The organism is Bifidobacterium mizhiense, assembly GCF_020884755.1.
In the GTDB taxonomy this organism is placed as follows: domain Bacteria; phylum Actinomycetota; class Actinomycetes; order Actinomycetales; family Bifidobacteriaceae; genus Bombiscardovia; species Bombiscardovia mizhiensis.
The window spans coordinates 1-57671 of sequence record NZ_BPWE01000006.1 but is presented as its reverse complement, the minus strand read 5'-3'; the positions used below and the strand labels follow the sequence as shown (position 1 = coordinate 57671).

Genomic DNA, 57671 nt, shown 5'->3' with positions numbered 1-57671 from the left:
AGTAGTAGCCGGTGATGGGCGAGTAGACGGCCCCCTTGTTGTAGTGCCGCTGGTACTGGAAGGAGTCGTTGGTGGGGTCGGACTGGGCGATGACGGCACCGTCCGAGGTCAGGATGGCCCCCCTGGGCGCCGCATACTCATGGTAGAGGGCGCGCAGATTTCGCGGATCCGAGTTCAGACTCCCTGCCCGGATCACCATGATGATGGAGCTGGAAAGCCCCAGAATGACGAAGAGGACGATGACGGCGTTGAAGAGTTGACGCAGGGCCTTGTTCACTGTCCACCTCCTCGTACCTGGCGGGCGGGAATGCGTCCGGTGGCTGGCAGGTCGGTCTCCTCGTCCTGGTCCGAATCGTTATGGTCCGAGTCGTCCTGTCCGCTGCGCTTGCTGGTCTCCTGCTGGCGCAGGACGGCCAGGGCCTCGTACTTGAAGGTGTCCGAGCTGACCTCCGGCGCAGGCTTGTTGGCCGCGTTGGAGATGATGATCAGCAGGACGGCCAGGATGCAGTTGGCCACCAGGCTGGAGCCGCCCGCCGCCATGTAGGGCATGGTCAGGCCGGTCAGGGGGATGACCAGGGTGATGCCGCCCACCACGGTGAAGACTTGGAAGGCCATGGTGAAGACCAGACCGGAGGCCAGGAGCTTGCCGAAGCCGTCCTTGATCTTCATGGCCGTGATCATGCCCGAGGCAACGATGACCAGGTAGAGGGCCAGAACCACCAGCAGGCCGCTCAGCCCCAGCTCTTCGCCCACCGACGTATAGATGAAGTCGGAGTTGGCCAGAGGGGTGATCCAAGGGCGTCCCTGACCCAGGCCGGTGCCGGTCAGCCCACCGGCGGCCAGGCCGAAGATGCCACGCACCAGCTGTCCGGACCCTCCGAAGGCCTTGCTGAACTCGGCATCGCTGAAGGGGTGCAGCCAGGCGTCCACACGGGCGCCCACATGAGCGAAGATCATGGAGGCGGCCACGGCCCCGATGATGAAGAAGACCGAGCCGATGGCGATCCAGCTGGTGCGGCCGGTGGCCACATAGAGCATGGAGACGAACATGGCGAAGTACATCAGCGAGGTGCCCAGATCATGCTGGATGACCAGGACGGCCAGCGAGATAAGCCAGACGATGATGATGGGGCCCAGATCCTTGATTCGGGGCATCCGCATGCCTAGGACCTTCTTGCCGCCCACGGCCAGCTGGTCTCGGTGGTCGAACAGGTAGGCGGCGAAGAAGAAGGCCAGGAAGAGCTTGGCGAATTCGCCGGGCTGCAGGGTGTGCGACCCCACGCCGATCCAGATGCGGGCGCCGCCGATCTCGCGGCCGATGCCGGGCAGCATGGGCGACAGGAGCAGGACCAGGCCCACCACCATGCTCACATAGGAGAAGCGACGCAGCAGTCTGTAGTCCCGCAGCAGCACGACCAGCAGTCCGCACAGGACCAGGGCCAGACACAGCCAGATCAGCTGGGTGAAGCCCACGCGTGTGGGTTGGCCGATCCGGGCGTTGCGCAGATCTATGCGGGTGATCAGGGTGATGCCCAGGGAGCTCAGGATGACGATGCTGGGCAGGATGGCCTGGCTGCCATAAGGCTGGAAAATCTCCAAGAGGACCCATAGGGCGATGAAGAGGGCAGCGGTGACTGCCAACAGGGCGGCGTAGTCTCCAGGGAAGTGGCCCGCGGAACGGGCGAACATCTGGAAGAAGCCGATGAACCCTACCAGCAGGGAGAAAAGCAGAAGGCCTATGCGGCGCAAACGGATGGCGATCATGACGAGTGCCGCCCGTCCTGGCTGGTTTTCGACGGGGAGGGTGAAGCGGAGGGTGAGGCGGAGGGGGAAGCAGCAGTCTTGGCGTGTTCGCGCTTGAGGTCGCCGGCCTCCTTGCGGATCAGGTTGGCGTGCTCCTGGGCGTCATCCATGCTGGAGACGGTGATGCCCTCTTCCAACTGGTCGCGCCAGGACTGGGGCAGCCCCTTGACGGCGATGTCCGTGGTTTGTACCGGGTGGGACAGCGAGAGGGCGAAGGCCTTGGTGGGCACACCCTGGTAAATGACCACATGGCCTTGATCCGTGCCCAAGTAGTACTGTTCCTGGCTCCAACGATAGGCGGCACCTGTGCCTCCGGCCAGAGCGAGGATTACCAAGGTGATGATGCCGGCCAGGATCAGTCGAATTCTCCGGTGCCTGGAGCGCTGGCGCTTGCGCTGCTCCAGGTGCTCCTTGTGGATGGCGTCAGCCACGTCGGGGTCGTAGGGATCAGCTGAGGCCGAACCGTCCTTCTTGCGGACGACGGGGATCTCGCTGGTGTCGGGCACATGCCGTTCGCCGCTCTCCTCGCGGGCAGCCGAGGGCTGGGCAGTGCGGCCATCTTCGTCCTCGTCCTCCTGCTTGCCGGCATCCCGGTCCTGGGTCAGATCGGCGGCCCGCTTGGCGGGGGACTCCCGGGATTCGTCACGCAGGCGCGGTGCCGCCGCTACGGGCTCATCCAGGATATCGGCCAGGGCCTCCAGGTTGGAGCTGGCTGCGCCACCGACCAGAGGGGTCTGATGGGGCAGGTCGAAGGCGTCGGCATCCAGGGCCAGTGTGGCATCGGCGATGACCACAGTCACGTTGTCGGTGCTGCCGGCCTTCAGGGCGAAGGTGACCAGCTGCTGGGCACACTCCGCCTGGTCCGAGACCGAGGACAGCACCTCGGCGATGGTCGAGTCCTCCAGAACGCCGCAGAGGCCGTCCGAGCAGATCATCCAGCGGTCTGCGGGCAGGGCCTTGGTAATGGAGATGTCCGGGCGGGGGTCGATGTCGAAATCCCCCAGGACACGCATGACCACGTTGCGCTGAGGGTGGTTGCGGGCTTCGGCCGGGGAGATGCGGCCGGTGTCGATCAGGTGCTGCACGTAGGAGTGGTCCTGGGTCATCCGGATCAGCTTGCCATCCCGAAGCAGGTAGCCCCGGGAGTCCCCGATATGGGCCAGCACCCAGGAGTCGTCGGCCAGCGCCAGGGCCGTGACCGTGGTGCCCATGCCTGACAGCCGGTGTTCGCGCTTGGCCTTGCCCACGATGGCGTCATGGGCTGCGATGACCGAGGTCTCCATCATCCGGGCCAGGGACTGCACGTCCTGCTCACGGTCGTCGCGTTCGATGTGAGCCAGGGATCGGATGGCTATGGTTGAGGCCGTGTCTCCGCCTGCGTGGCCGCCCATGCCGTCGCACATGGCCACCAGGCGCTCGCCGGCGAAGGCTGAATCCTGGTTGTTGCTGCGCACGTACCCCACGTCTGAAACCGCCGTGGAGTAGAGGAACAGCTTTTGGCTCGCGTCGTTCCTGGTCATGGGCGGCTACCTCAACTCGAAGGTGGTGGCTCCGATGCGTACGGGAACCTCCGCCGGTAGGATTGTCGGCGCCGTGATTTTCTGCCCCGATACGACGGTGCCGTTGGTGGACCCCAGATCCTCAATGGCCCACCGGCCCGATGCAGGGTCCTGGTAGACCCGCGCATGATGGCCTGAGACGAACTCGTCGTCCAGCACCAGGGTGTTCGAGGAGGAGCGGCCCAGGGTGATGGGCCGTCCGGACAGCGGCGTGGAGGAGCCTGCCAGGGGCCCGTCAATGACTACCAACAAGGAGGGGTCGTCGCTTGCAGGCTCTGTTTTGCTGACCGGGGCAATAGGTACGGATCTGGCTGCCGCCGGCAGCTTGCCCTGGGCTGCGCGTTCGCTGCGTCGGCGGGTATGAGAGGTCTTGGGGCTGAAGGTTTCGATATCTTTGCGGAGTGAACGGATGGCCAGCCAGACGAATACCCATAGCAGAGCCAGGAATCCGTATTTGAGGATGGCGAATGTCAGTTCAGTCAGCATAATGATTCGACCTTACTTCAAGGTCTGGGCGACTTACGAATCCTGTTCCTGTGACGATGCCCAGTAGAGGATGCGGGTACGGCCGATGGTGATGGTATTGCCGTCCAGCAGGGTGGCTGCGGGAACCTGATGTCCTTCTACATAGGTGCCGTTGGTGGACCCCAGATCGCGGGCTACCACGCCCTTGTCAGTGATCTCGATCTGCAGGTGTCGGCGGGAGATGCCTGCGTCATCGATGACGATGTCGCAAGAGGATCCACGGCCGATGGTGGTGATGGGGGCGGTCAGCAGGTACTGGCGGCCGTTGATCTCCAGCACCGGGCAGTCCTTGGACTCGTCTGGGGTGGTGACGGGTGCTGCGTTGCCTTGGACCGACTCGGCAGACAGGTGGAAGTCGCCCTTGTTCAGGTTGAGGTCCTCCTCAAAGATGACCACGACCGGGCCGACGAAGGCATAGTGCTGGCTTTCGGCGTACTTGGTCAGGTTGTCTGCCAGCTCGTTGGCCAGAGCCTCCGAACCCCACTGCTCGATGCGGTCGAAGTCGGGAGTGGATAGTCTGAACCGATACTCGTTGGGCGCCACGGTGCGGTCGCGACCGACGGGCATGGCCTGTGAGTCTATCTCACGCTCGAGGGCGCTCGACAGGTCGACGGGCTGTAGGTCCTTGGAGCCGAACTTCGAGAAGACACCGTTAACGGCGCCTTCCACGCTCTTCTCGAAACGATCGAGAACGCTCATAGTCATCCCTTTCCATATAACCCTTTCATAGTACGTGACCCTGCCGGAAGGGGGTAATGGGCGGTCGGATGCTTGCAATTTCTCCAATGAACAGGTTCGAACGACCGCGACTGCCGGGTATGGATAAGGCCCCGTGGTCGCAATGGACCAGGGGCCTTTGAACTTCAATCATCATGGGTCAGGCCGAAGCCTGAGGGCTCACAGAGCCAGCTTGCGACGCAGACCCAGGGTGATGCCGGCAGCCAGGCAGAGGCCAGCGGCAATGGCCAGAGGAGCCACGGCATCGGCGCCAGTCTGAGCCAGAGTGTTGTTGTCCTTGGCGTCCTTCTTAGCCGGATCCTTGGCGGGAGCCTTGTTGTCCTTGGCAGGCTGCTTGGTGTTGTTGTCAACCGGAGCGGTCTGACCAGGCTTGTTAGGCTCGTTGGGAGTGGTCACCTTGGTGTACCTGGCCCTGAAAATAGTGTCTGCGGTGTAGGTGCCACCGCGGACGTAAGGGGATCCGCCATTATCGCTAAACCAACCGGCGAAGCTGTAACCGTCGAAGTTATGAACCTCGGGTTGTGTGTTTTCGTCTATATCCAGCTTGCCTTCACTATTAGTTTCGAACGGGTCCATATATGCATCTTGGATATTTTCAGGATTCACACTGATGAAAGTGACCGTGTAAGTGGGGGTGGCGGTGGGGTCTAACACCGCGAAGTGAGGATAGAGATGGGTGTCTTTGGTGAAAACATGAGTGGCGAAGTCGATCTTAGGTTGATTTGGTTCCACTGAACTCGCAGCCCAGCCATCAGATGTCACGTTTTGACCGGTCATCTCAGTGGTCACTGTAGGCGTTGGGACATCAGCGGGGTTCAGCTTGCCGTCTGTGCCGGTAGTGCGAGTAATCTCAGTCTCACCAGCACCGAGGTCGTGAAACGTGATTGTGTAAGTAGCGGCCTTGGTCTGGACATTCTTGCTCTCCACAGCCTGGGCCACGGTAGGCAGCAATGCTAGGCCGCCTGCCAGGGTGGCGCCGGCAGCGAGTACTGCGCATGCGCGTTTGATACGAACCATGATATTCATTGGTTACCTCTATTTTCTCTATTGTCGGTTGCTCCCCAGATACATTCATAGGGTGTCCTGCCTTGACACCCTCACCCCTGGGAAACAGGCATCATCAACCAGTCTTTGGCGATAATACGCCACAATTCTATCGCAGGGAATGGTCATCGGCCGGCCGAAGTCAGGAAATAGGCCTTATTCGGCGATAAAAATTTCTCATGTAGAACGATTAACGTCTGCTGCGGGCAGGGTGGCGCATCGCAGTTGAGCTATTCGAATTCCCCTTTGGCGCCTGGGCGCTTATCATCGTGGCAGACGCATGGTCATGGAGATCATGTCAGAGATAGTCGAGGAGCGAGCATGGCCGAAGAGGTGGATCGGGCGATGGAGGCATATCCGCGGGCCAAGGCCCGGACCCTGCGGTTTACGTTGGGTGCGCCACGGTCGGCCCTGGCGGTGGGGGACGGTTCGCGGGCCGTATTCCTGCGCTCCGACGGGCCTGAGGACCTGGTGACCGAGCTCTGGCTGTCTGTATTTGACCAGGAAGGCCGTCACCATGAGGTGCTCCTGGCTGACCCCAGGGCCCTGCTGGATGATGCGGACCAGGAACAGGTGCCAGCCGCCGAGCAAGCTCGCAGGGAGCGCTCGCGAGAGGGCGGCGAGGGCATTGTCGATTACAGCGTGGATGCTGCCGGGGATCGGGTGGTCTTTGCCTTAGGTGGTCGGCTCTGGCTCTCGCTGATAGCCCCCGATGGTCTCACCGCCTCCACGCGGGCCCTGAGCTTGGAAGATAGCGATTCTGCAGTGCTCAATCCCGCCATCAGCCCGGACGGCACCATGGTGGCCTATACCACTGGCGACCGGTTGATGGTGGTCACTATCGGGCAGGGTGCCGAGCAGGACCGTGAACGGGCTGTCCTGGCCCTGCGCCCCGGCACCGATGATCGGATGCAGCTGGGGCTGGCCGAGTTCGTGGCCGGCGAGGAGATGGATCGCTACCAGGGGTTCTGGTGGTCGCCGGATTCCCGGTCCCTGTTGGTCGAGCACATGGATTCCTCCGATGAGCCGATTTGGTACATCAGCGATCCGGCCAATCCTCAGGTCGGGCCGCGCGCCCGGCGGTATCCTCAGGCTTTGACCGCCAACGCCCGCGTCGGGCTGAGCCTGGTCCTCCTGGGCCAGGATGACGCCGACCCCTGGGTGGGCGAGGTGGACTGGGATCATCAGGCCTTCGAGTATCTGGCCGTGGTTCGCTGGCAGGACGGGCATCGGCCCCTACTGCTGGTTCAGAACCGTCGGCAGACCAAGGACAGGATCCTGGATGTGCAGGTGCCGGATGCTCGTCAGGACTTGGAGCCGGGACAGAATATGACCCTGCTTGATCCCGAGGCCGCGCCCAAGGTGGCCACCAGGGTGCTGCAGACGCATGACAATGACCAATGGATCGACCTGGTGCCCGGGTTGCCGGCCTACCGGCCCCAGGGCGGGCTGGTGGATGCCTTCATCGATACAGAAGCCGACACCACGCGGCTGCGCCTGGACGGGAGGGTCTTTTCTCCAGCGGGTTGCCAGATTCGGCAGGTGCTGTCTGTGGAGGACCGCGATGTGTTGGCGGTGGTCTCCACTGATCCCCGCAGTTTCGACCTGATGCGCCTGAGCTATGACGGCTCCATTCATGTGCTTAACCGTCTGCCTGGGGTGTGGTCCGCTTCGCGAGCTGGCCATGGCATCGTGGTCAGCGGACGGACCATGGCTTCGGCGCAGGGGCAGGTGCGCCACTGCTACCTGGGAGCAGACGGGGATTTGGACCGCCTGGGTGCTGAAGGGCTGGGCCTGGTGGGTGAAGCCCGCCCCGACAGCAGCGCTAAGCAGACTGGCGAACCTGTTCGACATGAGCACCAGGATCGTCCTGATCGGCGGGCCGTGGATGCCGGCCATATCAATAGCCAGGGGGCTATGAGCGCCGTCCTGGCCGACACCAGCAGCGATCCCGGGTTCACCCCCAACGTGGACTTCGTGCGCATGGGTCAGCACGAGCTGTTCGCAGCCATTGTCAGACCGTCCGAATCCAGCCCCTACGCCAGCGCCGACAGCCTGCCCGTCCTGCTCAAGCCCTATGGCGGGCCGGGCGCCCAACAGGTGGTCTTCAACCAGTCCTACTACTGGGAGTCCCAGTGGTGGGCGGATCAGGGCTTCCTGGTTCTGACCGCCGATGGCCGGGGTACGCCGGGTCGTGGGCCTGCTTGGGATCGAGCCATTTTCGAGGACATGGCCCAGGTGACTTTGGATGACCAGCTTGAGGCCCTGGAGGCCCTGCCGGACTTCGCTCCTGAGGCCGACCTGGGGCATGTGGCCATGATCGGCTGGTCCTATGGCGGCTTCCTGTCGGCCCTATCGGTTCTGCGGGCTCCCGACCGGATCCATGCCGCCTGCGCGGGTGCCCCGCCCACCGACTGGACCCTTTATGACACCCATTACACCGAGCGCTATCTGGGTCTGGATCCGGCCGTCTACCGCCGCAACGGGATTATTGATGATGCTCCCTCGCTGCGCCGCCCGCTGATGCTGATCCACGGGTTTGCGGACGATAACGTTTCCGTGGCCAACACCCTGAGGCTCTCCGGTGCTCTGATGGCGGCCGGCCGTCCCCATACGGTCCTGCCGCTGACCGGTATCACCCACATGACCAACGACGAGACCGTGGCCGAGAACCTGCTTATTCTGCAGCGAGACTTCCTGCGGGAGGCTCTCAAGAACAAGACGGACTGACAAAAGGCTGCTTGGGCTAACGCTCTGCTGGCGGTTGCTTCCGCTAGATTGGGGTTGTGCATACCCAACGAAAGCCTGACCAGACTCCAGGGCCCGAACGTGGATTCCAGCTTCCCCGCAGCTGGGGTCTGGCGGTTTCGGTGCTCTGCTTGGGCCTGCTGGTCGGACTTTCCTCGGGCCTACTAGCAAGGTTCTTTGAGCTGACCCAGGTCGGCCTGTTGGGTTTCGCTGAGACTCCAGGGACTCCCACAGCTGAGGCGGTGCCGCCGATCAGGAGGCTGGCTTCGGTGACCATCGCTGGTCTGGCGGCCGGTCTGGTCTGGGCCTGGCTGCGGACGAGGACCAGGCTGGTTCCCTCGGTAGGCCAGGCCGTTAAGGGTGCGCCCATGCCCCCGGGGCGGACCGTGGTCCATGTGCTCACCCAGATCTTCTTTGTAGCTGCCGGGGGCTCCATCGGCAGGGAGGTGGCCCCGCGCGAGGCCGGGGCCCTTCTGGGCGGTCTCTGGGCCAGGATGGGTCGGCGACTTGGACTGCGTGATCAGGACGGTCCGCTGCTGGTCGCCTCGGCTGCTGGTGCGGGTTTCGCCGGCATTTACATTGCGCCTCTGACCGGTGCCTTCTTCGGCATCGAGGTGCTGCTGCGGCGGGTGGATGTCGAAGTGGTCACGGTCAATCTGGCCATGTCAGCCCTGGCTACCCTGGTTGGCGGCTCCATCAAAGGGTTTGCTCCTTACTATAAGGTCGGCTCCGAGCCCTTCCGGCCCTGGCTCATGGCGGTAGTCCTACTGATCGGGCCGGTCATGGGACTGCTGGGGGCAGGATTTCGGCGGATGACCTCCTGGGCAGAGGCCCATAGAACCACTGGTCCTGCGGCCATCTGGCAGCTGACGGTGGTAGCTCTGTTGACCGGTCTGGTCGCCCTGGCCGTCCCGCAGGTCATGGGCAACGGCCGGGCCCTGGCTCAGATGGGCATAGATCAGCGCCTGTCTGCAGGGTTCTCAGGACTCCAGCTGGCTCAGTCGCTTGCCTTGCTGGTTCTCTTCGCACTGGCCAAGGCTCTGCTGACCACAGCCACCATCCGTGCCGGGGCCTTCGGCGGTACTCTGACGCCGTCCATAGCCCTGGGATCCGCCATGGGCGCTGTCCTGGGGCTGTTGCTAGCTTGCCTTGTGCCCGGCCTGCCGGTCTGGCAGTGTGCCGTGATCGGTGCCGCCTCCCTGCTGGCCGCCTCCCAGCAGGCTCCGCTCATGGCCATGGCCATGCTGATGGAGGTCTGTCACCTGCCGGTCATGGCCTTCATGCCCATGGGCCTGGCCGTGGCCCTGTCGATGGCGGTCTCGCGTCTGTTCGTGGCCAAAGCATAAACCGTTGTCGGGAGCCCGTGTCGCCCTGGGAATCCGTCCTTACTCATATACGATGAAACCACCACTGGTCGCATGCCTGCCCTTCCGCCTCCAGCCTTGAGTGGGCATTCACGATCAGCTGACCGGCCTGGGCCAGTAAGGAAGGGTGGCTATACTCGGGCCGGACGTAGGTCCCGGGAGGATGCAGCCGATCCAAGTGGAGCAGGCCAGCGCCGCGATCCCCCGGACAGACAATAAGGAGGTGCCTGGCGGTGAAGACCGTGTTGGCCATCTTCAGGCGAGATCTCTGGCGGATACTGCGCAACCCCGTGGCCTTGGTGGTGACCATAGGCGTGGCCGTGCTGCCCTCCCTCTATGCCTGGTTCAACATCATGGCCCTCTGGGACCCCTACAGCAATGCCAAGAACCTGCCGGTGGCCGTCGTCAGCATGGATCGAGGAGCGCAATCCGCGCAAACCGGCAGGATCAACGCCGGCAGATCAGTCATCCAGGAGCTGCGCGCCAACAAAAGCCTGGGTTGGAAGTTCATGGACGACGACCAGAGAGCCATTGAAGAGGTCCACTCGGGCCAGTGCTACGCGGCCATCATCATCCCTGAACGGTTCAGTGCCGACCTGGTTGGCATCGTCGAGGGGACCGGGAACAGGCCTGCCCTGAACTATTACGTCAACGAGAAGAAGAACGCCATCGCTCCCAAGGTGACTGACACTGGCGCCTCCACCATCGACCAGGAGATCAACACCGTTTTCGTCTCGGCCGTCAGCGATGCCCTGGCCGGGAAGGTCCTGCAGACTGCTGGCGATGCCAAGGGCGCGGCTGAGCAGAGCCGCAGCCAGGTGGTGGGTGACTTGGGGGATATCATCGACCAGCTGGATCGGACGGACGGCCAGCTTGACCGGATCGGTTCCACCATGGGTCAGGCCCGGCAGACCGTGGCCAGCTCCAGAAGCGACATCAAGGATCTGCAGAGTCAGATATCGGCCACTCAGGCCACCCTGAGCAAGGCCCAGGACCACATGACCAGGACCCGCGACGACAGTCTTCGTTTTTCATCTGCACTGAATCAGGCCCTGGCGGACGGGTCAGTTCGACTGTCCAGCGCGGTCACTGATGTGAATACGGTGGCAGGCGGGATAACAGCCGACCTGAACGCCACCCAGGACAAGGTGGACCGGGTCAATTCCGGCCTGGGTCAGCTGGTCGATGCCAACGGGAAGGCCGTGGATCGGCTCCAGTCGGGTCTGGATCAGTCCGGGCTGCATCCCGGGGATCCGGCCTACGAGAGCATCCAGCGGCAGATCGACGATCTGAAAAAGACCAACCAGCAGCAGAAGGCATCCCTGGATGCTTTCAAGAAGAACTCTTCGACGGCTCTGAACTCGGGCAAACAGGCCGCATCGGACCTGAGCTCGGCCATGACCGACACCGGCGACACAGGCATCAAGGCCTTGACTGCGGCCAGCCAAAGTCTGACGGGGACCACCATGCCCAACCTCCTTACCGGGCTGGATAACCTCAATGCCTCCAACGGCTCGCTTCAGGGCGCCCTGAGCAGCCTGGCCACCACGGCTGCCCAAACCGATGCCCTGCTGGATCAGCTGGATTCCACCATTGGTCAGGCCCAGTCGACCCTGTCCACCACCAGGGCCTCCCTAGCCTCGGTCAGGTCCGATCTGGAGGGGGTCCGCACCGATGTGGCGGCCCTGGGATCCTCGGCCGCCTGGAACCGGATGTCCCAGACCCTGGGGTTGAGTCCCGAATCCTTCGGAAAGGCCATGGCCTCGCCGGTGGAGCTGGCCTCGCACACGGTCTACCCGGTCAGTAACTACGGGTCATCAGTGGCGCCCTTCTATACCAACCTGGCCCTCTGGGTGGGCGGGTTCATCCTGATAGCCATCTACAAGCTGGAGGTCGACAAGGAGGGTATCCGCAAGTGCACTGCCACCCAGGCCTACCTAGGCCGCTGGCTTCTGCTGGTCTTCGTCGGCTTCTTCCAGGCGCTGATCGCTACAGTGGGCGACCTGATGCTGGGCATCCAATGCCATCAGCCGGCCCTGTTCGTCCTGGCCGGGGTCTTTGCCTCCTTCGTCTACATCAACATCATCTATGCCCTGGCCGCCTCCTTCAGGCACATCGGTAAGGCCCTGGCCGTGGTCCTGGTCATTCTGCAGATACCTGGCTCCTCGGGCATGTATCCCATTGAGATGATGCCCGACTTCTTCCGCAATCTGAACCCCTGGCTGCCCTTCACCTACGGGATCAACGCCATGCGTGAGACCATCGGCGGCATGTACGGCAACCACTATTGGCAGGACATGCTCCACATCTTCTGGTACCTGCCGGCGGCCCTGTTGATCGGACTGGTGGTGCGGCGGTACCTGCTCAACCTGAATGCCCTCTTCGACCGGCGGCTGGGTGCCACCGACCTGATGCTGACCGAACAGAACCATTCGGCCGACCGTCGTCTGAGCCTAGGCAGCCTGGCCCGCTCCATCCTGGGCGAGGGCGACTACCGTGCCGTCATCAGGCGGCGGGCGCATCGCTTCCTGGCCCTCTATCCAACGCTGATCCGGGCTGGCCTGGCCCTGGTTCTGCTGCCGGTCCTCTTCCTTATCCTGCTGTTCAGCACCGAGGCCAAGATCGTCATGCTGATCGCCTGCATCGCCTCTATCATCCTGATCGACGCCTACCTGATCATCGTCGAGTACATCTGCGACAGCTATGTGCAGCAGCTGGGTCTGACCGAGCGCCCCGGCATGGACTTCCACACCCTGATTCGCCCGCGTCGACAGGGTCCTTCGGCCATGACCAAGCTGACCACGGCCGTGCGCGAATCAGTCCTGAACCACGATGAGGAAGACGCTCACGAGGACGGTGACCGCTGATGAGGAACATTTGGAGGATCCTGCGCAAGGACCTGGCCGATGCCACCAGCAACGTCATCGCCATCATCGTCCTGATGGGTCTGATCATCGTCCCGGCCCTCTATGCCTGGTTCAACATTGCTGCCAGCTGGGACCCCTATAAGAACACCAAGGCCATCAAGGTGGCAGTGGCCAACACCGACAAGGGATACAAGTCCGACCTGATCCCGGTCAAAATCAACGTGGGGGAGACGGTCACCAGCACCCTGCGGGCCAACGACCAGCTGGACTGGAGGTTCGTCAACCGCGACCAGGCCCTGGAGGGGGTGCGCTCGGGCGAGTACTATGCCGCCATTGTCATCCCCAAGGATTTCAGCGCGGACATGATGACCCTCTTTTCGCAGGATGTGAAGCACGCCAACCTTGAGTACTACCTGAACGAGAAGAAGAACGCCATCGCCCCCCATGTCACCGAGCAGGGGGCCGACACCGTGGCCACAACCATCGACAAGACCTTCGTCAAGACCGTGGGCCAGGTGGGGATCGACCTGGCCAGCCAGGTCTTCACCTACTCTCAGAGCCCCGAGGTCCAGGATTATCTGACCAGGACGACCGGCCACATCGATCAGATGTCACAGCGGCTGACCACCGCCTCCAGCCAGGTGAATGCCTATGCGGGCCTTCTGGACTCCTCCGGCCAGATGATCGATTCCACAGGCCGGATTCTGGGCCGGTCCGATTCCGCCATGGCCGATGCCAGGAAGGCCCTGAATCAGGGAACCAAGGGGTCCAAGGATCTGGGCAAGTCCCTCTCTGGGTCTGCCCAGGCGGTCGATTCCGCCCTTGACCAGGCCTCGGGGGCCTATGACACCATCGGTTCCAAAATCGACGATGCCTTCGACAAGGTGGGGCAGCAGAGCGATGCCGTCAGCGGCCAGTTGAACGATTTGAGTGAACGGATCAGGGACTCGGCGGCTGACTACGACGGAATGATCGCCAGCCTGGAGGATCTGCGCAGCACTGTGGAATCCGACGCCAACCTGACAGCGGACCAGCGTCAGGCCCTGCTGACCGCCATTGATCGGGCTCAGGCCGGAATGCGCGCGGCCCAGGCGGCCCAGCGCGATCTGGCCGATCGGATCAGCCAGGCCTCCCAGACGGCCAAGGAGGGCAAGGACAAGCTGGCCGGTCAGCGACAGGATCTGAAGAACAGGATCGCCCAGGCCCGCGCCTCGGTGGACCAGGTTCGCACCCAGTACCGCAATGACCTGAAGCCCCGCCTGGACGACCTGGCTTCCTCCATGGACACCGTGGTCACCTCGACCGACCGGCTTCTGACGGGTCTGGATGGAACCGTCAAGGGCGCTTCCGGGCTGACTGGCCCTATGACCAACGACATCAGCCAGGCCAAGGACCAGCTGGGGGAGATCTCCCAGCGCCTGAACCAGGCTGCCAAGCGGCTGACCGACCTGGGGGGACACCTGACCCAGGCTTCGCAGGGCGAAGATACCCAGGATGTCAAAACCCTGCTGAGCGGTGATTCCGAAACCCTGGCCGCGCTTCTGTCCTCGCCGGTCGGCATCCATCGGCATGCGGTCTTCCCGGTCATGAACTACGGGTCGGCCATGACCCCCTTCTACACCATCCTCTCCATCTGGGTGGGTGCCACCATTCTGGCGGCCATGATGAAGGTGGCTCTGTCCGACAAGAAGAAGGCCTTCGTCCTGCACCTGGACTCCCTGGAGGATGCCTGGAAGAGGGCCGATGACCTGGATGAGGATTCCGAGGACAGCCGCTCCTGGGGAGCCTTCCGCCCCGAGTCGCCAGGCAACGCCCGCCGCTTCGGGCTTCAGCTCTACCAGGAGTACTTCGGCAGATTCGCGGTCTTCGCCTTGATGGCCATCCTCCAGGGTTGCCTGATCGCCCTGGGCGACCTCTTCTACCTGAAGGTTCAGTGCGTCCATCCGTTGATGTTCGTGCTGGTGGCGGTCTTCGCCTCCTTTGTCTTCATGAATCTGATCTACACCCTGGTGGTCTCCTTCGGGGACATCGGCAAGGCCATCGCCGTCATCCTCCTGGTCATGCAGGTGGCTGGCTCGGGCGGCACCTTCCCCATGGAAACCCTGCCCGGCTTCTTCCAGGGGGTCTATCCCTTCCTGCCCTTTGTTCACGCCATCGGGGCCATGCAGTCTGCCGTTGCCGGAGCCTACGGCATGGAGTTCTGGCGGGAGATGGCCACCCTGGCCCTCTTCCTGGTGCCCTCGCTGCTGCTGGGGCTGGTCCTGCGTAAGCCCGTCATCCGCTTCAATGATTGGATCGTCAGAAACCTGGAGAGCACCCGGCTCATGTAGGGCCGAGTCCAACAGAAGGTGGTATAGGGTGAGAGCATGAGCGTCCAACTGGTTGAGGAGCGCCGCTACGACCAGATCATGAAGGATCGCGTCCTTCCTGACCTGGCCTCTTGTCGCAGTGAGGGATGGATGATCTCCCACGACGGCGGTGAGGACGGGGGAACTGTGTTGGACAAGGCCCATCTCAGCGGTGTTGACCCCTCCCGGCTTCTGCATTACGTCTGTTATGACCGGGCGCTGTTTCGTCAGGGCGCGGTGGAGTCAGGATCGGCTCGTGTGCGTGGGGCCGTGATCATCTCCTTCGGTTTTTCGGAATTTGCCGACAAGTATCAGGAGATGGCTTGGTATTTCCTGATGCAGGGGTACTCCGTCTGCATTCCCGAGCACTGGGGACATGGTTTCTCCGGCCGGGGAGTGAGTGATCCCAGTCTGGTATGGGTGGATCATTGGCAGCGGTATGTGGCGGATCTGGCTGCCTTCTGCTCCCAGGTGGGCCAGCAGTATGCCCAGGACAAGCCCATGGTGCTCTATGCCCACTCCATGGGCGGCGGCGTGGCTGCGCGGATGCTGGAAACCTTCCCCTCCCTTATCGACAAGGCGGTCCTGTCATCACCCATGATTGCGCCGCGGACCGGGTTCATGCCCTCAGTGGCCTGGACGGCGACAAACGCCGCCTGCATGATGGGCCGCTCACGCAGCATGGTTCCGGGGTTCGGCCCATTCCGCCCGGAATTGGACATGGGCAAGTACCCCAACGGCAGCCAGGCTCGGGTGGCCTGGACCCATAAGTTGCGGGCCAAGGAGCTGCACTACCAGACCAGTGCCGCCACCTTCGGCTGGGTCAGGGAAAGTCTGGAGATGAGCCGGGCCATACTGCGTCCCGACCGGTGCAGTCGGGTGGAGACCCCTCTGTTGCTTTTCCAGGCGCAACCCGACCGGTTCGTGCTGCCGATGCCCCAGAACCGTTTTGTCGACCAGGTCCAGCAGGGCGGCTGCCAGGCCACGCTGGTGCATATCCCGGGCAGCATGCACGAGCTCTACCAGATGCCCGACAAGGTTCTGAGGCCTTACTTGGAGCGCATCTTCGACTTCCTCGACCAGCCCTGGCAGCTCGCTGACGACCGCTGATCAGACGCCGAGCAGATCGGCCAGCAGAAAGTCGCCACCCTGCTTTTTTGCAGAGGCTAGTTCCCTGTACAGTTCCAAAGCTCTGACCAGCGCATCCGCATCATCCCAGTATTGATTCAGAAAAGGATATTTCTTGATATTGCGGAATTTGCGGTCGTCCTGTCCGAGCTTCTCCTTGCAGAAGAGGCTGGGCTTCAGCTTGCTGTTTTTTGCGCCGCGATGGTGTGACTTCCAACTGTTGTACTCGTCCAGCTTGCCCTCGCGGTAGACGATCAACATCTCGATCTCGGGATGCGTGGTGACGTTGATGGTTTGGGCATGTTCGGCGTAAGGTTGGCGCAGCAAGGTGCGGTGGCCCAGCTGGTCCTGTATGCAGAGGATGGTCACGTTTCGTCCATAGTCCTGGGTCAGAAAGTCACGAGCCAGGCTCTCGCCGCTTCTATCGCGGGTTGACCAGGCATCATCGTTGTAAGGATCGGTGATGATGCGATCCTGATTGATGAAGGTCAGGTGCTTGGTGACCAGTTTGTCGACGATGACCTGCTCGGCTACGCCTTCGCACGAGAAGAGAACTGCATCGTCCCCGATGGCCCTTGCAAGCTCCTCCCGCCTACTATGCATGATGTTCTTGCCCTGCCACCTGATCGGCTACGTATTGGCGCATGGCCTTGAGCTCGGCTGCCTTAGGGGCGGTGCCTCCGATGTAATTGGATAGGAAGACTTCGCTGTGCTTGAGCTCTCCGCGCCTGACTGCCTCCGAGTAGTTGATCGCCTGGATGCCCTTGCGCTCGTCTTCGCCACGTCTGAGGAAGTAAATATTGTCCTTGCGCTGGATCAGGTCGAGCAGTTCCGCGTAGTGGGTCGTGAACACCAGGGTGGCGCCGTGGGGGTTGCTGGTCGTTGACATGAAGAGGTTGATGATCATGCGCACGAGCTCCTTGTTGATGCTGTTCTCGATTTCGTCGATCAGTAGATAGCCACCTGTGCGCAGGACCCGAATGGCCGCTTTGACGATTCGGGATCCGCGGACTGTGCCCAGGGAGAGCAGTCCGGCCGTGTCCATGTTGGACATAACCACCTCTCGAGAGGTGCCGGCGAATCTCAGATGGGCGCGGTGTTCCTGGTCGATATGGAAGTAGTCGATGCTGTCATCGAAGACGTGCAGCACAGGATCGGCGATGGTGTCGACAGGAACGATGGGAAAGTAGGTTTCTGGCCCGATACGGGTGATGACCTGAGCGCGAGTCGTCCTGGTGTAGGGCAGAACAATGCTGGAGTGAGGGGAGAGGTAGTCGAAGGCCTCCTTGGTCAGGTAGGTGTCGGTGGATGCATCACCTGAGGATTGGGCTGCCGGACGCCGGACCTTGATCAGCTTCGAGCGTTGTTGGAAAGCATCTGTATTGCGAAGTACGGACTTGGGCAGGGGCTTGCTTGGATAGCGCCAAAGTTGCTCCTGAGAAAACCGGTAGGTGCTATCGGTCAGGAGTTCCATGCTTTCGTCGGAAGTGTCGTCGTGAACCGCATCCAGCTGTGACTTGAGCAGGTAGAAGTGCTGCTTGGACTCGAAGATCAGAGAAATCTGCAGGCTGGACCCGAAGGCGCTGAGGGATCTGACGGAAGACAGCATAGGGCTGGCATCCTTGCTTAGGACGCTGACGGCCAGGGCCAAGGCGTTGAGTGCCGTGGTTTTGCCGGATGCGTTGATTCCCGTAAGGCACAGCACGTTCTGCGCGTAAATGTGACTGCCCGGACTGTTCTCCAGATAAGTCAGTCCGTTGCCAGGGGTTCTCGAGCGGACCTGGTCACGGGCGTAAAGATCCAGGGCTAGGGTCTGGTTTTCAAAGGGTTGAAGTCCCTCGACGACCATTCTGAGCAGACGCATGATAACCACCAATATTCCTGTAGACATAAAAAGTGTCTACAGGAATATGATACGCCTGCAATCCTACTTGTTGAGCACCTTCTCCGGATCGGCATCGAAGGTATCGACGCAATTCTGCGAGCAGAAGTAGTAGGTCTTACCCTGGTAGTCGCGCTTGGCTGCGGCCGTGCTGGGGTCGATGGACATCCCGCAGACCGGGTCGGTGACCTTGTCTGCCGTTGTCTGATCCTGCTGCATGTCGTCGTGATGATGGAAGAGTCCCATCTCATTTCCTTTCTCTTGGTTGTGTTCTTGGTGGGTGGAAATACTGAGGTCCCTGGTCAGGGCATCCATGTCGATTGGCTTGGCTTCCTTGACCGGCCTGGCCTTCAGGGGCGTGTGCCGCAGCCTGTTGGCGTTGAGCACCACCGACAGGGAGGAAAAGGCCATAGCTGCACCGGCGATCATGGGGTTGAGCAGGAGGCCGATGAAGGGGTAGAGCACGCCGGCGGCGATGGGGATGCCCAGGCCGTTGTACCCGAAGGCGAACCAGAGGTTCTGATGGATGTTGCGCATGGTCGCTGCAGAGAGATCGATGGCCTTGACAGCCGCGTTCAGGTCGCCCGAGACCAGGGTCACGTCAGCGGATTCGATGGCTACGTCCGTGCCGGTGCCGATGGCCATGCCCAGGTCGGCCTGGGCCAGGGCCGGGGCGTCGTTGATGCCGTCGCCGATCATGGCCACCTTGTGACCCTGGGCCTGAAGGGCCTTGACAATGCTCGCCTTGTCCTCGGGATGAATCTGCGCCACCACCCGGGTGACTCCCACCTGGCTTCCGACCTGCTCGGCAGTGCCCTGGTTGTCGCCGGTCAGCATGATGGTCTGGATGTTACGCTCGTTCATGTCGTGGATGGCCTGCTTGGATCCGGACTTGACCTGGTCGGTCACGGCCAGGACCCCGGCAAGCCTGCCGTCGATAGCTACGAAGATGGTCGTGCGACCCTGATCCTCCCAGCTGCGGGCGGTGTCGAAGAGGTGCTGCGCACCAGCCTGGTCCACCGTTTCGTTCTCCAGTCCGATTCCCTTGCCCTCGAGTAGTCTGCGGTTGCCGACAAGGACATGCGAAGTGCCCTTGCTTCCTTCAAAAGATCCAGAGGGGAAGGTTGCATCGATGCCGGCGCCGGTGACCGAGTCGAAGTCTTTGGCTGGGACCAGCTCAAGGTTGCGGTTCTTAGCAGCCTGGACGATGGCCTGGGCCAGGGGGTGCTCGGAATTGCTCTCGGCGCTCGCGGCCGCCCTGATCAGCAGGTCCTCATCCAGCCCCTGCACGCTCTGGGCATCAGCAAGTTCAGGTCGGCCCTGGGTGATGGTGCCGGTCTTGTCAAGGACGATGGTATCGACGTCGTGTGCTCCTTGCAGAGCCTCCGCCGACCGGTAGAGTACGCCGGCACGGGCGCCGCGTCCAGTGCCGATCGTCACGGATAGGGGAGTGGCCAGGCCCAAAGCGCAGGGGCAAGCGATGACCAGGACGGAGACCGCCGCCACGATTCCGTATACTCCGCGAGGCATGGGGCCGAACACCCACCAGGCTACGAAGGTCCAGAGCGCCACCAGGATGACCCCGGGTATGAAGATTGACGATATTCGGTCAGCCAACTTCTGGATGGGTGCCTTGGAGGTCTGGGCCGTCTTGACCAGCCGGATGATCTGGGCCAGAACCGTGTCCTGCCCTACCTGGGTGGCCTTGTAGCGCAGGGAGCCTGTGCCGTTGACGGTGGCTCCGACCAGGGAATCGCCCTCCTGCTTGAGGACGGGCATGGGTTCGCCGGTCACCATGGATTCGTCCACTGAGGATGATCCGGAGATTACCTGGCCGTCCACTGGCAGCTTCTCGCCCGGATGGACCTGAATCACGTCTCCGACGGCCACATCGTCGACGGCGATTTCCTGGGTGGTCTCCCTGCCGTCCTCGCCGGTCCTCACCACAGTGGCGGTTTTGGGCCTGAGTCCAACAAGGGCGCGGATGGCATCGCCGGTGCCGCGCCTGGCTCGTGCCTCCAGGATCTGGCCGAGGATCATCAGGGTGATGATGGTGCCCACGGCCTCGTAGTAGGGTTCACGGCTTCCCTCAGGCAGGAGCTGCGGGGCCACGGTGACCACCAGTGAGTAGAGGAAGGCCGTCGCAGTGCCCAGGGCGACCAGGGAGTTCATCTCCGGAGCCCGGTGTGCCAAAGCCAGCCAACCGGTGCGGTGGATGGGCCAGCCCGAATAGAACATCACCGGTAATATCAGGACCAGCTGGACCCAGGGGTTCATCAGAATGTGGGGCATGGGCAGGAACATGCCGAACATGGCCGGGATGAAGACCGGGAGCGTGAAGACCAGGGCCACGATGAACCGCCTGGTCAGGTCGCGGATTTCTGCCGTGCGCTCCTGATCCGCCTCGTCTTGGTCGTTGCTGCCTTTGGTCTGGGCGGATTTGGCGGCCTCGGTGGGTTCGACCTGTGAATGCTCGTCTTGCGACTGGCTGCTTTGTGCTTGTTTGGATTGAGTCTCGGTACTGCCGCTCGCCGGCCCATCGGTGGCCCGGAGCATCCCGTGGAGCATGTTCATCCCGCAGGCGAAGGGATAATCGCCGGCCTTGGGCGGGGTCAACTGGACGGTCGAGGTCTGGAAGGCGGGCAGGGTCTTATCGATGTTGAAGTCGTTGAAAACCACGTGTGAGGAGCATTCCCCGCTCTCTTGCCGGTCGAAGACCAACTTGACCGGCCGCCCGGCCTGAACCTGGATCAGCTGAGGGCTGTATCCGCCCTTGACTGTGATGTGGACGGTCTGGATGCCGCCCTCATCCTTGGCCTGGGTGGCCTTTCTGGGCGCAAAGAAGTACCAGATAATGCCTGCCGTGATGGCCAGGGCTGCGATAAGGACCAGAATGCTGCTCATGTGGCCCACTATACCCCCCAGGGGTATACTGGTAGTGAATTTCGAGATGGGTTTCATGAATTTGGGTCGATCCTGGCTCCGCCATGAAGGCCATTGACTAGGAATGGAGTGAATCGTGCCCGGATATGCCAACGATAAAAAGCGGACCATTACCAGACTCCGGCGTGTCGAGGGCCAGGTCAGGGCCATTGAGCAGATGGTCGAGTCGGACACCTACTGCATCGATATTCTCACTCAGATCGCCGCTTCGACCAGCGCCCTGAAGTCGGTGGCCCTGACCCTGCTGGACGACCACATGAACCACTGCGTCCGTGAGGCTGCCGAAAAGGGAGGTGAAGAGGCCGACGAGAAGATGGAGGAGGCCTCCGAGGCCATCGCCCGCCTGGTTCGTTCTTAGCAATCCTCGTCAAACAGTCCTAATCTGCCCGGGAATAGCAGTCCATAAGCAACGGGTATAGGCATTCTTCCGGGAATCGTTGAACTTCCGCCGCTCTCCTGTTAGATTGAACCCCAACCCTAGGCCGTTTGGTCCTGGGGAGGAGAGATTGATGAGGGAGAGGCAATGTCGGAAACGAGTTGGGATTGGGCGGCTCTGATAGTGGTCGTCATTCTCTTTGCGGGGCTGGCCCTGCTGAGCAGGAGGACCAAGGTCAACTTCAGTTGGCGGGTCATCATAGCGACGGTGCTGGGAATCCTGGTGGGTGTGGGCTTCTCAGGTCACACGACCTATGTGGGGGCATTCGGCAACGTTTGGTCCGAGGTCATTTCGGCCCTGGTGGTGCCGCTCCTGCTCTTCAGCATCATCGCCAGCATCAGCCGTATCGGCGGGTCCGGTCGGCTGAAAAACATCAGTCTGAAAACCATCGTTCTGCTCCTGGTCAACACGTTCACAGCAGCCGTGATCGCCCTGGTTCTGGGGCTGCTCTTCCAGGTCGGCAAGGGGTTCGACCAGGCCCTGCCCAAGGGGGTCAAGCCTCACGAGGTGCCAGGGGTGCTCGACACCCTGGTCGGTCTCTTCCCCTCGAATCTGGCTGAAAACTGGGCCCAGAACCAGGTCATTCCTGTCGTGATCTTCGCCATCCTCCTGGCTGTCTCTCTGAACAAGGCCGCCTCAACCCCGCGCGGCGAGCAGAGTGTGGCCCCCTTCAAGGCTTTCGTGGAAGCCGGCAATGTGGTCCTGTCCAAGGCCACCCAAATCGTCGTTGGCTTCACCCCCTATGCGGTCCTGTCCCTGATCGCAGCCGCCATCGGTCGCAGCAACCTGAAGAGCCTTCTGCCCCTGTTGGCTGTCCTCTTGGTGTCCTACCTGGGCTTGGCTATTCAGCTCTTCCTAGTCCAACCCCTGATCCTGGCCCTGGTCGGCCGGGTCAATCCTCTGCCCTTCTTCCGCTCCCTTTGGCCGGCGGGCGTGGTGGCCTTCACCTCCGAGAGCAGCATCGGCACCATTCCTGTCACGGTCCGCCAGTTGCGCTCTGCCGGCGTTCCTGAAGAGACGGCTTCCTTCGTGGCCAGTCTGGGAGCAAATCTGGGCATGCCCGGATGCGCCGGGCTCTGGCCCGTCCTTCTGGCGGTTTTCGCCATCAATGCTCAGGGGATTCCTTACTCCCCCCTGCGTTTTGCTCTCCTGATCGTCTTTGCTCTGGTGGTTTCCGTTGGGACGGTGGGCGTGCCCGGCACAGCCACGATCACCGCCACCTCCCTCTTTACAGCGGCTGGCCTGCCTGTGCCCTTCATCGCGATCATGCAGCCTATTTCCCAGCTGGTGGATATGGGCCGCACGCTGGTGAACGTGGCAGGTGCCGCCAATACGGCAGTCATCGTGGCGAGGACCGAGAACGAGCTGGACCTCGACCTCTACAAGGGCCGCAAGGTCTTCGACGACCAGGACATCGAGTGACTGATCTGTATGATCAAAAGCTGCATGGTCGGGCGGCAGGCGGCAAGAGGATGAACCATCCTGACCCGACTTGCGGCGGCCAGAAGGCCGGATAGCCAGAACGGCCTCAGCTGTAATTCGACCAATAAAAAATGTCTTCGACTGACATCAATCAGCCGAAGACATTTCCATTTCTTCGTGCGAACGGAGGGAGTTGAACCCTCACGAGCATCAGCTCACTGCCACCTGAAGACAGCGCGTCTACCATTCCGCCACGTTCGCAGACAACTGGAAAGGTTAGCACGGTTGTCTGCGCGGCGCAATAATGGCGTGTTGGTTCAGCCCTTGGATCCGTGGGCGTAGAACCTGGCCAGAGTCTCCTTCTTGTACTCATCGAAGTAGCCGCCGTCAATGGACTGGCGGATCTCGTCCAGCAATCTCACGAAGAAGCGTTCGTTGTGGATGGTGGCCAGCGTGTAGCCGTTGAGCTCATGGGCGCGAAGCAGATGGTCGATGTAGGCCCGGGAGTAGTGGGTGCAGGTGTAGCAGTCGCAGTCCTCTTCGATGGGTCTGAAGTCAGTTTTGAACTGGGCGCGTTTGATGTTCCAGCGGCCGTCACGGGTGAAGACGGCCCCATTGCGGCCGCAGCGGGCCGGGGATACGCAGTCGAAGGTGTCCCCGCCGTTTTCCACGCCTGCAAAGATGTCGTCCACAGCGGCGATGCCCAAGACGTGTCTGGGCCGGGATTCGGGCATTTCGTCGCAGATCCAGGCGCAGGTCTGCCCCAGCAGCCGTTTCTCTATGGCGCCCCCGATGCCTACGCCGTCAAAGTCCAGGGAGGCGATCTGGCGGGCCGCGCGTCGGCGCAGATCCTCATAGTTGGCCCCCTGCACCACGCCAAACAGGGCCTGGTAGGGCTTGCCGGTCCGCGCCTGGGTCAGCCTGTGGTGCTCGTCCACGCAGCGCTTCGCCCAACGGAAGGTGCGCTCCACCGACTGCTCCTGGTAGGTACGGGTGTTCATCAGGGTGGTCAGCTCGTCGAAGGAGAACATGATGTCGGCGCCGATGCGGTGCTGGATGCCCATGGAGATCTCGGCCGAGAAGCGGTGCCGGTCGCCGTTGAGCGGGGACTTGAAGGTGACTCCGTCCTCATCCACGAAAGCCAGGCGCTCCTTGCCCTCGGCGATCACCTGGTCCGACTTCATGCCGGTCACGTCCATGGCCAGGGTCTTCTTGAATCCCGCCCCCAGTGAGAGGACCTGGAAGCCGCCCGAGTCAGTGTAGGTGGGGCCGTCCCAGTTCATGAACCGGGCCAGGCCACCTGCTTGGTCCAGAATGTCGGGGCCGGGGCGCTCGAACAGGTGGAAGGCGTTGGCCAGAAGAACCTGGGCGCCCAGCTGCCGCATCTGCTCAGGCAGAACGGCCTTCATGGCCGCCTGGGTGGCCACGGGGATGAATGCGGGGGTGTGGATGTCTCCGTGCGGAGTATGGATGATGCCGGTGCGGCCGTAGCGGCGGCCGTTGCGTCCCAGGCCTTCAGGGCTGTCAGACAGGCGGTTCAGGGTCTCGAATGAGAATGCGGTGCGGTCGCCGGGTCGGCCCGGCGTGGCTCCCAGCGGGTTGGTGATCAGGCTCATGGCTCCACTGTATCCAAGACATCCAACCGTCCCGCTGCTGCCCTGTGTGCAGTCGATATGACTTTCATCCAATGTCCAGACAACATTCAGCATTTCGGCCCTAGACTTGGAAGCAATGCATGCGAGGACCCGCTTCGCCTGTCAGCCGGAAACAGCAAAAAGCGCGGGCGACGGGGTAGATTGACAAGCGTGACCGAATAGCAGGCAGCGGCATCGATCCGAAGGAGCAGAAATGGCTGAAGAGCACAAGGCCGACCCTTGGAGGGGCGGCGATGACGGTCAGTCCTGGCAGCCAAGCCACATCGAGCGCGGGGCCGCCGAGCAAGAGCAGGAGACGGGAGCCTCCACAGAACAGACCGACTCTGCTCAAGTCCCAGCGACAGAAGAAGGGGACCAGCAGACTCAGGCCTGGGATCAGAGGCCCACGACCCCTATTGCCATGCCTGGTGGCGATGCACAGTCCGCGACTACGGAAAACGGGTCGAATGGCGATAGCGGCGCCGGGGCTTCAGCCTCCGCCTCCAACGGCCCGACCACAGGGCAGGATGCGCCGACACAGCAGCAGTCTTACTATCGGCCTGCGCCCGAGTATGGTGCCTATGCACCCGCAGGTTCGCGCCCGTCTACCAACGACCAGGGTCAGCAGCAGCCCAATAATCAGGGGTATGTCTCCGGTCCTCAGCAGGGCTTCTTCGGACAGTACGGACAGCCCCGTCAGAATGCCGGCCAGAACCCCCAGGGTGGCGGGCCCTCCGGCCAGGGTCCCTATTCACCCTTCGGATCCGGCGGCCCCAATGGCCGGCCCGGTCCAGCCAACCACGCCGGCAGCAGCTTGAGCGGCACGGGCAAGTATGTCTTCACCGCCGTGGTGGCTGCACTAGTGGCCGCTGCCCTCATGCTGGGGCTGGGTTGGGCGGCACTGTCCAACGGATGGATCACTCTGCCCTCGTCCTCCTCACTGAACGGGGTATCCTCCAACTCCTCGGGCCAGGGCACAGCCAAGGTCCAGGGCGGGCAGGCTCCCGACTGGCAGGCCATCAGCAAGCAGGTCTCCGAGTCCGTGGTTTCTATCCAGGTGCAGACCAAGAGCGGTGTGGGGGCCGGATCGGGTGCGGTCTTCGACACCCAGGGCCATGTGGTCACCAATAATCACGTGGTCGATGGTGCCCAGGAGATCCACGTCACCCTCTCCAACGGGCAGATGTACACGGCCAAGGTGGTCGGCACCGATACCACGGCCGATCTGGCCATCCTCAGCCTGGATCAGGCGCCTTCCGACTTGAAGCCCGTGAAGTTCGCCGACTCTGAAAAGCTGGCCGTGGGCGAGAATGTCATGGCCATCGGCAACCCCCTGGGCTACGAGAACACGGCCACCACCGGCATCGTCTCGGCTCTGAACCGCCCGGTCTCGGTCATGGACGAGAGCAACAACAACCCCATTGTGACCAACGCTGTCCAGCTGGATGCGGCCATCAACCCCGGCAACTCGGGCGGCCCAACCTTCAACGCGGCTGGCGAGGTCATCGGAATCAACTCCTCTATCGCCTCCATGGCCTCCTCCAAGTCCGAGGCAGGATCCATCGGTATCGGGTTCGCCATCCCGTCCAACCTGGTCAAGCGGATCGCCGATGAGATCATCAAGGACGGCAAGGCCAAGCACGTTTCCCTGGGCGTTACCATTCAGAGCAGCACGGCCCAGGCCGATGGAGTCACCCGAGGCGGGGCCAAGGTCACCAAGGTAGTCTCCGGCTCCCCGGCCGACAAGGCGGGCATCAAGACTGGCGACACCATCGTGGCCTTCAATGGTCATGCAGTCAACAACAACTACTCCCTGCTGGGCTTCGTCCGGGCTGCCGCCTTCGGTGACTCGGTCAAGATCACCGTGGTCAGGGACGGCAAGACCTCCGAAGTGAACGCCACTCTGGACCGCGAGGAGCAGACCGTTCAGGGCAAGCCCAGGACCAACAAGAGGAACTCGGACGGCAGCGGTCAGGACGGCGACTCTGACCAAGGCGGTTCGGGCGACGACGATTCCATGGATCCCTTCCGCTTCTTCTTCGGGCAGTGATCCGGGGCTGACCCCTAGGGGCCGCATCCGTCAGATGACGGTCGCGGCCCCTTGTCATATCCGCCGTCCGTCGCTGGCGCTGGCGCGGTATAGGCTTGATATGTCAGGTGCAGAAGAGAGCCGTGATCCGGCTGCGGCTGTCGGGCAGACAAGTCCGGAGCGGGGAAGTGGTCATGTCAAGAATCCTAGGTTTCGCCAAGAAGGTCCCCATGCTCTGGGTGGTTCTGGCCTGCGGGCTGGCCATGGGCCTGCTCTGGCACCCCTATCGCCAGGCCGCCCAATGGCTGGTTGCGGCCCTGGTGGCCGTTTCGCTGGTGGACACCCTCAAGGGGATGATCGATGACGTGCGACATGGCCACGTGGGCGTGGATATCCTGGCTGTGGTCGCCATTCTCTCCACCCTGGCTGTCAAGCAGTATTGGGCCAGCTGGGCTGTGGTCCTCATGCTCTACTCCGGCGATGCCATCGAGCAGTATGCAGGGAACAGGGCGCAGAACAACCTGACGGTGCTGGTTCAGGCCGCCCCTCAGGTGGCCAATGTAGTCCAGGTAGACCTACCAGAGGGAGAGCATGGCCTCCCCAAGGAGAGCGACTGGAGCACGGTGGCGGTCGATCAGGTCCGCCTGGGCGACCTCCTGGTGGTCAAGCCCGGCGAGACTGTGCCCGTTGACGGCGAGCTGATAAGCCGCACCGCCACCCTGGATATGTCCACCATCAACGGTGAGCCCATGCCCCGCAGGCTCTACCAGGATGCCCAGGTCATGTCCGGAGCGGTCAACGGCTCGGGCACCTTCCTGATGCGGGCCCGGCAGCTGGCCCGTGATTCCCAGTATCAGCGAATCCTCAACCTGGTGCGTTCCGCCCAGAGCTCGCGGGCTGCAGTCGTCAGAACAGCCGACCTGATGGCAGTCCCCTTCACCGTGGTGGCCTTCATCATCGCCTGCGTGGCATGGATCATCTCCGGCGTGCCGACCCGGTTCGCCCAGGTTCTGGTCCTGGCCACTCCCTGTCCTCTGCTGATCGCCGCCCCTGTGGCCTACATGGCCGGGACCGGGAGGCTGGCCAAGGCGGGTCTGCTGATCAAAACCCAGGACGTGATCGAGAATCTGGGCCGGGTCTCACACATCTTCTTCGATAAAACCGGCACGCTGACCGTCAAACGTCCCCAAGTGGCCAAGATCGACCTGCCTGACGGCAGGGAGCAGAAGGTGGATACAGACCGGATTCTGGCCATGGCGGGCGCTGTGGAGGCCTACTCGGTCCACATCCTGGCCAACGGAATAGCTGAAGCCGGCGCCGCTGCCCAGGAGCGACTGCGGGCGCAGAGCAGTGACGAGATCCATCTGCATGCGCAGGAGGTTCAGGAGGACTCCGGCAACGGGGTCCAGGGTATGGTCGACGGCCATCAGGTCAAGGTGGGCAGGGCCCAGTTCGTGGCCGACGGGAATTCAAGTGATTCCTTTGGCCCCCTGGCGCCTGACGAGATGGCCTCCTACATTTCTATCGATGGGGTCCTGACCGCCAGAATCGTCATGAAGGACGTGCCCAGGTCGGATGCCGCCCAGACCATCGCCCAGCTGCGGGAGCTGGGGATCACCCGTCTCTCCATGGTTACCGGTGACAAGGAGGCCTCAGCCCGGATCATCGCCGACCAGGTGGGCATCACCGACGTGCATGCCGGTCTCTTCCCTGAGGACAAGGCCGATCTGATCGCCAAGGCCTCCAAGGAGGAGCCCAACCGACAGCCCCTCTGGGACATCTGGCTGTCCAAATTCCTGGGGGAGTCAGTGACCAAATCCATCACCGTGATGGTGGGGGACGGGGTCAACGATGCTCCGGTCCTGGCTGCCGCCGACGTGGGTATGGCCATCACTGACGGCACCACCACGGCTGCCTCTGAGTCCGCTCAGGCCGTAATCATGAATGACGACATCGCCTGTCTACCCAGGTCGATCACCATCGCCCGCAGAACCAAGCGGGTCATGCTCCAGGCGGTCATGCTGGGGCTGACCCTGGCCACGGTGGGCATGCTCTGCGCCGCCTTCGACCTGATTCCGGTGGTTGTCGGCGCCTTTACGCAGGAGGCCATCGATGTGGTTTCCATCCTCTGGGCCCTGACTGCGCTGATAGACCGGGACTGAGACCATTTCGCGACGCTTGGTGAAAGTCCCGGGGATGGAGCCCGACTAGCTCTGTTCCCGACCGACGCTTTGCGTTAGGCTGACAAGCATGAGCGATAATAATGTCAACGATTCCACCATGCCCGCACCGGCCCGCGGCGAGGAAGCCGGCTCCCCCCTGCGCGTGGCCGTCATAGGCGCGGGGCCTGCAGGGGTCTATGCCTCTGACATCCTGCTGCGGCAGCTTCGGGAGAAGGGTGCCGACCTGGGTCTGGGCGACCGGGCCCGCATTGATCTGTTCGAGAAACTGCCTGTTCCCTTCGGCCTGGTCCGTTACGGCGTGGCCCCGGACCATCCCAGCATCAAGTACATCGCCGGCGCCTTGGAGAAGACCCTGGATAACCCCGAGATCCATCTCTATGCGGATGTGGAGTTCGGCAAGGACATCAATCTCGATGACTTGCTTCAGCGCTACGATGTGGTCCTTTTCGCCACTGGCGCTGTTGATGACCGCCCCTTGGAGATCGCCGGGCACGAGCTTGATGGCGTTCACGGGGCCGCCCACTTCGTCGAATGGTATGACGGCTATCCCGACGCCGACCAGAACTGGCCCCTGGATGCCAAGCAGGTGGCCGTCATCGGAGGCGGGAACGTGGCCATGGATGTCTCCAGGATCCTGATGCGCCGGGCCGACGACCTGCTGGGCACGGACATCCCAGACAATGTTTACCAGGGGGTCCAGGGTAACAAGGCCCGCGAGCTGCACATGTTCATCCGTCGCGGTCCGGCCCAGGCCAAGTTCTCGGTCCAGGAGCTGCGCGAGCTGGAGAAGCTGCCCGGAGTGCAAATCGTCATCGACGAGGAGGACTTCGACCTGGATCAGGAGACCATCGATCGGGCCAGTGCCGACAAGCTGACCCGGCAGATGTTGGAGGAGCTCTTCACCATCAGGGAGATGGCCGAGGACATGGCTGAAGACGGCGGTGTCGACTTCGAGGGCAACCCTGCCGACCGCCGTTTCTATATGCACTTCTACCGGATGCCTGCCGCGATCATCGGCCAGGACGGCAAGGTGACCGGCATTCGCGTGGAGAAGACCAAGGTCACGCCCGTGGGCGCCATGGAGGAGACCAGCCAGTACGAGGAGTATCCCGTCCAGGCCGTCTACCACGCCATCGGCTACAAGCCAGCCGAGGTTCCCGGCATTCCTTACGACTTCTCTGGCTACACCCTCTCCAACGTCCACGGTCGCGTGACTACTGCTCCCGAGGGGCAGGACGGCCGACCCATCGACCGGCTCTACGCCACGGGCTGGGCCAAGAGGGGGCCCGTGGGCCTGATCGGGTCCACCAAGTCCGATGCCCTGGAGACCATCGGTAACATGCTGGATGACCTGGCTGCCAGCCCGTCTCGCGGCCGCTTCGCCCAGGACCGTGACGACGATTCGATTGATCGCTTCCTGGCTGACAAGGGCATCGAGCCCATCGACTTTGCCGGCTGGAAGCGGGTGGATGCCTATGAGCGGGCCGAGGGGGCTAAGGTCGGCCGCGAGCATATCAAGGTCATTGACCCCGAGCAGCTCCGTCAGCTTGCCCACGGCGAGTAGGCGATCGCTCTTAGGCCTGTGTTGACAGTGACAGGACCTGGATGAGGTTTATGAATCCTCGTCCAGGTCCTATTTTCTTAGTATTCAATACTGGGTGCTTACTGCAGACGGATGGGCCTCGCGTAGCTATCATTGTCATTAGAGCCCATCACGGAATCGAAGGAGCGTGACATGGCTAACCTGACTCTCTATCCGGCCACCCTCCAGTGGGCCGTTGAGGAGGGTGATGCCGATCCAGTGGCCCTGTCTCAGCGCCGAGGGCTTGGCCAGTTGCCGGATTGGCTGGAATCCAAGGAACCCGTGTCCGTATCCTTCAACAAGGTAGAGCAGCTCAGCAGGGCCCTGCATGTGCCCTTCGGTGCCTTGGTCCGGTCGGTTGTGCCCCAGCGTCGTTCTGAGCCTCTGGTTCGTTACCGGACCGTAGGCAACACGTCTGTGCAGCCCAGCAAAAACCTGCAGGACACCATCGATCAGATGCGGTTCAGGCAGGAGTGGGCCAGGGATGAATTGCTTGAGTCTGGCTTGGATGCCAACCCGCTGGTAGGTTCGGTGCGAGATGCCGAGCATGACGATGCCCTGGCTGATGCGCTTCGCTCCACCCTTGGGTTGGATGGGCGCTCTGCCTGGGAGGGCGGCAATTCCAGCGACCGTTTCCGCCAGCTCAAGGAACGGGCATCTGATGCGGGCATCATGATCATGCTCAACTCCCAGGTGGGCTCCGTGAGTTCTCGAAAACTGGATCTCCAGGAGTTCCGGGGATTCGTGCTGATCGACGACAGGGCCCCGCTGGTGTTCATCAACAGAAACGATTCCTTTGACGGCATGATCTTCACCTTGATTCACGAGGTGGGGCACGTCCTGCTGGGCACTCAGGAGCTCTTCGACGGCATCGGTGGCCAAGGAGACCGCAAGGCCACGGAGCGTGAGATAAACCGGGCGGTGGTAAAGGCCGTGATTGGTGATGAGCGCTTCCGGCGGCTCTGGCAGGAGAAGCTGGACGAGGGCAAAGAGCCGGCCGATGCCGCGGAGTCCATAGCTGACGACTTCCATCTGAGTGCCTTGGCCACGGGGATACAAGCCCATCAGTTCGGCTTGACCGGCGAGGATACGCTTGAGGAGCTGCGGGCACGAATGGATCGGCATCTTCAGGACAAGACCGCTCATCGTCAGGAGCGGGAGTCCCATGGTAATGGCAACAGGACCAATGCCTCCAGGGTTGATACCGGTTTCGTCCGCTTGATCAATGCCGCCATGGATGGGGGCAGACTGGCTCCGACTGAGGGCTTCGACCTGGTGGGGGTGCGTTCCCCGCAGTCTTATCAGGGATTGATTCGTGAAAAGAAGCTGATATGACCGCTACCCTCTACCTGCCTGATTCCAACATTTTCATCGCCTCCTACCGGCTCAACCATCCTTTCGACTACAAGGAGTTTCACCCCTTCTGGCGTTGGATGGAAAAGCTGGCTGAGGACAAGGCGATTGCCATGGTGGATGTTGTCTACGACGAGCTGGTCAACGAGCAAGCCGCTGATCCCGATATGCTGGATCTTTGGGTGCGTGCAGTGTTCAAAAGCCGCCAAATAAGTCATAAGGATGACAGGTATGCGCAGGTCTATGCGCAAATCCAGGATTATCTGGTCACCTGCGGGCATTACGCAGAAGAGTCACGCCAATGTTGGGAGCCAGAGGGCAAGGCGGATCCCTGGCTGATCGCCGTGGCCAAAGTCGAGGGAGCAGTCATCGTGACGGATGAGGCCCGGGTCCCGCTGCAACAGGGTCAGCACATGAAGAAAGAGCCCAAGATTCCTAACATCGCTGACCATTTTGGGGTGGAGACCATGAGCCTGCGTCGATTCTTCGATGAAAACGGGAGGTTGAAGAAAGCCCGGTATGTTCCTAAGTCTCGTGACAAGAAGAGCGGAGATCCAATCGTATTGTTCTGAGATGAAGAGGGGACATCGACAGTTTCATCTTTTCAGCGGTCGTTCAGCAAAAATTCAGCGGCATTGTCTACCATGGAACCCATGAATGGCAAGCTGAAGGTTCACGGACATTTCAACGGCCTTAAAACGACGCTTTTGTTCGCCCTTATGTGGGCCGTTATTATGCTCATCTGGTGGCTGACTGGCGGTCGCCAGGGGACGTTGGGCATCTATATCCTCATAGGCCTGGCCACCACTTTCGGGTCCTACTGGTTCTCCGACAAGGTGGCGATCGCCTCCATGCATGCCCGGCCGGTCAGCGAGCAGGAGGCTCCCGACCTTTATCGGATTGTCCGAGAGCTGTCGGGGAGGGCCGGCAAGCCCATGCCCCGCATCTACATCGCCCCCACCGACTCGCCCAACGCTTTCGCCACAGGCCGTAACGAGCGCCATGCTGCCGTCTGCTGCACCCAGGGGATCCTGCGCATCCTCAACGAGCGTGAGATCCGCGGAGTGCTGGGCCACGAGCTCATGCATGTCTACAACCATGACATTCTGACCTCTGCCGTAGCTTCGGCCATGGCCACAGTCATCACCTATCTGGGATACTCCCTCATGTATTTCGGCGGCGACAGCCGGGACAGGGATAACGATTCCGGCGTCTTTGGCCTCTTGGGCGTGCTAATCAGCTCGATTCTGGCCCCCTTGGGCGCCTCCCTGATTCAGATGGCCATTTCGCGCACCCGCGAGTATGACGCCGACGAGGACGGCAGTCGGCTGACTGGGGACCCGGCGGCTCTGGCATCGGCGCTGAACAAAATATCCTATGGGTCTCAGGCCGCGCCTATGCCGCAGACCGCCGGCACCCAGAGCGCCGCCGCCATGATGATCGAGAATCCCTTCTCTGTTCGAGGATTCAGCAGGCTCTTCTCCACCCATCCGCCCACCAATGAGCGCATAGCCCGCCTGATGCAGATGAGCCAGGAGATGGGGCAGACCCAGGTGAATTCCGGGCATGGAGCCCAGGTAGGGTATTGAGAGAGCAGCGGTCCGAGGCGTCCGCCTGCCCATAGCGGTGGTTCCTCCCCGCTGCTCCTTGGCTATCCGTGCTTTAGATCTGAATTCTGTGCCCGCTGCAGACCACGGTTTTGACGGACCAGTCGGTCGGGTTCAGGAGGAGAAGGTCGGCAGCATAGCCAGGTGCCAGAAGACCCAGCGGAGCATCGGTGATCGGGTTGGGGCGGTCAAGTCCCAGGGCCCGGGCAGGTGTCAGAGTGGCGGCTTCCACGGCTTGTGGGGCTGGGAGGCCGATGGCTTGGACGGCTCGGCCGACTGCCACATCCAGGGTCAGGGTTGAACCAGCGATGGCTCCGTTGGAGGTCAGGCGGGCGTGGCCGCCCTTCACGGTTACATCCAGGGAACCCAGCTTGTAGGCGCCGTCCTCGCAGCCGGTGGCTTCCATGGCATCGGTGACCAGGGCTACCCGATGGGGGAAGAGCCTGAAGGCCAGATCGACGCAGGGGTCCTGCACATGGAAACCGTCGTTGATCAGCTCGGCTGTGACTCGGCGGTCCTCCACGGCGGCCGGAATGGGCCCCGGCTGACGGTGGTGGATGCCGTTCATGGCGTTGAAAACATGTGTGAGTATGCGGGCACCGGCATCGAAGGCACGGCGGGTCTGGTCGTAGTCGGCATCACAATGGCCGACCGCAGGCACCACGCCGGATCCGGCCAGGCGGGATATGGCCTCGTAGCCGTGGTCGCGCTCGGGGGCCAGCGTCACTTGGCGTATGCAACCGTCGGCAGCTTCTAGGAGACTGTCGAGAACAGCGGGTTCAGGGTCGCGCAGGCACTTGGGATCGTGCGCCCCCTTACGGGAGAGGGCGATGAAGGGTCCCTCCAAGTGGGCGCCCAGTACGTCGGGTCTGGAGTCCATGACCCGCCTGACCGAGCGCAGATTGGTACACATCGTGTCGACCGGATTGGTGATCAGACTGAGCACCTGCCTGGTGGTTCCATGGATCATATGGCAGGCCCTGGCTGTGCGAATGGCCTCGTCACCGTCATCGAAGGAGTGAACCCAGCCGCCGTGCGAGTGGATGTCGATGAACCCAGGGGTGAGGATGAAGCCGGTCGCATCGATGAACTCCACACCGTCCGCATTCACGTCATGGTTATCGGATTCAGCTTGGAAGGAGGGCGGCAGGCTGGGCAGGCCAGCAGCTCGCAGTGCGGATTCCAGGCTCTCCCTGCCTTGTCCGACCTGTTCAATCCTGCCTTCCAGGGCCAGAATCCAGCTATCTTCCCTGATTCCTCGGGCGTCTATCAGTCTTGCGCCGGTCAGGACAAGGGGATGGGCCGGTCCATTCAGGGATGACTCGACCGCGAGCCCCGCCGACTCGTATGCTTCCTTGGACATGTTTGGTTTGCCTTCTAGATGGACTGCCAGTCAGGCTTGTTGGCATATGCCCACTTGTAGTAGTCGCGGTTGCGCAGGCGGGAGGCGGCGGCCTCGTCCACGATCACGGTGGCGTGGGGGTGCATCTGGAGAGCGGAGGCTGGGCAGAAGGATGATATGCCACCTTCCACGCTCTCCGCCACGGCTTCCGCCTTGCCGGCGCCGAAGGCCAGGAGGACCAGCTGGCGAGCCTTGAGGATGGTCCCGATCCCCTGGGTGATGCAGTGGGTGGGCACCTGGTCTATGTCGTTGTCGAAGAAGCGGGCGTTGTCGATGCGGGTCTGTTCGGTCAGGGTCTTGATGCGGGTGCCCGAGGCCAGGGAGGATCCGGGTTCGTTGAAGCCGATGTGCCCGTCGGTGCCGATGCCCAGGATCTGCAGGTCGACGCCGCCGGCATCCTCGATGGCCTGGTCGTATACCCGGCCAGCGTCCTTGATGGTGTCTAGGTTCCCATTGGGCACCCTCACCTTGGCGGGGTCCAGTCCCAGGGGTTCGACCACGGTCCGGTCGATGGTGGACCGATAGGACTGGGGGTGGGCCGGATCCAGCCCTGCATACTCGTCCAGGGCGAAGCCGCGTACCTGTGAGACGTCGATTCCCTCCTTGTGGACCAGATCGGCCAGCGCCTGGTATGCCGCCAGGGGACTGGAACCTGTGGCCAGACCCAGCACGCAGTCAGGCTTGCGCCGGATCAGGTCGGCCGTGCAGCGGGCGTAGATTTCGCCGGCTTCCTCCTGGGACTTGACGATGATGATTTCGGTCATGATGCGATTTCCTTTCCAATAAGGTCAGATGGGCGACTATCGACGGCCATGCGCCCTGCCAGGGCGGCGCCGATGGCTGCGATAGGCAGGTCGGCCGGGGCTAGACGCAGCCGGTCAGGCAGACTCAGCGAGGCAATGAAGTGGCTGCAGATCGCGCTCCTATTCAGATGCTCGGTGACCAGATCCAGCAGGGGCTGACCGGTTCTGCTCATGCCGCCGCCCAGGATGATGACTGCGGGATCGATGGTCAGGGCCACAATCTGTACGGCAAGGGCAATGCCATGGCCGATGATGTCCTCTACTTCCTGGGCACGCTGATTCCCCTGGTTTGCCTGGGCAATCAGGTCAGGCAGGGGGTGAGCGATTCCCGGCCAGAGGGCTTCTACCGCCGAGCCTGAAGCCACGGTCTCCAGACAGCCGCACTGACCGCACTTGCAGGGGAACTGGTGGGCATCCACCGAGATGTGGCCAATTTCGCCGATTGCCCCGCTGGCTCCGTGTTCGATCCTGCCTCCGCGGATGATGCCTGCTGCCAGACCGGTGCCTAGGTTGATGAAGGCCACCACGTGGTCATCCTGGTCGGGCAGGGCCCTGGGTTCGTCACGCCCAGGCTCTGACCCGGGGTGTCGGGCCTGGTCCCCGGCAGCCTGAGAGTGGGGTGTGGTTCCAGGGGCCATCAGAGTGTCGCCAGTCTGCGAGGCAGCTCCCAGAGCAGCGATGTTGACATCGTTCTCGACGCGGACGGGCAGACCGGTAGTCTTGGCGACGGCGGGGCCCAGAGCCATGTGGCGGATGCCCAGGTTGACCGCGTCATCCACCATCCCCCGATTGGCATCCACGCGCCCCGGGATGCCCAAGCCTACGGTGACCGAGCCCTGGTTTGGGCCCACCTGATCCAGCAGGTGGCGGATAAGTGTCACTGTGTCGTCATGGACCGCCTTGTTGCCCTCGCGCGTGGGGATTCGATGGCAGGCCAGCAGGTGTTCGTCACCATCCATGGCCACGCCCTCGATCTTGGTGCCGCCGATGTCGATTCCCAGGCTGATCGGGCCGGCCTGGACGCTATCTGTGTCCGCCCTGGGATGCGGGGTCGATGTTGCCATGAGGTTTCAGCGGGCCTGGCCCTGGTCCGTCCGTCCCTGTCCGCAGGCCTGCTTGATGGCTGTAGCGATGGAGACCGCCGGGTCGTTGTAGGGAATCAGGGTGGACTGGAAGGCGTGATAGAGGTCGGATTTGCCGGGCCAGACCGTGCCGATGACATGGTTGTCGGCATCCAGCTGATGCCACCAGGACCCGCCCTGGTGGTCGATCAGATAGTGGTCTACGTAGCTGCAGAAGGTGGCGTACCAGTTGGCATAGGTGGCCTTGCCGGTGGCTGCGTAGAGGGTGGACGAGGTGTTCAGGGCCTCGGCCAGGGTCCAGTGCATGCGGTCGTGGACCACCGGGCGGCCCTGCCAGTCCGTGGTGTAGACCAGACCTTCGGCTCCGTCGGCGGCCCAGCCATCCTCAACAGCCCTGGCGAACAGGTGCTCGGCAGCTTCGATATAGCGGCGGCGGTCGGCCTCCTGATCGAACTTGCTCAGGGCGTACTGGGTGATCAGCCTGGCCCATTCGATTCCGTGGCCCGGCGTGGCCCCGTAAGGCTTGAACTGGTCGGCCTTGTTGTCCTGGTTGTAGTCCAGGTCGGCCTGCCAGTCGCTGTTGAAATGCTCGGGAATGCGCCACTGGTTGTTCTCGGCCCAGCTGATGACCTGGTCGATGATGCGGCCGGCGCGCTCGCGGTAGTCCTCCTTGCCGGTGGCATCGGCCACGGCCAGGAAGGCTTCGGTGCTGTGCATGTTGGCGTTGAGCCCCCGGTAGGGGTCCAGCCGGGTGAAGCCGCTGTCCCAGGTGTCGACGGCCAGGCCCTTCTCGTCATCCCAGAAGTAGCGGTTGAAAATCTCCAGTGCCTGATCCAGCAGGGCCTGCCCGTCGGGGTCGCCAGCCAGCATGGCCGAGGAGGCAGCCAGGACTACGAAGGCGTGGGTGTAGCAGGACTTGCCGCTCTCGGGCTGGCCCTGCCAGGAGACCGAGGGGTACCAGCCGCCATGTTCGTCGTCGTGCAGGTTGCCCTGAAGGGCCTGAACACCACGGTGAACCAGTTCCGCCGCTCCCGGGTAGCCCAGGAGGCTGCCGATGGCGTAGACGTGGGTCATCCGGCAGGTGATCCAGGTCTGGATGCCCTGGTCGGGGTCGATGCTTCCGTCGTCATTGAGCCAGCCGGCGCCGCCCTGCTCAGTGGGGAACCCGCGCCCAAAGTCCAGGAAACCGTAGGTCTGCGAGGCCATGAAGATGCGGTTGGCCTCGTTGCCCAGCAGGTATCGGGGATTGATAGCGGACGGTGAGTCTCCCGAATGGTTCGATGTCGTGGTCATGGCGATCGCTCCTTTGCTCAGCGAGGGGATGCAGCTGTTTCTGGTATCTGTTCACAGCCTAACACGTAATTGTTAGGAAACTGAACTTTTTACTGGCAGCCCCCGTGGTCTTGTCTGCGATGCTATTGCGCGGTCTTGAAAACGAACCGTTTTGATACTGCTATGACGAGATCTGGGTCTGCCAGGGCAAGGAAGTTTACAATATAAGAAGCAAGCATGGATGGGCATGGTCACGGGGTTCAAGGCCCAATCCCCATGGCGGGTCCCCGTTCCCGCATTATCTATCGTCAGGCGAATTATGACCAGCAATACCGGCAACCTGTCCAAGGCGCTGCCCAAGTCGGTGCGGCATCACAACCGAGCCATCCTGCTCAGGCTGCTCTACCCCGATGTCAGTATGACCAGGGCTGATCTGGCCCGCGCTTCAGGGCTGACCAGGGTCGCCATATCGGACATCGTTGCCGAGCTGCTGGGCGAGCATCTGCTCATGGAGGTGGGTTATAGCAAATCCACCGGGCCGGGCAAGCGGGGACGGCTGCTGCGCATCAATCCTGACGGGCGCAGCATCCTGGCCCTGGACCTTTCCACGCCCTACGTCTTCAGGGGAGCGGTGCTCAACCTGACTGGGCAGGTGGTGGCGCGTGAGGAGATTCCGCTGACTGCTGACGGCAAGGTTCCCCTGGATTTGGTCGGGGAGCTGACCGATTCATTGACGCAACGTGCAACCCACCCCATCATGGGCATCGGCGTATCCAGTCCCGGCATTGTCAGTGCTGAAGGCGTGGTCGATGATGCCACCAACCTGGGCTGGGTTCAGACCGATCTGCGTGGCTATCTGCATGAGAAGACCGGCCTGGAGGTGACGGTCAACAACGATGCCAACAACGAGGTTCTGGCCGAGCAGCAGTTCGGCTCAGGACAGTCCGACCTGCTGCTGGTTCATCTGGGCGACGGAGTTGGGGCAGGGTTGCTGGTCTCCGGCGAGCTGGTGACCGGTTGCAACCGTGCGGCCGGCGAGATCGGCCATGTGGTGGTGGACCCCACCGGTCCTCAGTGTCGCTGCGGCAAGCGCGGTTGCCTGGAATCGCTGATCAGCGTTCCCAAGCTGACTGCTGCAATGGACCGGGATCCTGACAATCTGGCTAGCATTCTGCGCCGGGCCGGTGAACTGCTGGGCCGTGTTCTGACCATGCCTGCCGGCCTTATGGACATTCCTCGCGTGGCTGTCCTGGGCGACTCCAGGGTGGTCAACCGCATCTTCCTAAGTGCCATGGAGAAGACCATGAACGATGCCCTGGCCACTGATTTCCGGCGGCCCCTGGTGGTCGACCGCTCGGCACTGGGTGAGGATGCCGCCTTGCTTGGAGCCTGCTCCACGGTGGTGGCCGACCTGATCGAGCCTGACGGCACCGTCTGAAAGTGGATTGAAGACCTGTCTCGCAACCGTGCCCGGAGTTGGTGATTCGCGCACATCGCTGAGACCTGCTACCATGGTGACTCGCATGCGGTTGGCCGAGGTCTGACCACGGTAGCCGGATTTGCGGGCGTAGTTCATTGGTAGAATGGAAGCTTCCCAAGCTTCAGAGGCGGGTCCGATTCCCGTCGCCCGCTCCAGTCGGATTCACGGACATGTCGATGAAGATCGGGATTTCAAACCTTTCATATTTGTATATATTTTGAGCTTTATTAACATAATCTGGTTTTGAGCTCGCGCCATATGTCGCAAATCTGACATATGAAATATGAGGTGCTTACGTGGGTGTTTCCAGGTCATAGGCTTATCGAGTCCGTATATCTCCGCAAAGCGCCTTATTCCTAAACGGCTTTTGTTGGTTCTAGGTAAGAAGACTCTTGAAAATTATTGCTCAATAACAAACGCGGAAGAATAAATGCCGAAGTCATGCGTGTGCTTTTTGGTATTTGCGGGATCATGTCGAGTTGTCGCCGGACTCCGCTCTAATCACAGAGCCACTTCGTATTTGAGATAGGAGCTGCAACACAGGGCCGGGTCTTTGATGAACAATATTCCTGAGAATTCTGGAGTGTCGGAGCACAGTGGCTCAGGTCGGGCAGTGGAAGATGAGGGGGTACAGGGAAGTATGGAAAGGACGGCCATCATGGCTGATTATCACGTGCAATACGACGGGGATCGCGATCTCTGGACAGTCAAGCGGGCCGGGGCTTCACGTGTCTCCCGCACCTTCGCCACCAAGGCGGAGGCCACCAAGCAGGCCAAGGTCTTTGCAGACCGGTCCGGCGGCGGCGAGGTCAACATCCATAACAAGGGTGGCAACAAAATCCGCGACAAGCGCACCATAGGCAAGAAGGATCCCCGAGACATCAAGGGCTGAACTCCAACCGGGCTCCAGGTTCTTTCGCCGTCATCGGACCTGTGCTGGTGCCGAACGTCGCGGCGATAAGTAACTAGGCGCTTCTAATATGCCCATCTATCAGCCCAGCAGGATGTTGGGATGGTGAAGCATTGGCCGCCGTCGCTGGTCTGCATGTGTCCGTCCCCATAGACTGAAACCAACCGTGAAAGGTGGCGAGGTCGATGGCCGATGGATTCAACCAGCTGGATCAGCGGCTGGCGGACAGCGGGTATGACGAGGGTCTGCCAGCCTCCTATCCTCCTCGCCCTGATATTGATGAGCGCCCTATTCAGATAGCCCATGCCAACATCTGGAGTCGATTTGCAGCAGTCACAGGGCTGGTCTCTGCCCTGGCGGGCGCTGCCCTGCTGGCCCATGCCATAGCCCCCTCCAGGCTGGGGGTCATAGGCCAGGTGGGCATCTCGGCTTGGGTGGGGGTCTCCGTGGCCTTTGCCCTTTTGACCATAATCCTGGTCGTCATAGCCCGTCACTCCGGAACAATCCCGAACCGGCCCTCGGTGGGCTCAGCGGGCATTATTCTTCTGATCTGTGGAATGCTCCTGACCGTGGCAGGCCTGCTCATCGCCAACTCTTTTCCCAAGGGCATCATCAAGGCTCCTGCGCGTGACGAAGCGCCCATCAGTTCGGCCCAGGCTATGACCGGCGGTATCGACAAGGCTGTCGGTCAGTGTGCTTCGGGTTGGCATGACATCGGCCTAGATGGGTATGTGGGCATCTCCCAGGCCCGGTATTGTACGGATACGACCATGGCCTACGTGGTCTTCGACAACGATTCTGCGGCATCTCTGGCCAAGGGTCCCATCCGCGCCCGCGTGCCTGATCTGCTCTCCCGCTACGGAGGTGGGCTGCAGCCCCAGGATCTATGGCTGCTGACCGGCAAGCGTTGGATGGTGGTGGGTAGTAAGGCCCAAGTGACCGGACTGCAGGGCCAGTGGGGTGGCCAGGCCGAGCCGCTCATGAGTCAGCATTGAATGACCGGACCAGTCGACTATCGTGGCAGATATGGATCAAGCACAAAAGGATGATGGCGGATTGGTGGGTCGGCCCTCCACGGTGGTGCCGGGACGTTTTGGACAGGAGCTCAAGGTAGAGCAGGTTCGTTGGTCCCGCAAGCAGGGCACAGGTAACCCTTCGCGGCCCATTTTTGTACTCATGCACGGCTGGGGCTCCAACGAGGAGGACATGGCTGACCTGATGCGCTACGTGGCCCCCTACAACGACTATGCATCCCTGCGGGCGCCCATGGTGGTGCCGGGCAGCGAGCGCGGCATGTTCGGCCCGGGGTACACCTGGTTTCACGATATGCGTCCCGAACAGGAGGACCTGGATCGGGATGGCTATGCAGCGGCTCGGGCTGTGGACACCTGGGTTTCAGCCAACATCCCGGAGGACCGACCTGTGGTGGCCATGGGCTTCTCGCAGGGAGCCATGCTGGCGGTTCATCTGCTTCGGGTCAACCCTGAGCGCTACCGGGCGTCCATATGCCTGTCCGGGTTCCTTGCCCCAGGCCTAGTGCCCGGCACTGCTCCGGCGGATGAGCGCCTGGCTGGCTTGAACAAGCCGGTCTTTCTGGGCTTCGGTTCGGATGACACCACGGTTCCCAAGTACGAATTCCGGGCCCTGGCCGCTTGGCTGGACGAGCACGTATGGCTGCACACCACCGAATACGATCACTTGGACCATGCCGTCGACATGCGCGAGATGAACGACCTTCGCCAGTGGCTGGGCGAGATCGACGTGACCTCGGGCCTTATGTAGATCGACTCACAGGGCCGAGTCGGCATCGACCTGCATGACGTAGACGTTGCGGCGCATCTTCCTGGCCGTCGTACGCGAGATCTCTCCGGATTCGACCATGTCCTGGATCTGGCCCAGCTCGATGGCATACCCTTCGCGCTTGGCCTCCTCCACCTGATCTCTGACGGCAGGCATGCCCGCGTATTCGGTCTTTCCCTCCGCCGAAGATTCGATCATCTGGTGGTTGATGATGGTGTTGAGCAGGTCCTCGGTCTTGAAGCGGCCCTTGCCCAGCTCGGAGTAAAGCTTTTCAATCAGGAAGTGGTTCATCTCCGCCTGCAGGTGGCGTCCGGCCACGAAGACACGGTCCTTGTCGATCGGCTGGGTCAGGTGCTTCAGGCGGTGGAACTGGCTGTGCAGCAGCCCCCTGAGTCGCCTGCGAGCCGTGTAGGCCCTCCAGCGGAGCTCTCCGCCCCTGTCCAAGTGGAAGAGGGACCCGGATATGGTGGACAGAATCCTGCGGGCGGCTTGTTCCTGGCTGCGCAGATTCAGCAGTTCATCCTGGTCGTCGCCACGCTCGCTGCGCTGGTCGATCAGCTGGGCATCGGCATCCCTGTCGGCCACGGTCTCGGCCTCGGTGCTGGGTTCGGCCTCGGTCGCAGGCTGTGCTGATGCAGGTGCCTGCTCAATACTGGCGTCTTTGCTCTTGAGCCGCTCCTCCAGCTGATCCTGGGCCTCCTCAATCCGGCTCAGCCGTTCCTCCATGTAATCCTGCTCCCACTCCATGGTCTGCACCTGCAGGTCCTGGAAGTCCTTGGGGGAATACTGGCCGATCCGCGACTTGAGCTTGGCGATGCGGTGGTTGTACTGCTTGATCACGTGCTGGATGGCCAGCCGGTTCTCGTCAGTGATCCTGCTGGAGAGCTCCCGGACTGTGCCTCTGAGCACCTTGATGGATTTTTCGACCTGTTGGGCCGGAACTTCACTGCTCTGTGAAGGGGCCAGCAGCGGCAGGGCGAAGTTGGCCAGCACCAGGGTGACGATGATGACCCCGGCGGCCACGAAGATCAGCTCGCTGCGCATTGGGAAGGCTGACCCGTCGTCGGTCATATAGGGGATGGTCAGGGCCAAGGATAAGGTGATGGTCCCCTTGGGTCCGCCGAAGGTCATGACGGCCGCCGACCTCAGGAGCTTGGATGTGATCCGTCGTCTGCTGCCGGTCTCATGGTCCTTGGTGAAGATCAGGACGCTGGCGGTCCAGAGGAAGCGCAGCACGATCACGGTCAGGCAGACCAGGGTGATGGTGGCCACCAACATCCAATTACTGACCCGCCGATCTCGCCAGCTGGTGCCCATGGCCGCCGGCAGCAGCATGCCCAGGAGGACGAAGACCGCGCCGTTGAGACTGAAGGAGAGCACTTTCCAGACGCTGGATGAGACGATGTTGGCTTTGGACGTATTGGGGCCTACTCCGGTGTGGTCGAAGCGAACCAGCAGCCCGGTGGAGACCACGGCCAGGACCCCGGACACATGCAGGATGTTCTGCCCGACCATGTAGATCAGGAAAGGCAGGAAGAGCTCCAGCAGGATTCTGGTGGTAGTGGTCTCCCAGCCCAGGCGGCGGGCGGACTCAAAGAGCCAGTTGACCACGAAGCCCATGATCAGGCCGAAACCGATGCCGCCTACGAACTCGAGGAGGAACTCGCCCAGGGCCCGGGGCAGGGAGAATGAGCCGGTCACGGTGGCCAGGATGGCGAACTGGAAGCCGATGACGCCAGTGGCGTCGTTGAAGAGCGATTCGCCGGCAAGAATGGAATGTTCGTCCGGTGTGAGGTCGGCGCTCTCGCCTAGGGAGGAAACGGCCACGGCATCGGTGGGCCCCAGGGCGGCACCCAGGGCCATGGCTGCAGCCAGGGGAAACATGGGCCAGGCGGCGTGCAGGATGACGCCCACCATGATCATGGTCAGGGCAGCCAGGCCAATGGCCAGGGAAAGGGATGATCGCAAGCCCTTGAGCAGCTCCACCTTGTTGATGGTGTGGGCCTCGTAGTAGAGCAGGGGCGCGATGAAGAGGACCATGAACAGCTCAGGATCCAGCCGCATCCGCGGAAAAATGGGCAGCAGGGCCATGACTGCGCCCAAGGCAATCTGGACCAGGGGGGTGGAGATCCGGGGAATGAATCTGGAGATGAAGGAAGAGACGAGGACGGCAGCAAGTATGCACAGAATGAGGATGAATGTTTCCACGGGCTTCCTTTCCGCCACGCAATCCCGGGCGGGCTGCCGCAGGCCCGGCTAGTAGGGTTCGTTCGACCAATGAAGGAATCTCCGAGTGCAGGGTCGCATGAGGATCGACGTCGCATCGTCCATTATACGGAATGGCGATATCCAGGAACAGTATTGATGGACAATGTGCGCTAAGTTGACACCTCAAGGCGAAATGGTGGATAGACTGCGCTCGCGATAGGCGAACATTTGTGAAAATCCGGCCCGGGGACCCCCGTAAGCGCATGAAGAGCCGGCTCAATCGGTATACTCATGAAGACCGGGAAGGCTCCGAACCTCCCAGCGGGCACTGCTTGCGGCGGCTGACCATGGAGCCCCATCTCTTGACCCCGGGGACTTGCGCGCACGCTATCGTTTCCCCGATGCTTTTGGACATCCCCCGGTCCAGAAGGAAGATTGCAAGAAAGACTGCAGAGGGTCGCATGCGGGGACAAATGACCGATCCGGTTTGGAAAGGCCAGGTTGACCGATGACATCATCCATGACATCTACAAGCATTAAAAATCAGAACGCAGCGGCAGCAGGGACTGACATGCGTTTCGACGACACCGATTGGCACAGCCTAGAGACCTCGGCTGTGCTGGAGACCCTGCGCACTGGGGACCAAGGTTTGGATACGCAGGAGAGCGCACGCCGACTGGAAATCTTCGGGCCCAACAGCCTGGCCGAGGCCCAGGCCAAACCCCGTTGGAAACTTTTCCTGGAGCAGTTCGCCGGCCCCCTGATCGCCGTTCTGATGGTCTGCGGCATCATCACCATTTTTCTGCAGCACTATGTGGACGCTGCGGCCATATTCCTGGTCCTTTTTCTCAATGCCATCATCGGCTATGTGCAGGAATCCAAGGCGGACAAGGCCGTGGAGGCTCTGACCACCCTGTCCACCCCCACCACACGGGTGGTGCGCCAGGGCAGGATGGAGCAGATTGACGCCGACCAGCTGGTCCCGGGCGACCTGGTCCTCCTGGAGAGCGGCGACCGTATCCCCGCCGATCTGCGATTGATTGAGGCCCTTCACCTGCGCATCGACGAGGCCATGCTGACGGGCGAGAGCGAGGATGCCAAGAAGAATACGGACCCCGTGGACCGCGATGCAGCCCTGGGCGACAGGCGATGCATGGCCTTCTCGGGCACCATGGTCACCAGCGGCCGTGGACGCGGGCTGGTGGTAGCCACCGGTTCCGACACCGAGCTGGGCGAAATCAACGATCTGGTCCATGTGGCCAAGGGCCGCACGCCCCTGCAGCGGATCATCCACCGCACCGAGGTGGGCATCGCCGTCGCCGTCATCCTGGTGGCCATATTCGTCTTCATCGGCGGAGCCATCCTCAATGGCGATGCTACGGGGGCCTTCCTGTCTGCGGTCTCCTTGGTGGTGGCCTCCATGCCCGAGGCCCTGCCGATCGTGCTGACCGTGGCTATGGCCTTGGGTGTCTCAAGGATGGCTGAATACCATGCCATCGTCCGCTCACTGCCGGCCGTTGAAACCCTGGGTTCCATCACCGTTATCGGCTCGGACAAGACCGGTACGCTGACACAGAACCGCATGACCGTGGAACAGTTCACCCTGGGTGGCGGCCAGCCGGTTCCCGTCGAGGGCCTGGACCTAGGTGCAGCGGCTGTATCCGACGACGCTCGTATGCGCGGTCTGGCTGCCCTTGCTCGGGCCGGGGCTCTGACCAATGAGGCCCACAGACAGCCGAATGAACAAGGCGGCATCGAGTACAGCGGTGACGCGGTCGACATGGCCATGGCCCGCCTGGCCGACCAGACTGGAGCCGTGACCACTGAAGACCTGGATGCTCCTATCGTCATGGAGACCCCCTACGAGCCGGAGCTGCTCCACTCCATGACCATCCGCCGCAGCCCGGACGGCACCCTGACCCAATACGTCAAGGGCGCTCCGGACGCGGTCATGGCCATGAGTCGAACCATGCTGGACCCGGATGGCCAGGTCGTTCCCTTGGATACCCAGGCCGTACACAAGTCTTATGAAGCCATGGGCTCCCAGGGGCTGCGCGTCATAGGCGTGGCCAGCAGGGTCCTTTCCTCTGACCAGGATCCCGCCTCCCGCCGTCGACCTGACGACCTGACCTTCCTGGGGCTCGAGGGTATGCTCGACCCGCCTCGACCCGGCGTGCGCGAGGCCATCGCCGAATGCGCAGGAGCCGGCATCCGCGTGGTCATGATCACCGGTGACCACCCGGTGACCGCAGCCGCCATAGGCCGCCGCCTGGGACTGGAGCACACCGATCAGGCGCTGACCGGCAGCGAAATGTTGGAGATGAGCGACGAGGTCCTCCGGGCCCGTCTGCGTGAGACCTCCATCGCTGCCCGAGTCTCCCCCCAGGACAAACTGCGCATTGTGGAGGCCCTGCAGGACGAGGGCCATGTGGTGGCTGTGACCGGCGACGGCGTCAATGACGCCCCGGCACTGAAGGCTGCCTCGGTGGGCATCGCCATGGGTCGCTCCGGCACTGACGTGGCCCGGGAGGCCAGCGATGTGGTTTTGACCGACGATAACTTCGTCACCATCACCCAGGCCGTGCGCCAGGGGAGGGTCATCTTCAAGGCCATCCGCGGGTCCGCCTACTTCCTTCTTTCTACAGCTGCAGCCGCCATGATCGCCGTGGGGGTCAATGTGATTGCCGAGGAGCCCCTGCTCTTCCTGCCCCTGCAGATGCTCTGGATCAACTTCGTCACCAACGGCGTCCAGGACATCGCCCTGGGATTCGAACCAGGCAACGGCGATGAGCTGGAGTCGCCCCCGCGTTCGTCTGGTGAGGGTCTGCTCTCGCGGGTGCTCTGGGCGCGACTTGCCGTCTGCGGGCTCTGGATGGCCACCTGCATCCTTGTTCTGTTCCGTTTGAACATCAACGCGGGAATGGATCTGGCCCACGCCCGGACCATGGCCCTGACCCTGCTGGTCCTTTTCAATTTCTTCGTCGCCATGTCGGCCAGGTCCGAGAACAGGTTGATCGTCCAACTCAATCCCCTGGACAACACCTTCCTGCTGGTGGCTTCGTTCGTGGCCCTGGGCATCCATGCGGGGGCCATGTATCTGGCTCCGGTTGCAGGCGTTCTGGGCATGGCCCCCTTGAGCGCAAGCCAGTGGCTCATCTGCCTGGGGATTGGACTGACGGTCCTGATCTTCAGCGAAGGCGACAAGATGGTTCGTGCCTTCCTGGCCAAGCGGGGCATCGACACATCCGGACGGCCCAAGGGCCACCTGCACCATGTGCGCCGCCGCATCGCCGGCATGATTAACTGAACCAACCTGTCGGGCTGGACTGCCAGACTGAACCCGTGCAAGAACGGTGGAAGGCGCCCATGGAGGAGGCCCTGCGGCTGGCCGGCATAGCCGGTGACCGGGGGGACGTGCCCGTGGGTGCCCTGATCTTGGATGCCTCGGACCGGGTCATCGGCCGGGGCTTCAACCAGCGGCAGGCCCTGGGTCGTCCCCTGGCTCACGCCGAGATGGAGGCCATCCGGAGGTTCAATGCGGGCTGGGATCTGGCAGGGTGCACCATGGTCGTCACCCTGGAGCCCTGCCCCATGTGTGCAGGAGCCCTGATGGCCTGCCACTTCAGCAGGGTGGTCTTCGGCGCCTGGGATCCCAAGATGGGAGCCTGCGGATCGGTCTGGGATCTGCCCCGTGACCCGCACACCGGATCAAAAGTCGAGGTGCTGGGCGGCGTGTGTGAACAGGCATGTGCCGGGATTCTTGCCGACTTCTTCGCCCGGCACCGCCAGGGCTGAGTCCTGTTTTTTTTTTTTTCAGTGATGGTTGTGATTGGCTCTGTACCGCTGGAAGGCCGGGGTGACCTGTAGGGCCGCCCAGATGCAGCGCAGGACAATCAGGCAGAGGTAGGCGGCGAACAGATTGGCGCCCACTCGTGCACTGACTCCTGAGGCCGCCCAGGTGCCCACCGGTGTGGTCAGCGCAGCCACGATGCCCAGAAGCAGCCCCTGACCGGCGTGGACCAGGTGGTGACGAAGGTTGGTGAACGTCCCTGACAAGGAGCTAGGCAGAATGGCCAGCAGGGAGGTCCCTCTGGCGATCAGATCGCTGGCGCCCAGCAGGGCCAGGGCAGGCACCGCGATGGCTCCGCCGCCTACGCCCAGCAACCCTGACAGGGTTCCGATCAGGACACCGACCAGCAGAATGATCAAGGCCACCGCCGGGCTCAGCTGGATGCTGCTTTCCCTTGAGGGCGTGGACAGCAGCTGCTGGGCAATGACTGCCATCAGGAAGCCCACGTAGAGCCATCTGAGGATCACCTCTGGAAGCCGATCCAGCAGCCAGGTGCCGATCTGCGCCCCAATGACCGTGCCCACGGCCAGCAGGAGGGCGGCCAGCCAGTCTACATGCCCGCCCAAGGCGTAGGAGGCCACACCGGCCAGCGACATGGGAATCATGGAAGCCAGCGAGGTGGCCGAGGCCTGCCGTTGCTGCAGTCCGGTCCATACCAGGGCAGGCACGATGATCGATCCGCCGCCGATGCCGAACATCCCCGACAGGAATCCGCTGATCACGCCCACCAGGATCAGGATGGCCAGGGTCCGCCGGTCCATCCTTCCTGCTCCTCTCTGTTCTTTCTGCATGGGTTCCAGCCTAGGTCGACGTTTTCGTCGGGATTGCAGGATGTCCGTGTATGCGGCCAAGTCCTCCAAGGTGCAGGAATTCAGGCATATTCCAGTCCTTATGTCCACCATGCGACCGTCGCCTTGGTTCCCTTCTGCCGCCTCGGCATACTGCTTGGTATCCCCCGGGCCGGTCCCCGGAGGTGCGTTGTCTAGTCAAGAGAACAAAGAGGGTGTGTTTCGATGCGTTATACGGTCATCGGTGCCGGAGCCATGGGCTATCGTCTGGGCGTGCTGCTGCAGGAGCAGGCCGGCCTGCAGGTTGATTTCGTGGATACCTGGATGCCCAATATTGACAAGGTTCATGACCAGGGAGGCGTCTATGTCTCCCGCGATCATGAGAATCGGCATTTGGTGCCCGTCAACATTTACACCCCCGAGGAATACAAGGGCGACCCCGATGTCTGGATCATTATGCTCAAGCAGATGCAGCTGGAGGCTGTTCTGGAGCGTTGCGCCCCTCTCTTCCGCGACCATCAGGTGGTCTATTCGGCCATGAACGGCTGGGGTCACTTCGACAAGCTGCTCAAGTACTTCCCCAAGGAGCGCATCTACGGCGGCACGGCCATGATCGGCACGGTCCTCAATGGGCCTGGCGATGTGGACTTCATCGGCAAGTCCGGGGCTGGTTCCGTGCATCTGTGCGCCATGACCGAGGAGACCACCGATCTGGAGCGCCGGATGGCCGAGGACTTCAAGGCCGCCAATCTCAACCCCATCCTGACCGAGAACTTCGAGGGCACCTGCCTGGCCAAGATCATCTTCAACTCGGTGGTCAACACCATCTGCACCATGTACCAGATCACCATGGGCCAGTTCGTCTCCTACCCGGGTGCCAAGGATATGTCCCGCCAGCTGATCGACGAGGCTTATGATGCCTGCGAGCGGGCCGGCAAGCAGCTGATCCAGACCCGGCAGGAGACCCTGGACGAGGTGGACTACGTCAGCCGCGTGGGCAATCCCCTCCACTACCCCTCCATGTACCAGGACATGTCCAAGGGCCGCCCGACTGAGGTGGACTACATCAACGGCTATCTGGCACGCTTGGGCCGTGAGCATGACTACGTCTGCCGGACCCAGGAGTTCCTGACCCACGGCGTCCATCTGGCCGAGCTGGCCTTCCGCGTTCATCATGAGGAGCAGGCCAACCAGGGGTGAATGGGTGATTTATAGTGAGGGTGGCACAAGGACGTCCGAACCCGTCCGGCCAGGAGGACCATGACCCAGGAAGAACGCATGCAGCTGCCCGACCGGGTACGGACCAACGGAGCCACCCCCAATCCCTGGTGGGCCAACGCAGTGGTCTACCAGATCTATCCACGATCCTTCCAGGACACCAACGGTGACGGATACGGCGACTTGCCGGGCATCACCCAACGGCTGGATTACCTGGCCGACCTGGGCGTGGACGTGATCTGGCTGAGCCCGGTCTACAAGTCCCCCCAGGACGACAACGGCTATGACATTGCCGATTACCAGGACATCGACCCCATCTTCGGCACCATGGACGATATGGACGAGCTTCTGGACCAGGCTCACCGTCGGGGCATCAAGGTGGTCATGGACCTGGTGGTCAACCACACCTCGGATGAGCACGCCTGGTTCCAGGCCTCCCGCAATAAGGATGACCCGCATGCCGACTGGTACTGGTGGCGTCCCGCCAAGGCAGGCCACGAACCCGGCACCCCCGGCGCAGAGCCCAACCAATGGGGCTCCTACTTCGGAGGCTCTGCCTGGCAGTACGATCCGCAACGCGGCGAATACTATCTGCACCTGTTTTCCAAGAAGCAGCCCGACCTCAACTGGGAGAACCCCCAGGTTCGTCAGGCCGTCTTCGACATGATGAACTGGTGGATGGACCGGGGCATCGACGGGTTCCGCATGGATGTGATCGTCATGATCTCCAAGACCGTCGACTCCGAGGGCCGTTTGCCCGGCGAGGACGGATCGGCCATCGCTGACGGTCCTGTGGGGCCCGAGGGGTACTCGTCCTCGGTGCCCTTCTGCGTGGACGGCCCACGGCTGGACGAGTTCCTCAGACAGATGCGTAGCGAGGTCTTCCAGGGTCGGCAGGGCTACCTAACAGTCGGAGAGGCTCCGAGCCTGACTCCTGCCCGCAGCGGGCAGATTACCGACCCGGCCAACCATGAGCTGGACATGCTCTTCCTCTTCACTCAGACCGAGGTTGACACCGGGGACAGCAAGTGGGACATCCACCCCTTCCAGGTCTCCCGGCTCAAGGTGGTCATGGACGAGCAGCAGCAGGCCGTGGCCAAGGCCGGATGGGCCAGCCTCTACTTCGACAACCACGACCAGCCCAGGATCGTCTCCCGTTGGGGCGACACCTCCAGCGAGGAGCTGCGCTCGCGTTCGGCCAAGGCCCTGGGGCTCCTTTTGCACATGCATAGGGGGACGCCCTACATCTATCAGGGTGAGGAGCTGGGCATGACCAACGCCGGCTTCACCAGCCTTGATCAGTACCAGGATCTGGAATCCATCAACCTCTACCATCAGCGGGTCGACCAGGCGCACGAACAGGATCCGGAGTCCATGATGGCCGCTCTGGCTTATATGAGCCGCGACAATGCCCGCACCCCCATGCAGTGGGATTCCACTAAGTTCGCCGGTTTCACGGCCTCTTACGCTCCCAAGGAGCCCTGGCTGGCAGTCAATGCTAATAGGGACAAGGTCAACGCCAAAACCGAGCAGCGTGACCCTGATTCGGTCCTGGCCTTCTACCGTGAGCTGATTCGCCTGCGGCACACCAATCCGGTCGTGGCAGCCGGCGACTTCACCCTTCTGGACCCGGATGCGGATCAGATCTATTCATTCACCCGCTCCCTGGACCAGGCGCCGGAGCCCAAGTCGGGACCCGAGGCAGCCAGCGTTCTGGATGCCCTGCCTTGCCAGCGCCTGCTGGTTGTGGTCAATCTGAGCAGCCGACCGGCCTCACTACCGCCTGAAACCGCAGCGCTTCTGGGCTTGGACCAGACCGGATTCACCTCCGTGGCCCTTGGTGCGGTGGATCCCGACCGGATCCTCATATCCACCTACCGGCCCGAGCAAACTGCCAGCTCCCTGCTGACCGGTCGCCTCTCCCCATGGGAGGGTTTCGTTTACCGACTCTGATGAAAACCCCGCCGTTAACACGCGTTCCCGGCTAGAGTGGAAGTCAGCGATGCCCCGATGGGCCTGTGGGACCGGTTGGGTCCCCGGGTCCAGGGGCGATGGGTCCGCGCCGTGGTCAATCCCGACGATTCCGGCACGGACGGGAAAAGAAAGCGGGTTGCATGTCTCGTCTGATCATTGTCTCCAATCGTTTACCCATGTCACTGCAGGCACAGGAAGACGGCTCCTACACCTTGCACCAGAACGTAGGGGGTCTGGCCACGGCCATCGGCCCCTACCACCGTTCCCATAAGGACAGCCTCTGGATCGGCTGGAGCGGCATCGATCCGCAGAAGTATTCGGAAAAGGAGCTGGCCGGCATCCGACAGGCCTACCGGGAGAGTCGGTGCATCCCTATTTTTCTGAGCAAGGAGGAGTTGAACGGATACTACGCCGGCTTCTCCAACAACACCCTCTGGCCGCTCTTCCACGACTTCTCCCACGAGGCCGTCTTCCGCCAGGAGGACTGGGAGATGTACCGCAAGGTCAATATGCGCTTCGCACAGGTCGTGGAGCCGCTCATCCGCAAGGGCGACACCATCTGGATCCAGGACTACCATCTGATGCTCCTGCCCAAGATGCTGCGCGAACGCTACCCCGATGCCTCCATCGGCTGGTTCCTGCACGTGCCCTTCCCCAGTGCTGAGATCTTCCGCTCCCTGCCCTGGAGCCGCGAGATCTTGGAGGGCGTCCTGGGCGCCAACCTGATCGGCTTCCATACCGTGGACTTCTCCGCCAGTTTCCTGGCCTCGCTCCACAGGCTGCTGCCAGAGCTGCCGGTCAACCGGGATGGTGTGGTCGAGATGCCTGATGGCCATCGCGCAGCCATCGACGCCTTCCCCATCGGCATCGATTACAACCTCTACCGGCGTACCGCCCACTCCAGCCTGGCCAGGGCCATGCGTCGAGGGATCGACGAGGTCTGCGGCAAGTCCCCGCGGCATCGCTACCGCACCTCGGTGACTGCCGAGGGCGTGGCGGCCAACGAAGCCACCGCTTCGGATGCCAACTGGTGGAGCCACTACATGAAGGAGGACATCCCCGAGTCCACGCTGGCCAAGCAGGCGGCCTCCTCGGTGGGCAGTCGCTCCAACAAGGTCATTGTTTCGGTGGATCGTCTGGACTACACCAAGGGTCTGCCCGAGCGTCTTCAGGCCTTCGGCCGCATGCTGGACAAGTACCCCGAGTGGGTAGGCCATGTCACCTATTACCTGCTGGCCACCCCGTCGCGCGAGGTTGTCGAGTCCTATCAACGGCTCAAGGCTCAGGTGGACCAGTTGGTGGGCGAGATCAATGGCCGCTACTCCCTGCTGGCCTGGACCCCTATCCACTACATCACTCGTTCCCTGTCCATCAAGCCGGTCTGCGGCATCTACACGGCCGGCGACGTAGCCCTGGTCACCCCCCTGCGCGACGGGATGAACCTGGTGGCCAAGGAGTATCTGGCCTGCCATGACGGGCGCGACGGCACTCTGGTTCTGTCGGATATGTGCGGGGCCGCCGACGAGCTGACGGATGCCTTCATCGTCAACCCCTACGACATCGATATGGTCTGCGAGGCCCTGCACAACGCCCTGGAGATCACCCCCGAGGAGTCCAAGCGGCGCAACATCCGTATGCAGGCCCGGCTCAAGGTGCGCACTGCAGCCAACTGGTGCACTTCATTCCTCGACTCCCTGCGGCAGGTGTCCGCTCCGGGCATGACAGATAGGAGGCTGCGTATGGATCACCACAATGCCATTGTTCGCCAGTGGGACGGCGCCCATCGTCGTCTGGTCCTGTGTGACTATGACGGGACGCTGACCCCGTTGGTTCGTCGTCCTGAGCGGGCCAAGCCCACCCAAGCCCTCCGCCGCCTGCTGACCCAGGTGGGGAGTAATCCTGATGTGGACTTCCTGCTGGTCTCCGGCCGCAGCCATCAGATCATGCAGGATTGGTTCGGTGACCTGCCGGTGGGGCTGATTGCTGAGCATGGCGCCTGGAACCGCAACCTGCCTGGCAGCAACTCGGACGAGTGGCAGCGGGCGCAGGGTCTGCCGGACTCCGATACCTGGCAGAAGGTGATCCGGCCCATCATGGATGAGTCGGCCACCAGGGTCCCCCGCTCCTTCGTGGAGAGCAAGTCCGATGCAGTGGCCTGGCATTACCGGATGAGCGATGCCCAGGTGGCCGAACAGGAGCGTCAGGATCTGCTCCATCGTCTGCGTGGCGTTGTGGTCGGTCTGGGACTGATGATCATGGAGAACTCCAAGGTCGTTGAGGTCACGCCTGTGGCCACCAGTAAGGGCCAGGCCATCCTGCCCTTCGTCAACAGCGGTGACTACGACTTCATGATGGCTCTGGGCGACGATGAAACGGACGAAACCATGTTCGCCGTCATGCCCGATAAGGGCTGGACCATCAAGGTCGGGCCGGGCCAGACCAAGGCTCGACTGCGGGTCAACGACCCGACCGCGGTCACTTTGCTGCTGGCCGACCTGGGTGCCGGCGTGGCCCGTGACGCTGATGAGCCTGTGGTCTCCCACGACTTCCGCGATGACCATACCGTGGTTGACGAGGCGCATGCGCAGCTCACAGACGACAAGTAAAGCAGGCGACCGCCAGTCATCACCGGTGACCACCAGCCACTACCGGTGACTGCTCGTGAAATCCGTCAAGTTCACTGGTGGTTGGCGGTTCGCTTGACTATTGGTCAGGTTGTTTTCGGTTGTATAAGGTCTGCTCTCATACCTGTCTGGTCTTCGGGTGCCCAAACGTTCGATTGCTCACATGTTCTGGTTTCGGTATGTTTTGTTGTCCACCATGTTGACGGCTGACCCCATTAGTCGGGCCTAGCCGACCATACTTGGAGCATGGATACTTCAAAAATCACTGCCTGTCTCGAGGCCGATCACGCCGCTGATCTGCAAAAAGCCGCCCAACGTCTGGAAGGCGTGGCCCGCCACACCCTTATCGAGGAATCCGATGACCTTGGTGCTCGGATAGGCCATCGTGTTCTGCTCAAGCCGGAGAATCTGCAGCTGACCGGATCCTTCAAGATTCGCGGAGCTTACAACAAGGTGGCCTCGCTGAATCAGGACGAGCTGGATCGCGGGATCGTCACCGCTTCCGCTGGCAATCATGCCCAGGGGGTGGCTTTTGCTGCCCGCAGCCGTGGCGCGAAGGCCACCATTGTCATGCCCCGGATCACGCCGCCCCTCAAAGTCGATGCCACTCGGGCCTATGGTGCCGAGGTTGTCCTGCAGGGCGAGGTCTTCGATGAAAGCTCTGACTACGCCTTGGGGCTGGCACGTGATCGTGGCATGACCTTTGTTCCGCCCTTTGACGACTATGAGGTCGTCTGCGGTCAGGGAACCATAGCCATGGAGATTCTTCAGGATGTGCCCGATGTCACCGATATCGTGGTTCCCCTGGGTGGAGGTGGGCTGGGCGCTGGTGTTGCGCTCGCCATAAAGACCTTTAAGCCTGAGGTCAGAGTCATTGGAGCCACTCCAGTCGGATCTCCGGCCTGGCGTGAGTCTCTGACAGCCGGCCATGTGGTCGCAGCAGACCAGATGCGTACGGCTGCCGAGGGTGTAGCCGTCAGACGTCCCGGCGATCTGAACTATGCTCTGCTCAGTCGCTATATGGATGATCTGGTCCAGGTAACCGAAAGCGACATCTCCGAAATGATCCTATTCATGCTGGAGAAGCACAAACTGGTGGTCGAGGCAGCCGGTGCCGTCTCCTTGGCAGCCCTAGGACAGTTGGATCTGCAGTCCGATGTCTTCCGGTCGGCTCCTGGGCCGCACGTGATTGTCCCCATCATCTCGGGCGGTAACATCGACACAGTCACCATGGGCGCAGTCATCCAGCGGGGGATGATCTCCCGCGGACGCATCATGCAGTTTGGCGTGGAGCTGCCCGACGTTCCCGGCCAGCTGGTCAATGTGGCCACGGTCCTGGCCGATCTGCGTGCCAATGTGATCGAGCTCAACCACGACCAGTTCAAATCTTCCGGCCACTATGACAACGGCGTGCTCTTGGAGGTGACTGTGGAGACCAACGGCCCCGACCACATCACCCAGATTCTGGATACCTTGCGCAGCCGGGGCTTCCAAGTCCATCAGAACTACTGAGCCTAGTTTCCCGATCGAAACCAGGGTCCGGTGCCCGTCTTCCAAGCTTCCGCGACAAGGATCATGACCGGGCGAATAGCCATAGTGGCCATCCCCATTGCTGAACTTGGTTGATGGCTTACACAGGAACCTGTGGGAGCCATCAGTGGGAGGCATCAGGAATCTGCAGAGTGTCAACCTGTTTCGAAAAATAGGCGGAGCAGTCTGCGAATCATCCCTGTCCGGCGATGGTCTTGTCAACGAGTTTGGGCAGCGCTTCTTCGATGGGTTCGTGGATGAGTCGGGTTGCCAGAGAATCATACTGGGTCGAACCCATGTTCATGATGGTGATCGGCACGCCTGCCTGGGCTGCCACTGGCACCAGCGAGGCCGCCGGATACACCTCTAAGGTGGAGCCGATCACCCAGAATTGATCGGCCTGGCTGGCCAGCCTCATGCTCTTCTCCATGGCGCCCTCGGGAAGGGCCTGACCGAAGTAGACCACATCAGTCTTGATGATGCCATTGCAAGGCATGTTGCCCTGGTAGGGCATGGGCTTGTGGCAGTGTGGATCGGGCTCTTGATCAAGCCTGGCCATGATGTCAGCCGTACGGTATGCCTGACCGCATTTCATGCAGTGGGAGGTGCCGATGGTCCCGTGAAGGTTGACGATGACGTCCTCGGAGTTGCCGGCTTTCTCGTGGAGGGCATCGAAGTTCTGCGTAGCCAGTAGGTTCAGCATGCCTACCTGCTCCAGCTTGGCCAGTGCCTTGTGGGCCACTCCCGGTTGGGCCTTCCATACAGGCGATTCCTTTTGCCACCGCCATGAATACTCCCGCTGCTTCCGGTCGCTCATGAACAGGTCCAGGTCATAGACGCTCATCTGATCAGGATGCTTGGTCCAAACCCCGTCAGGCCCGCGGAAGTCCGGTATGCCTGCGGAAGTCGAGATGCCCGCCCCGGTCAGTACTGCAATTGTTGTGCTCATACACCCGTCTTACCATCCGTTAATAGACTCAATGAGTCGAAGGCCAACTTGGTGCGCGAATATACACCTATATCAACATTCGCATTCGTAGGGTGTGGATGACTGGCGATCGAGGGCGAAAGGCGAACTTTGCATCGGATATAGCCGGCCGTGACCGGAATTCAGAAGGACTATGCTGACACGCCGACCCAGCAGTGGCTCAAGCAATACCTTGTGAATAAAATGTGTGCATGAAGCAGAAACGGTACGCTGAAGTCCCAGCTTCGCGAGGTTCAAAGTAAGAAAGGGACATATGACGACACGCCGTCTAAGGGCTTGTTATTGCTGGTTTTAAGGGTTCTCACAGAATGGCCGAGTTGCGTTTTGGCCGGCTCGTGGTAAGTTTATCTCTTGCTGCTCAACACGGCGGTTCTTCTTCCGGGAGGAAGTTGAATGGCTTGTTGGTGTGGTGGTGGTTTGAGAACTCAAGAGCGTGTTTGTGCTACTTATAGCTTTTTGATTGCCAGTCCGGTGCCTTCCCCTGTTGTGGGGTTTCGTGGGAGCGTGTAATTGGTGTCGGGGTTTTTCGTGGGTTGGTTTCCTCCTT

The 57671-nt window shown here is 61.9% G+C and carries 40 protein-coding genes and 2 tRNA genes (1 of these 42 running past the window's edge); 24 read left to right on the top strand and 18 right to left on the bottom strand.

All coding sequences use genetic code 11. The features are described 5' to 3' along the window. From LPC22_RS07760 to LPC22_RS07735, 6 genes are all read right to left on the bottom strand, one after another. A protein-coding gene (locus LPC22_RS07760) for a peptidoglycan D,D-transpeptidase FtsI family protein (RefSeq protein WP_229133391.1) crosses the window boundary here: on the bottom strand, positions 1-277 show its start. 1187 nt of this gene lie to the left of the window's left edge; 277 of the gene's 1464 nt are visible here — the first part of the coding sequence; its start codon is at positions 275-277; its stop codon lies beyond the left edge, outside the window. Further along, positions 274-1764, bottom strand: a complete 1491-nt coding sequence (locus LPC22_RS07755; RefSeq protein ID WP_229133390.1) for an FtsW/RodA/SpoVE family cell cycle protein — start codon at positions 1762-1764, stop codon at positions 274-276. Before LPC22_RS07755 ends, LPC22_RS07760 begins: the two co-directional genes overlap by 4 nt. Beyond that, positions 1761-3323: a PP2C family protein-serine/threonine phosphatase gene (locus tag LPC22_RS07750; protein WP_229133389.1), complete on the bottom strand. Its 1563-nt coding sequence runs from the start codon at positions 3321-3323 to the stop codon at positions 1761-1763. Before LPC22_RS07750 ends, LPC22_RS07755 begins: the two co-directional genes overlap by 4 nt. Positions 3324-3329: 6 nt before the next feature. Continuing rightward, a complete protein-coding gene (locus LPC22_RS07745; RefSeq protein ID WP_373312927.1) occupies positions 3330-3845 on the bottom strand; it encodes an FHA domain-containing protein FhaB/FipA in 516 nt (171 codons plus the stop codon). A 36-nt stretch (positions 3846-3881) separates the two neighbouring features. Next, positions 3882-4586 carry an FHA domain-containing protein gene (locus tag LPC22_RS07740; RefSeq protein ID WP_229133387.1) on the bottom strand — a complete coding sequence of 235 codons (705 nt, stop codon included), beginning with the start codon at positions 4584-4586 and terminating at the stop codon, positions 3882-3884. Positions 4587-4784: 198 nt separating this feature from the next. Then, complete coding sequence (locus LPC22_RS07735) at positions 4785-5651, bottom strand: LPXTG cell wall anchor domain-containing protein (protein ID WP_229133386.1); 867 nt, start codon at positions 5649-5651, stop codon at positions 4785-4787. Between the two features lie 339 nt (positions 5652-5990). Here LPC22_RS07735 and LPC22_RS07730 point away from each other — a divergent pair, with 339 nt between their 5' ends. The 5 genes from LPC22_RS07730 to LPC22_RS07710 all read left to right on the top strand — a co-directional run bounded on the left by LPC22_RS07730 (position 5991) and on the right by LPC22_RS07710 (position 16106). Continuing rightward, on the top strand, positions 5991-8399 hold the full coding sequence (locus LPC22_RS07730; protein WP_229133385.1) for a S9 family peptidase: 2409 nt from the start codon (positions 5991-5993) through the stop codon (positions 8397-8399). Between the two features lie 56 nt (positions 8400-8455). After that, positions 8456-9763: a chloride channel protein gene (locus tag LPC22_RS07725; RefSeq protein ID WP_229133384.1), complete on the top strand. Its 1308-nt coding sequence runs from the start codon at positions 8456-8458 to the stop codon at positions 9761-9763. Between the two features lie 251 nt (positions 9764-10014). Then, positions 10015-12648, top strand: a complete 2634-nt coding sequence (locus LPC22_RS07720) for a YhgE/Pip domain-containing protein (RefSeq protein ID WP_229133383.1) — start codon at positions 10015-10017, stop codon at positions 12646-12648. After that, the gene (locus LPC22_RS07715; RefSeq protein WP_229133382.1) at positions 12648-14978 is read left to right on the top strand and encodes a YhgE/Pip domain-containing protein; all 2331 of its coding nucleotides are present in this window, start codon (positions 12648-12650) and stop codon (positions 14976-14978) included. Before LPC22_RS07720 ends, LPC22_RS07715 begins: the two co-directional genes overlap by 1 nt. Positions 14979-15014: 36 nt before the next feature. Next, entirely contained in the window at positions 15015-16106 is a 1092-nt protein-coding gene (locus tag LPC22_RS07710; protein WP_229133381.1) for an alpha/beta fold hydrolase, read from the top strand. Here the strand turns inward: LPC22_RS07710 and LPC22_RS07705 are convergent, their stop codons facing one another. The 3 genes from LPC22_RS07705 to LPC22_RS07695 are packed head-to-tail and all read right to left on the bottom strand — an operon-like array spanning position 16107 to position 20910. Further along, on the bottom strand, positions 16107-16727 hold the full coding sequence (locus tag LPC22_RS07705; protein ID WP_229133380.1) for a hypothetical protein: 621 nt from the start codon (positions 16725-16727) through the stop codon (positions 16107-16109). After that, positions 16720-18015: an AAA family ATPase gene (locus tag LPC22_RS07700; protein ID WP_229133379.1), complete on the bottom strand. Its 1296-nt coding sequence runs from the start codon at positions 18013-18015 to the stop codon at positions 16720-16722. The genes LPC22_RS07705 and LPC22_RS07700 overlap by 8 nt, the downstream gene beginning before the upstream one ends. Before the next feature lie 36 nt (positions 18016-18051). Continuing rightward, a complete protein-coding gene (locus LPC22_RS07695; protein WP_229133378.1) occupies positions 18052-20910 on the bottom strand; it encodes a heavy metal translocating P-type ATPase in 2859 nt (952 codons plus the stop codon). 115 nt (positions 20911-21025) lie between these two features. On the opposite strand from LPC22_RS07695, the gene LPC22_RS07690 reads away from it, so the two are divergent. Together LPC22_RS07690 and LPC22_RS07685 are read left to right on the top strand one after the other, a co-directional pair. Further along, a complete protein-coding gene (locus LPC22_RS07690; protein WP_110416674.1) occupies positions 21026-21307 on the top strand; it encodes a metal-sensitive transcriptional regulator in 282 nt (93 codons plus the stop codon). Positions 21308-21472: 165 nt separating this feature from the next. Then, positions 21473-22807, top strand: coding sequence for a dicarboxylate/amino acid:cation symporter (locus tag LPC22_RS07685; RefSeq protein ID WP_229133377.1), 1335 nt, complete (start codon positions 21473-21475; stop codon positions 22805-22807). A 178-nt stretch (positions 22808-22985) separates the two neighbouring features. On the opposite strand, the gene LPC22_RS07680 is transcribed toward LPC22_RS07685, so the two are convergent. Together LPC22_RS07680 and tgt are read right to left on the bottom strand one after the other, a co-directional pair. Beyond that, positions 22986-23068 (bottom strand) — tRNA-Leu (locus LPC22_RS07680). 56 nt (positions 23069-23124) lie between these two features. Beyond that, on the bottom strand, positions 23125-24423 hold the full coding sequence (gene tgt, locus LPC22_RS07675) for a tRNA guanosine(34) transglycosylase Tgt (protein WP_229133376.1): 1299 nt from the start codon (positions 24421-24423) through the stop codon (positions 23125-23127). A gap of 232 nt (positions 24424-24655) precedes the next feature. Between tgt and LPC22_RS07670 the strand changes: the two genes are divergently transcribed. From LPC22_RS07670 to htpX, 6 genes are all read left to right on the top strand, one after another. Further along, positions 24656-26491 carry a S1C family serine protease gene (locus LPC22_RS07670; protein WP_229133375.1) on the top strand — a complete coding sequence of 612 codons (1836 nt, stop codon included), beginning with the start codon at positions 24656-24658 and terminating at the stop codon, positions 26489-26491. A gap of 173 nt (positions 26492-26664) precedes the next feature. Beyond that, a complete protein-coding gene (locus tag LPC22_RS07665) occupies positions 26665-28632 on the top strand; it encodes a heavy metal translocating P-type ATPase (RefSeq protein WP_229133374.1) in 1968 nt (655 codons plus the stop codon). 118 nt (positions 28633-28750) lie between these two features. After that, the gene (locus tag LPC22_RS07660) at positions 28751-30217 is read left to right on the top strand and encodes an FAD-dependent oxidoreductase (protein ID WP_229133431.1); all 1467 of its coding nucleotides are present in this window, start codon (positions 28751-28753) and stop codon (positions 30215-30217) included. A 171-nt stretch (positions 30218-30388) separates the two neighbouring features. Beyond that, entirely contained in the window at positions 30389-31570 is a 1182-nt protein-coding gene (locus tag LPC22_RS07655) for an ImmA/IrrE family metallo-endopeptidase (RefSeq protein WP_229133373.1), read from the top strand. Beyond that, positions 31567-32160 (top strand): DUF4411 family protein, encoded by a 594-nt coding sequence (locus tag LPC22_RS07650; RefSeq protein ID WP_229133372.1) that lies wholly within the window; start codon positions 31567-31569, stop codon positions 32158-32160. Before LPC22_RS07655 ends, LPC22_RS07650 begins: the two co-directional genes overlap by 4 nt. Before the next feature lie 81 nt (positions 32161-32241). Then, positions 32242-33177 (top strand): zinc metalloprotease HtpX, encoded by a 936-nt coding sequence (htpX, locus tag LPC22_RS07645; RefSeq protein ID WP_121913906.1) that lies wholly within the window; start codon positions 32242-32244, stop codon positions 33175-33177. Between the two features lie 73 nt (positions 33178-33250). Here htpX and nagA read toward each other — a convergent pair whose 3' ends face one another. From nagA to LPC22_RS07625, 4 genes are read right to left on the bottom strand one after another with little or no spacing between them, the layout of a single operon-like run. Continuing rightward, positions 33251-34558, bottom strand: coding sequence for an N-acetylglucosamine-6-phosphate deacetylase (nagA, locus tag LPC22_RS07640; RefSeq protein WP_229133371.1), 1308 nt, complete (start codon positions 34556-34558; stop codon positions 33251-33253). A 14-nt stretch (positions 34559-34572) separates the two neighbouring features. Next, entirely contained in the window at positions 34573-35361 is a 789-nt protein-coding gene (gene nagB / locus LPC22_RS07635) for a glucosamine-6-phosphate deaminase (protein WP_121913908.1), read from the bottom strand. Next, a complete protein-coding gene (locus LPC22_RS07630; RefSeq protein WP_229133370.1) occupies positions 35358-36464 on the bottom strand; it encodes an ROK family protein in 1107 nt (368 codons plus the stop codon). Before LPC22_RS07630 ends, nagB begins: the two co-directional genes overlap by 4 nt. 6 nt (positions 36465-36470) lie before the next feature. Further along, positions 36471-37775 (bottom strand): AGE family epimerase/isomerase, encoded by a 1305-nt coding sequence (locus LPC22_RS07625; RefSeq protein ID WP_229133369.1) that lies wholly within the window; start codon positions 37773-37775, stop codon positions 36471-36473. Positions 37776-38073: 298 nt separating this feature from the next. Between LPC22_RS07625 and LPC22_RS07620 the strand changes: the two genes are divergently transcribed. The 5 genes from LPC22_RS07620 to LPC22_RS07600 all read left to right on the top strand — a co-directional run bounded on the left by LPC22_RS07620 (position 38074) and on the right by LPC22_RS07600 (position 41926). After that, positions 38074-39192: an ROK family transcriptional regulator gene (locus LPC22_RS07620; protein ID WP_229133368.1), complete on the top strand. Its 1119-nt coding sequence runs from the start codon at positions 38074-38076 to the stop codon at positions 39190-39192. 123 nt (positions 39193-39315) lie between these two features. Continuing rightward, positions 39316-39389 (top strand) — tRNA-Gly (locus LPC22_RS07615). Between the two features lie 503 nt (positions 39390-39892). Next, positions 39893-40126, top strand: a complete 234-nt coding sequence (locus tag LPC22_RS07610; protein WP_045934889.1) for a DUF2188 domain-containing protein — start codon at positions 39893-39895, stop codon at positions 40124-40126. A gap of 203 nt (positions 40127-40329) precedes the next feature. After that, positions 40330-41139 (top strand): hypothetical protein, encoded by an 810-nt coding sequence (locus LPC22_RS07605; protein WP_121913912.1) that lies wholly within the window; start codon positions 40330-40332, stop codon positions 41137-41139. A gap of 31 nt (positions 41140-41170) precedes the next feature. Continuing rightward, positions 41171-41926, top strand: a complete 756-nt coding sequence (locus LPC22_RS07600; RefSeq protein ID WP_229133367.1) for an alpha/beta hydrolase — start codon at positions 41171-41173, stop codon at positions 41924-41926. A 6-nt stretch (positions 41927-41932) separates the two neighbouring features. Here LPC22_RS07600 and LPC22_RS07595 read toward each other — a convergent pair whose 3' ends face one another. Then, the gene (locus LPC22_RS07595; RefSeq protein WP_229133366.1) at positions 41933-44152 is read right to left on the bottom strand and encodes a cation:proton antiporter; all 2220 of its coding nucleotides are present in this window, start codon (positions 44150-44152) and stop codon (positions 41933-41935) included. A 571-nt stretch (positions 44153-44723) separates the two neighbouring features. Between LPC22_RS07595 and LPC22_RS07590 the strand changes: the two genes are divergently transcribed. After that, positions 44724-47459, top strand: coding sequence for a cation-translocating P-type ATPase (locus tag LPC22_RS07590; RefSeq protein ID WP_229133365.1), 2736 nt, complete (start codon positions 44724-44726; stop codon positions 47457-47459). A gap of 59 nt (positions 47460-47518) precedes the next feature. Continuing rightward, positions 47519-47947: a nucleoside deaminase gene (locus LPC22_RS07585; RefSeq protein ID WP_229133430.1), complete on the top strand. Its 429-nt coding sequence runs from the start codon at positions 47519-47521 to the stop codon at positions 47945-47947. Positions 47948-47965: 18 nt separating this feature from the next. Here the strand turns inward: LPC22_RS07585 and LPC22_RS07580 are convergent, their stop codons facing one another. Next, positions 47966-48853, bottom strand: a complete 888-nt coding sequence (locus LPC22_RS07580; protein ID WP_373312926.1) for a sulfite exporter TauE/SafE family protein — start codon at positions 48851-48853, stop codon at positions 47966-47968. Positions 48854-49015: 162 nt separating this feature from the next. Here LPC22_RS07580 and LPC22_RS07575 point away from each other — a divergent pair, with 162 nt between their 5' ends. From LPC22_RS07575 to ilvA, 4 genes are all read left to right on the top strand, one after another. Next, the gene (locus tag LPC22_RS07575) at positions 49016-49990 is read left to right on the top strand and encodes a ketopantoate reductase family protein (RefSeq protein ID WP_024627574.1); all 975 of its coding nucleotides are present in this window, start codon (positions 49016-49018) and stop codon (positions 49988-49990) included. Between the two features lie 60 nt (positions 49991-50050). Next, positions 50051-51961, top strand: a complete 1911-nt coding sequence (locus LPC22_RS07570; RefSeq protein ID WP_229133363.1) for a glycoside hydrolase family 13 protein — start codon at positions 50051-50053, stop codon at positions 51959-51961. A gap of 98 nt (positions 51962-52059) precedes the next feature. Beyond that, the gene (gene otsB / locus LPC22_RS07565) at positions 52060-54588 is read left to right on the top strand and encodes a trehalose-phosphatase (protein ID WP_308443384.1); all 2529 of its coding nucleotides are present in this window, start codon (positions 52060-52062) and stop codon (positions 54586-54588) included. Between the two features lie 264 nt (positions 54589-54852). Next, positions 54853-56118, top strand: a complete 1266-nt coding sequence (gene ilvA, locus LPC22_RS07560) for a threonine ammonia-lyase (protein WP_229133361.1) — start codon at positions 54853-54855, stop codon at positions 56116-56118. A gap of 211 nt (positions 56119-56329) precedes the next feature. On the opposite strand, the gene LPC22_RS07555 is transcribed toward ilvA, so the two are convergent. Beyond that, positions 56330-57085, bottom strand: a complete 756-nt coding sequence (locus tag LPC22_RS07555; RefSeq protein ID WP_229133360.1) for a Sir2 family NAD-dependent protein deacetylase — start codon at positions 57083-57085, stop codon at positions 56330-56332. Between the last annotated feature and the right edge of the window lie 586 nt (positions 57086-57671).

Coding starts and splice junctions, on each gene's coding strand:
- LPC22_RS07665 (WP_229133374.1), top strand. CDS start 26,665: ATGTCAAGAATCCTAGGTTTCGCCAAGAAGGTCCCCATGCTCTGGGTG.
- LPC22_RS07610 (WP_045934889.1), top strand. CDS start 39,893: ATGGCTGATTATCACGTGCAATACGACGGGGATCGCGATCTCTGGACA.
- LPC22_RS07755 (WP_229133390.1), bottom strand. CDS start 1,764: ATGATCGCCATCCGTTTGCGCCGCATAGGCCTTCTGCTTTTCTCCCTG.
- LPC22_RS07585 (WP_229133430.1), top strand. CDS start 47,519: ATGGAGGAGGCCCTGCGGCTGGCCGGCATAGCCGGTGACCGGGGGGAC.
- LPC22_RS07570 (WP_229133363.1), top strand. CDS start 50,051: ATGACCCAGGAAGAACGCATGCAGCTGCCCGACCGGGTACGGACCAAC.
- LPC22_RS07590 (WP_229133365.1), top strand. CDS start 44,724: ATGCGTTTCGACGACACCGATTGGCACAGCCTAGAGACCTCGGCTGTG.
- LPC22_RS07740 (WP_229133387.1), bottom strand. CDS start 4,586: ATGAGCGTTCTCGATCGTTTCGAGAAGAGCGTGGAAGGCGCCGTTAAC.
- nagB (WP_121913908.1), bottom strand. CDS start 35,361: ATGACCGAAATCATCATCGTCAAGTCCCAGGAGGAAGCCGGCGAAATC.
- tgt (WP_229133376.1), bottom strand. CDS start 24,423: ATGAGCCTGATCACCAACCCGCTGGGAGCCACGCCGGGCCGACCCGGC.
- LPC22_RS07650 (WP_229133372.1), top strand. CDS start 31,567: ATGACCGCTACCCTCTACCTGCCTGATTCCAACATTTTCATCGCCTCC.
- LPC22_RS07555 (WP_229133360.1), bottom strand. CDS start 57,085: ATGAGCACAACAATTGCAGTACTGACCGGGGCGGGCATCTCGACTTCC.
- LPC22_RS07655 (WP_229133373.1), top strand. CDS start 30,389: ATGGCTAACCTGACTCTCTATCCGGCCACCCTCCAGTGGGCCGTTGAG.
- LPC22_RS07620 (WP_229133368.1), top strand. CDS start 38,074: ATGACCAGCAATACCGGCAACCTGTCCAAGGCGCTGCCCAAGTCGGTG.
- nagA (WP_229133371.1), bottom strand. CDS start 34,558: ATGTCCAAGGAAGCATACGAGTCGGCGGGGCTCGCGGTCGAGTCATCC.
- LPC22_RS07735 (WP_229133386.1), bottom strand. CDS start 5,651: ATGAATATCATGGTTCGTATCAAACGCGCATGCGCAGTACTCGCTGCC.
- LPC22_RS07730 (WP_229133385.1), top strand. CDS start 5,991: ATGGCCGAAGAGGTGGATCGGGCGATGGAGGCATATCCGCGGGCCAAG.
- ilvA (WP_229133361.1), top strand. CDS start 54,853: ATGGATACTTCAAAAATCACTGCCTGTCTCGAGGCCGATCACGCCGCT.
- LPC22_RS07705 (WP_229133380.1), bottom strand. CDS start 16,727: ATGCATAGTAGGCGGGAGGAGCTTGCAAGGGCCATCGGGGACGATGCA.
- LPC22_RS07715 (WP_229133382.1), top strand. CDS start 12,648: ATGAGGAACATTTGGAGGATCCTGCGCAAGGACCTGGCCGATGCCACC.
- otsB (WP_308443384.1), top strand. CDS start 52,060: ATGGGTCCGCGCCGTGGTCAATCCCGACGATTCCGGCACGGACGGGAA.
- LPC22_RS07750 (WP_229133389.1), bottom strand. CDS start 3,323: ATGACCAGGAACGACGCGAGCCAAAAGCTGTTCCTCTACTCCACGGCG.
- LPC22_RS07660 (WP_229133431.1), top strand. CDS start 28,751: ATGCCCGCACCGGCCCGCGGCGAGGAAGCCGGCTCCCCCCTGCGCGTG.
- htpX (WP_121913906.1), top strand. CDS start 32,242: ATGAATGGCAAGCTGAAGGTTCACGGACATTTCAACGGCCTTAAAACG.
- LPC22_RS07630 (WP_229133370.1), bottom strand. CDS start 36,464: ATGGCAACATCGACCCCGCATCCCAGGGCGGACACAGATAGCGTCCAG.
- LPC22_RS07670 (WP_229133375.1), top strand. CDS start 24,656: ATGGCTGAAGAGCACAAGGCCGACCCTTGGAGGGGCGGCGATGACGGT.
- LPC22_RS07575 (WP_024627574.1), top strand. CDS start 49,016: ATGCGTTATACGGTCATCGGTGCCGGAGCCATGGGCTATCGTCTGGGC.
- LPC22_RS07685 (WP_229133377.1), top strand. CDS start 21,473: ATGTCGGAAACGAGTTGGGATTGGGCGGCTCTGATAGTGGTCGTCATT.
- LPC22_RS07710 (WP_229133381.1), top strand. CDS start 15,015: ATGAGCGTCCAACTGGTTGAGGAGCGCCGCTACGACCAGATCATGAAG.
- LPC22_RS07600 (WP_229133367.1), top strand. CDS start 41,171: ATGGATCAAGCACAAAAGGATGATGGCGGATTGGTGGGTCGGCCCTCC.
- LPC22_RS07605 (WP_121913912.1), top strand. CDS start 40,330: ATGGCCGATGGATTCAACCAGCTGGATCAGCGGCTGGCGGACAGCGGG.
- LPC22_RS07695 (WP_229133378.1), bottom strand. CDS start 20,910: ATGAGCAGCATTCTGGTCCTTATCGCAGCCCTGGCCATCACGGCAGGC.
- LPC22_RS07625 (WP_229133369.1), bottom strand. CDS start 37,775: ATGACCACGACATCGAACCATTCGGGAGACTCACCGTCCGCTATCAAT.
- LPC22_RS07700 (WP_229133379.1), bottom strand. CDS start 18,015: ATGTCTACAGGAATATTGGTGGTTATCATGCGTCTGCTCAGAATGGTC.